The following is a 55,811-nucleotide window of genomic DNA, read 5'->3' on the forward strand; positions in this document are numbered from 1 at the left end:
TCAGGGCTTCCAGCCGCGTTCGCTTGCGGCCTTTTCTGCTTCGGCGTCGAGCGCGCCGCCTGCGGCCATATCCTGTGCGGCGGCGAGCAGATCGGCCTCGCTTCCGGCCTGGCGGAACTGCCCCCCGGCACTTTCGCCCAGCGCGAATTGCTGTTCTATCTTCCAGCCGGTGTCGTCGCGGCAGGCGATCCCTCCCTCGCTGCCGCCCCGCCACGCGCGGCACAACCCGCCGCCGTCGCGTTCGAAGCTGAGCAGGATGCGGGTCTCAGCATCGGTGGGCTGGGTGGCGACCAGCTGGCTGTCGAGTGCAGCGGCGAGCGCCGGTTCGGCATAGCCTTCGGGGCTCGCGCCGTTCCATGGTTGCAGCACCGCCAAGACCAGCGAGGCCGCCAGCGCAGGCCCCGCGATCGGCCCCCAGCGCCGCAGCACCGGCACGAGGCCGCGCTTCTGGCGTGCGGCTGCAAAGCTGATCACGTCGCCGCCATCCGCTTTGTCCTTGTTCTGCCCGCCGGAAAGCAGCGCGGCGAGATGCGGCGGGACGGCCTGTTCGGCAATCGGCGCGTAGTGGGCTGCAAGCCGTTCCTTGAGAGCACGGTGCGCCGCGATCCTGGCGACCAGCGCCGGATCGGCCGCGACCGCCGCCGCGACGCGCGCGCCCTCGACCTCGTCCAGCTCGCCGTCGGCATAGGCGGCAAGAATGTCATCGGTGATGTTCATTCGTTCACCTCCAACAGCGCCATCAGCGCGTCGCGCCCGCGCACGAGCCGCGAATTGAGTGTGCCGACCGGACAGCCTACGATCGCGGCGGCTTCCTTGTAGGAATAGCCCTCGACCATCACCAGCAGCACCGCCTCGCGCTGATCGGCGGGCAGGCGTGCCATTGCCCGGTCGACCAGCGCCAGCTCGACCCCAGCCTCCTGCCCGCCATCGGCACCCACTCCAAGACCGGCTTCCTCGTCGACGAAGGTCTCGCCGCGTCGCGTGCTCGCCCGTCGCTCATCGATGAAGATATTGCGCATGATCCTGTACATCCAGCTGTCGAGCCGCGTTCCTTCCTGCCACTGGTCGCGGCGGGACAGAGCGCGCTCTATGGTCATCTGGCACAGGTCGTCGCCATCGGCAGCCGAACCGGCAAGACCGATCGCGAACCGCCGCAACCGCGGCAGCAGCTCAAGAGCTTGCTGTTCGAAGCTTCTGGACAGCGTTTTGTGCCTTTCTGAAGGATGAAACGGATGGCGGCGTTCGTTTCATCCATGCTTAAGATGAAATGATCGAAGGAAATAGAGATGCGTCCGCTTCTGCCCACCATTCTTGCCGCGATGGCGCTAGCCGCCGCACCGCTCGCCGCGCAGCTGCAATTGCCGCGCGTGCCTGGCGTGGGCGGGATTGTCGGCAATGTCACGGGCACGGTGGACGACACGCTTGAGACCGCCGACCGCCTGACCGCGCGCGAGGCGCGGCGCCTGCTGCGGGTCCGCGATCAGACGCTGGCGCGGCTGCTGCGCCAGAACAGCGACGTGATCGAGCGCGATGTGCGCGGGGAGCTCGCCCGGCGGGGCGAATTGCTCGCGATCGAGGCCAGCGCTGCCCAGATCGCACAGCTGGAAGCGGCGGGATTTCGTGTGCTCGGCCGTGAGCGGATCGAGGGATTGGACATCGCGGTCACGCGGCTCGGGATACAGTCGGGCCAGTCGCTCGCACAGGCACAGGCGCGCGCCGCCGCCATCGTGCCGGAGCTGGAACTGGGCGCGGACAATCTGCACTTCGCCGCCGGAACGGTTGTTGCGGCTTCTACCTCGGCCCCGCTCGCGGTGTCGCTTGCCGCCGCTCAGGCCGCGCCGATCACCGTCCCCATCGGCATCATCGATGGCGCACCGGGCAATGCCGTGCCGGTTGCCGCGATCAAGGGATTTGCCGAGGGTGCGCCAACGGCCTCGGACCACGGGAGCGCGGTGGCGAGCCTTCTGCGGGCGACCGGGGTGCGGACCATCCGGGTGGCGGATGTCTATGGGCAGGAACCCGCAGGCGGCAATGCGCTGGCAATTTCAAAGGCGCTCGGCTGGCTCTCTGCCAGCGGCTGCAAGGTGGTGACGATCAGTCTCGTCGGCCCCCGCAATCCGCTGGTTGAACGCGCCATCAAGGCGGCGCGCGAGCGTGGCATCATCATCGTCGCAGCGGTCGGCAATGATGGCCCCGCCGCGCCGGCCGCCTATCCCGCCTCCTACGACGGCGTGCTGGCGATCACCGGCGCAGACCGAAAGGGACGCGCGCTGATCGAGGCCGGACGGGCGCTGCATCTCGACTATGCTGCTCCAGGGGCGGACGTGTATGCGTTCGACGCGAAGGGACGGAGCAAGCTGTGGCGTGGCACCAGCTTCGCCACGCCGCTGGCTGCCGCACGGGTGGCCGCCGCTCTCTCGAATGGCCAGCGCTGGCGCGCCGCGCTCGACACAGAAGCGCGCGACCTTGGCGCCAAGGGCGCAGACAAGGTGTTCGGCCGCGGTCTGCTTTGCGGCGGCTGCGGCAAGAAATGAGATAAATTTTCCATCCGCGTGAATTAAACCTCGCGGCCCGTCCGTTTTCCTTTCGAGCGAGCGAACACACCGGCTCGCTGTAACTGACGAAAGGATATGGACATGAAGAAGCTCATTCTGGCCGCAAGCGTTCTTGCGCTCCTTCCCGCTACCGCAAATGCGCAGCTGCTGGGCGGCGGCGGTCTTGGCGGGGGCCTCGGCGGCACCATTGGTGGTACCGTCGGTGGAACGCTCGACACTTCCACTCGCAGCGTGCGCGGCGCGGTCGACGGCACTGTGCGCGGCGAAGGCACGACCCGTGGCAGCCAGTCGGTTGACGCGCGGCGCGGCACGGTCTCGGCCGAGCGCAGCGCAGGCGGTTCGCTCACCGGCTCCACCGCCAGCCTTGCCGACCTCGTCGTTCCGCCGATGACCGGGATGGCGAGCGCGAACGGAACCGGTTCGGCGAGCGGACAAGGCTCTGCCAATGCCCAGCTGATCGGCACCGATGCAGTGACGGGCGCGCTGGCACCTGCGGCTGGCGAAGCGCGCGGCCTTGCCACCAATGCAGCGGGAACCGCCACCGGAGCCGCAAGCGATGCAGTCGCTGCGGCGCCCATGCCCGGCATGTCTACCCTGCCGGGTGCGGGCATGATCAGCGGCAACGGGGGCGGTTCGGCTGAAGGCAATGGCGCGGCTTCGCTCACCAACCCGCTGCTTGCGGTGGCTGGCTCGGCTGCTGCCGCTGGCGAGGGCGCGGCCACCGTCGCTCCCGGCATGCCGGTGATGACGTCGGAAGGCGCCTCGCTCGGCAAGGTGCGCCAGGTTGTCGCCAACGGTCGCGGCGAAATCGAGCAGGTCGTGGTCAAGCAGGGCAAGGTTACCCGCACGCTGCCTGCCGGCATGTTCAGCGCCTCGGGGAACGCGCTGGTGGCTGGCAACGCCAGCGGCAGTGCTGTCGCTGAAGGCGCTCAGCCTGCCCCGGCCACGGACGCTACGGGCGAATAATAGACCTGCCCCCGCTCCGCCGCGTTTTCCCGATGAGCGGCGGACTGACAACTGAGGGCGGTCACATCCTGTGGCCGCCCTTCTTTTTTGGATAAGCTGCAACGACCCCGCGCCGTCCGAGGCGCCGTGAGGCTCAGCTTGGGGAAGCGCTTGGACGCATTCCTAGGCATGAAGCGGAGCATGTCGAGGTAATCGCGGCAGTGCGCGCGCGACATCGCGCCCATGGGAATTTCGCCCCCAATGATACCAAGCGCGAACTTACGGGTGGTTTCGTAAGCTTGTCGCGTGCTTGGCGACCATCGATGGGTCGGATCGTCCATGTAGCGGGCGTATACCTGCTTAACCGAAATCAATTGAGGCGCAGCACTCTCACGAGCCTCAGTTTGAGCATGGGATAATCGCCCCCCTAGATCGTCCTGAGACGGTCTCAAGATCGTCTCATCAACGGTCAACCCTGCATCATGCCGAATGCGTTCGAACTCAGATTCCAACGTGGCGGTGATTAGAGGGAGACGCCGCAGCGCCGTCTGCAAACTGTCGGTCTTGAGAGGTCGCCACACTTCCGCTCGTCCAATGATCGGCTGAACATCGGTCGGAACATGACGGCGAAGGTAGAAGCGTCCGCTCCGAAGCATCATACCTCTGGGTAGCAAACCGTGACTGAAACCGTAGCAGCCGCGTGGACTGTTTTTCTCACGTTCTGAAACACTTGAGCCGGAATTCTGGGCATCAAACCGTAGCAGTAAACCGTAGCAAACACGATCCGAAGACCGTATTTGAGACGATTTTGTGTTTGTTTTGAGTATGTTGGTGCCAGAAGAGGCATCATAATCGCAATCTAAATAATTGAAAATCGAACGCAAATTTTATCCATATGAGCACTTATGTACACGTTTATGTACAAAGATGCAGCCGTATCTCCGGTCCGATTCCGCCTTCTTGGCTACCTTCTGAATGGCAGGTTTAGCCCGCTACTAAGACAATGCGCTCACAAAAAACGGGATCACACAGGCGCAATCCGCCAGCACGGCAAAGCGTTGCTCGAATGCCTGTTCATAATGCCCAATCGATGGCGATCGAATTGGCCTGTTCCAGAACTAGGTCGACCGCAGCTTTTTGCAGATCAGGAGGGTAGCCATAGCGGGCAAGAAGTTTGCGAACCTCGATCCGCATTTTCGCACGCACACTTTCCTTCTGGGTCCAATCCACCGTGACTGTGCTGCGGATTGTCTTAACGAGCAGTTGCGCAAGAGTGCGAAGGGTCTCGCGCTCCATGAGTTCCCGTGCCGACCCGTTCTCAGCTAAGGCATCGTAAAAGGCCAGCTCCTCGGGAGCCATTCCAAGCTCTTCGCCCCGCTTCGCGGAGGCAGACACCTCACGCGCAAGAGAGATCAACTCATCAATAACCTGCAAGCTATCGACCGCCCGGTTGTGATAGCGGGTTAGCACATCGTCTAGCCGCTCACTCAGCTTGCGGGCTTCGACAACGTTCATCCGTTCGCGTGCCTTGATGTTACCCTGCAAGAGCCGTCGCAGCGTTTCAACGGCAAGGTTCGGCTGCTTCGTCTGCCGTACCTCCAACAGGAAATCGTCGGACAGGATGGCAAGATCGGGCTGCTCCAGCCCCGCGTCCTTGAACACGTCCAAGATGCCATCGGACATGACCGCCTGCGACATGAGCTGGCGGATTTCTTGCTCAATCGCTTGTTTGCCGCGTCCACTCTTGCCGGACGTGTATTTGATGAGGTTCGCCCGCAAGGCGACGATCAGCGCCACTTCCTGCCGGATGGCGGATGCGCGCTCATCCCCCGCCGTGATGGCGAAGGCAGCTTCGGCTTGTGTGGCCAAATCGATGAACTCGGATCGACGGTCGCCCGACAGGATTTCCTCAAGGCATTGCTTGAGAATTGTCAGCCGGGCCGCCGGATCAGCGCCAAAGAACGCCTTCCAGTTGACGTTGCCGAGCAAGGCAAGCGCCGACTCAACCTTGCTGAGAAGCTGCCGGACCGCCTCATCCATATTGAGACTGACTTGCTCTTGGTCGCGGGCGCTATACTGGGCCAGCGCGGCCCGAAGCTCAGCACCGATGCCGAGGTAATCGACGATCAGCCCGCCCGGCTTAGCACCGAACACGCGATTGACCCGCGCAATGGCCTGCATCAGCCCATGCCCACGCATCGGCTTGTCGATGTAAAGCGTGTGCAGTGAAGGCGCGTCAAAGCCAGTGAGCCACATGTCCCGCACGATCACGAGGTCAAACCCGGATGAGGGGTTCTTGAACCGGTCTGCAATTTCCTCCAGCCGGGATTTTGTGCGGATATGCGGCTGCATCGCCTGCGGGTCAGAATTGTTGCCGGTGATGACGACCTTCATCATGCCGTCGTTGTCGTCCGAGGGGTCAGCCCCAACCCATTCCGGGCGCAATCGGGCAATCTCATCGTAGAGGGCGACTGCGACTTGGCGGCTGATGGCAACGATCATGCCTTTGCCGCCGCCCATCGCCACCTTGCGCTCTTCAAAGTGCGCCACAATGTCCGCCGCGACTGTCGTGATGCGTTCCGGTGAGCCGACGATTTCCTCAAACCGGCTGAACTTCGCCTTCAACTGTTCGGCGGCGCGCACGTCGCTTCCTTCGGTCAGCTCTTCGGCCAGGGCATCGAGCTCTTCCCGTTGCTCGGCATCCAGTCGCAGCATCAGCTTGGCGAGCCGGGCGGAATAGTGGATCGGCACCGTCGCCTTATCGATGACCGATTGGGTCATGTCGTAGGTATCAATCACGTCGCCAAACACCGCCGCCGTGCTGCGATCCTTTTCGTCAATCGGTGTGCCGGTGAAGCCGATGAACGTGGCGTTGGGCAGGGCTTGGCGGAGATACTCGGCAAAGCCGACTTCCTCTCGCACTTCATCGCCGCGCGTCACGAAGCGCCGGTTGAGGCCATATTGCGAGCGGTGCGCTTCATCGGCGATCACGATCACGTTGCTGCGGTCCGTAAGCAACGGATGCTCGCCCTCGTCGCCGCGAAACCGCTGAATGGTGGTGAACACCAGCCCGCCAATATCGACCTTGAGCAGTTCCCGCACCGCTGCCACGGTTTCCGCATTGCGCGGCTCGCCGCGAATGGCGCCGCCATGGGCGGCGAAGGTCTTGAAGAGCTGATCGTCCAGATCATTGCGGTCCGTCACCACAACGATTGTCGGGTTCTTAAGCTTCTTCGCCAGTTGGAGCTGGCGCACATAGAACAGCATGGTCAGCGATTTGCCGCTGCCTTGCGTGTGCCAGACCACGCCGCCCTTGCGGTGCCCGCCTTCGCTGGCGGCTTTGACGGTCGATGCCAGCGCCCGCCGCACCGCGTGGAATTGGTGATAGCCCGCCAGTTTCTTAGATTTGACCACACCATCGGCCATTTCAAAGGCCGTATAGTCGAAGGCCAGGTCTAGCAGCCGCGCCGGATCGAACGCGCCCTTGATGAGGACTTCCAGCTCTGCCCGGCCAAAATCATCATGCTTTTCGCCGTCGATGGTCCGCCACGGCTGGAAGCGGTCCAGCCCGGCAGTCAGCGAGCCGATCCGCGCCTCCATCCCGTCGCTGATGACGAGCGCGGCGTTGAAGCGGAACAGTTCCGGGGCTTTGTTCTTGTAATTCTGAAGCTGCTCATGCGCCCGGTCCATGGTGGCGTTTTCATCAGCCGGATTTTTCAGCTCCAACACCGCCAGCGGCAGGCCGTTGACGAACAGCACGATGTCCGGCCGGATGGTGTGGCGCTCGGCCTGAACCACGAATTGGTTGGCGGCGATAAAGCTGTTGTTGGCTGGCGTTTTCTGGTCGATCAGGCGGAGTCGCACCGTCCGGCTTTCGCCATTCTCGTTCAACTCAACCGGCACGCCGAACACCAGCAGCTCGTGGAATGCCCGGTTGTTCTCCAGCAGATTTTGCGTTGGCGCGGCGAGTACGGCGCGCATCGCCGCTTCGATAGTGCTCGAATTCGCATCCGGGTTGAGCGTCGCCAGCGCGTCGCGGAGCTGCCCTTCCAAGACGGTTTGGCGGTAATCAGTGCGGGCGCTCATCGGCCCATCGGGGGCCAAATAGTCGCCCGGCAGCACGTTCCAGCCGGAAAGGTCGAGCCAGCTCATCGCCGCCAGCTCAACCGCGCCCTCATTGAAGCGGCTTGGAGGGGATGCGCCGCCCGTGGGATAGGTCATGCGGCCGCTTCCTGTTCCTCATCATCAAGCTTGGCCTGTCGCCATTCGGTGAGCGCCGCCTCATATTTGGTAGAATCGAGCATGAAGAGAATTCGGCTGGCTTCAAAGCTCGACCCAGCTATCTCAACAAGGCCATATTGATCATCGAGGCTCTCGTTGAAGTCACCTTCATTGGCGTAGATCGGACTAGAGGGAGCTTTCACCTCTTCGGATGGACGGCTCCATGCGACGTCCAGGAGAAAAGAGACCAGTGCGTCGCAGAGCCCGCCAAGCATACATGCGTGCTGGCGTTCCAACGTCGGCCAATCGAGTGCCCCCCCATGACGCAGGTTAGGAATGTTGCTCAAAGCGGCGAGGGATGAAGCAACGCCGTTCATGCTGCCGAGCAGCTTTTTGAGGTGATGTTCGATCTTTTCTTTTTGGGGATGCCCATCCAGCGACAAGTCGAGCGCTTTGATGACTAGGCTGGTGCGTTTTGGAAAATCGTCGTCATCACCGTAGGTGACCTTAAGCGCCCCGTGCACGCTGTGCTGCATCGCTTCGAAAATCGCCCGCACGTTAGACAGGCAAGTGAGCGGCAGCTGCTGAATGCTTTGCTCCAGCGCCTCGACGTGTAGCCCTAGATTGCCAGCCCGTTCCGGGTGGCGCTCGATTAGGTTGCGGAGGAGCTGCAGCTGATAGGCCATGCTTTCCTCTATGCAGCGGCAATTACGGTTTCAGCATCAACCACCCGCAACTCGCCCGACACGAGTCTGGGCAGTAGCTCGTCTTGAAGACGCTTTAGCAATTATATACTTTACTTAGCAAGCGCGATGCGGCATACAATCCGCATGGACACCAACATCACCAATCCGATCTTCCACGACGAAGCCAAGGCCACCGCGCATATTGAAGCGCAGCGTTGGAACGGCGAACCTTCATGCCCGCACTGTGGTTCGCTTGCTGTCCGCAAGATGGGCGGCAAGACGCAGGCCGGTATGTTCCTTTGCAATGACTGCCGCGACAAGTTCACTGTCCGCACTGGCACCGTTATGGAGCGCAGCCACGTTCCTTTGCACAAGTGGCTGCTGGCGATGCACCTTATGGCTGCATCCAAGAAGGGTATGAGCGCAAAGCAAATGGAGCGTATGCTTGGCGTAACCTACAAGACGGCTTGGTTTCTGTGCCACCGCATCCGCGAAGCAATGGAAGGCGCTGCACCTACCGGCCCCATGGGCGGACAACCCGATAGCGTTGTCGAAGCCGACGAAACCTACGTTGGTGGCAAGGCCAAGAACCGCGCCACCCGCAAGCCTGCCCCCAAGAAGGCGGTTGTCGCCCTCGTGGAGCGCAACGGCATGGCTCGTTCGTTCCATGTCGCCAACGTCAACGCAGCAACCGTGCGCAGCGTTCTCGTCGCCAACGTGGAGCGCACCGCCCACCTTATGACCGACGAAAGCCCCATCTACACCCGCCTCGGTAAGGAGTTTAACGGTCACTCGGTCGTCAATCACTCGGCGAAGCAGTATGTCACCACTGGCGGCTTCAAGCACTCCAACACCGCCGAAAACTTCTTCTCGATCTTCAAGCGCGGCGTGATCGGCACCTATCACCACATGAGCGAAGCGCACCTTGGCCGTTACTGCGCCGAGTTCGATCTGCGCTATAACACCCGCGAATTGACCGATGGCGAACGCGCCGCGCTTATCCTCAAGGGTGCCGAGGGTCGCCGCCTCACCTATCGGCGGATTGACAAACTCGCCGCCTAAAGTGGCGAAGGTGCCTCGCCAGATCGGCCAAAAGCGGACACGCTATTTTGATTGACGCCGCCGCCGCGCCTTCTCGGCTACAGACTCTTGAGTTTCTGGCTTTGCGCCAAGTAGTTGCTTTAGAATCATTTCTCTGCGCCTTTCCGTTTCTGTGTCAGAGTAAACTCTGTCAGGTTCGGACTTCCCGTCAGTCACTTGCATTTCCTTCATATTTCGCGCATAAAAGAGGCCGGTAGGGGCTTGCGCTCCTACCGGCAGTCGTTTTCCAAAGGGCCGGTTTTTACCGGTTTGCGATTGCACCCCTACGGGGCTGCGAACGATACGAGGTGGCTAGACCTCGCATCGCCCGGATGCCCTTATGAGGCTAGGACTGTATTATTGGCCGCATGGCCACCACCCCCTTCCTGGCTAGAGTGATCGGAACTAGAAGCAGAGGCCAAACGGGCTACTAAGTCGTCGGCCTCTGCTTCATCCCATCCTTCCGGCAGCGCAACATCTGTGAGCCACCAGAAATACCCCCCTTTGTGCATGATGCTCTTAAAGCGGGGATCGCGGGACAATGTGGAACGGAAATTCGCAAGAGGGTCTTCTCCGCGAACCTCAACGCCCATTGACAACACGGCATCAAGCAGGACGCGGATTTGCAAAGGCTCATTGCTATTGAGCAGGACTTGCTCTGCTGCATCACCTTGAGAGCCACGGCGGCGCTGAACGGGGGCAGTAGCGCCCACGCGACTCCGCGACGGCTCTTCCTCAAGCGGTGATTCGCTCAAAAGGATGCGCTTGCCGCCCATTGCCGCAACAGCGGCATCAAGAGCCTTAAATGACTGAAATGCAGGCGATTTAACAAGGTCGCCCCATACCTCGGCACGCAGCGCGATCGTTTTCTGCAACACGGTATCGGACATTCTCACCTCCATCGGGTGAGACCCCTTACCACACTGTTGTGTTAACCCGCAAGCCCTGCGTCCCAACACAAGGGTCACGTTATGTTCGCGCGATTTCTCGACTCTGCTAACTTAACTACACAAGTGCCGACGCTTTAATGCTTCGGTTTCTTCGGCCAAATGCAAAAGATGGGAGAATGAAGTCTTCATTATATCAACGAAAGCATCATGCACCGAAGTAGAAGGCTGTATCATAGCGACAGAACGCAAAACGCCTTTACTTATTTCTTGAAACGTCGACCCATTAGCGTTCGCCTTTATGATATTCATGTTTTCATGACACCAAGCCCAAGCATAAAAAGGGGACAATGCCTTTTCAACAAATGCCGCGATACCCTGATTGATACTTACAGGCATCGCATTGAAAGCGAGGTAGCCTACTGGTGCACGCGATGACATTAGCAGGGACATTTCCGGTATTCTGCCCGAGCTACATATTTGGAAGCCGTGCTCACTCAATGAGCGATCGGTTTTAGTAAGCAGTGGTCCGGACAAGCCAGACATATCCTTCGGCGTAGCCCATGCATACGGGCCATCCCAGTATTCCGCTTGCTTAGTCGACGGAGTGTTTCCAGCAACGATGGAAAACAGTTCGCCGACAGTACTTATTCTCCACCCCTTAGGTAAACCGTCGTCACCGAAGCTGCTCGGGAATAGCGCCGCTGTGTCGGCCGGAAGGCCGGTGTCGCGCCCTTCAGCTTTGGCGTGAACGGGATCAAATGCGACAAACCAGCTCTTGAATAGAGCTCGCGCCATATGTTGCAGCGTCTCCGCCATTTGATTGTTGAGTTCAATCTTATCTTGAATGGCTTGTAGCGTATTGGCGATGCGTTCTTGTTCGGAAAGGGATGGCAGCTGGACCATCATCATTCCAAGATCGCCCTTGGTGACATGGCCAAGGCCGGTTGTCTGCTTGTTGCGCGCGATTTCTTGAAAGTTTGGCTGCAAATACAGCATCAGAAAGCGGAAAAAGCGCCGATCAATGCTCTGGTCGGGAAGAACCCGAAAGATGTGCTGGTTCAACCACGCATCACCCCTGTCCCAAACGAAAGTCCCAATGGAAGTTTCCGGCTGACCCGACCAGCAGAATAGCAGGTCGCCATCGCGTAGCCGGACCCGATCATCATAGATGCCGTTGGTGCGCTTGGTCGCGTCAGAAAAGCCGCCTTTGATTTCGGCGATTTTGACAACAGGCAAGCCATCATCCGTGAAGGCGATGTTCTTGAATGCCAACCCGTTGATCCATTCCGCAAGGCCGAGCAGCGGTTGCGGCTCCGCCCCAAAGTTGAAGGCTGGAGCATAGAGTTCGGCCGGAGCGTCACCAGCCATAACCGACCTTTTTGAGCTGGCTACGGATTTCCAAGTCGAGCGCGTTGCCTCGCTCCATCTGCGCTTTGAGCGTCGCGGTGAGCCGGGCCATCTTGTCCGCGAATGCTTCTCCATCATCGGCCTGCGCTGCCTGATCCACATACATGCCGGGCGTCAGTACAAACCGCTTGGCGGCAATGTCTGCAAGACTCACCGACTTGGCGAAGCCGGGCACGTCCTCGTATTTGCCGCCCTTTTCCCGCCACGCATGATAGGTGTCGGCGATGGTGGCGATGTCGTCGGCGGTCAGCTCCTTGAGCGTCCGCGTGACCATGGTGCCCATGTTGCGCGCGTCGATGAACAGCACATCGCCGCGCCGGTCGCGCAGTTTCTTGTCCTTCACGATGCCGTTCGATTTGTCGCGGGCGACGAACCACAGGCACACCGGAATCTGTGTGGTCGAAAAGAGCTGACCGGGCAGCGCCACGATGCAGTCGATCACGTCCTTTTCGATAAGCCGCTGGCGGATTTCGCCTTCGCCCGATTGCTGGCTGGACAGTGAGCCGTTGGCCAGCACAAAGCCCGCGATCCCGTGCGGAGCCAGATGGTGGTAGATGTGCTGGACCCAGCCGAAGTTCGCGTTGCCAGCGGGCGGCGTGCCGAATTGCCAGCGCACATCGCCCTGCAACTTCTCCTGCCCCCAATCGCTCTGATTGAAGGGCGGGTTGGCGAGAATGTAATCCGCCTTGATGCCGGGGTGCATATCCTCGTGGAAGCTGTCCGCCCACTTGCTACCAAGGTTCGCTTCAATCCCCCGGATGGCGAGGTTCATCTTGGCCAGCCGCCATGTGGTGGGGTTGGACTCTTGTCCGTAGATCGAAATGTCGTTGCGCCCGCCCTCGTGCGCTTCGATGAACTGTTCGGACTGCACGAACATGCCGCCTGAGCCGCAGCAGGGGTCATACACCCGGCCCTTGAACGGCTGGATCATCGCCACCAGCAAGCGCACGACGCACCCGGCGGTGTAATATTGCCCGCCGCGCTTACCCTCCGCGATGGCGAACTGGCCAAGAAAATACTCATAAACCCGGCCCAGCACGTCCTGCCCGTGATGCTCATCGCGGAACGCCAGATCGGAGAACAGCTTTACCACCTCACCCAGCTTGGTTTGGTCCAGTTCGGGCCGGGCATAGTTCTTGGTCAGTACGCCTTTGAGCGTGGGGTTTTCGCGCTCGATGTCGAGCATCGCCGTGTCGATCAGCTCGCCGATGGTTGGCTTGGTGCTGGTGGCGTTTTCCTTGAGATATTCCCACCGCGCATGTTCGGGCACCCAGAACACGCTTTCGGCAGCGTACCAGTCCCGATCTTCGGCAAGGAAGGCGTTTTCCGGGTCCGCTTCGGCCTCGGCCTTGCGCTCGTTGAACCGGTCAGAGATGTATTTGAGGAAGATCAGCCCCAGCGCGACATGCTTGTATTCCGCCGCGTCCATATTGCCGCGCAGCTTGTCCGCCGCTGCCCACAGCGGCGCTTCGAACGAACGAGGGTTGGACTTCTCCAGCTCGACCGCCACTTTTCTCGGCCGTCCACGAGCCATATGAATCCTCTCCATAATTCCCTGTCAAAACCCTATATCGCTGCTTTGTGCTATCGTCCACATCGGGCTCCACGCCGCGTTGAAGAGTCCTCCCGCGAGAGTCCGTCGCCGGAAATGTAGAAGGTTTGAGGTCATGCCGATACGCCACATGATTTGGAAGGTGAGTGCAAGGCCGCAGCCTCTGCGGGAAGCCGCACTTCCAAGCGAAGCCCTGCTTGAAGATATGATCGTGGCCGAACCGACGATCCTCTCCGATCAGTGGATGATAATTGGTCGGCAGGCTAACACCGGCTTTGGTGGGCGCATCGACTTGCTTGCGCTCGCTCCGGATGGTTCGCTTATCCTGATCGAGCTGAAACGGGGTAAAACGCCGCGTGAAGTGGTGGCGCAGGCCATAGACTATGCCAGTTGGGCTGAAAGCCTCGAAACGGACGAGATTAGCCGCCTATACTCGGCATTCTCTGGTGGAGGCAGCCTGTCAGAGGATTTTCGGAAACGATTCGGCCTGCCTCTGGACGAGGATACGCTGAACCAGAGCCACCAGATCATCATCGTCGCTTCCCATCTCGATGCGAGTTCCGAACGCATCGTCGGATAACCCATGCGGCGAAAAGCCTGATTCATCGTGTTCTCGCTCATCGGACGACGGGTCGTGTGAAATGCCGGAAAAACGTAGCCCTCCGGTCCACTAAACTGCTGGACCTCGCGTAGGTAACCCAGAACCTGCTGGGAAAGCGGGATCGCATGTGGGCGGCGCATCTTCATACGCTCGGGCTTGATACGCCAGATCTTCGTTTCGAGATCGAACTCGTCCCATGTCGCCTGCCGCAGTTCCCCGGGCCGTGCCATGACATGCGGCGCGATCTGCAAAGCCAATCGGGTGATCGGTGCGCCTTCGAAAGCATCGATGCTGCGCAGCAGCTCTCCCAGCTTTGCGGGATCAAGGATTGCTGCATGATGCTTTACTTTAGGAGCGATCAATTGCCCCGCGAGCATGGCGGCGGGGTCGCTCTCCGCCCGGCCTGTTGCAGCGGCGTAGCGAAACACGCGGCTGGTAAATGAGCGGCAGCGCTTCGCGGTCTCGTGCTTCCTTTGCCCCTCCAAGCGCCGAAGCACACCGTAAACCTCGGCTGGCTTGATATCGACGAGGGGTTGATCCCATAGCGGCTTCATCTGGAGCAAAAGCCATTTCGCCTTCGCGACAGTGACATCAGCCCGCCCTTCCTTCGTAAGCTTGTGTTCGATGTATTCCTCGGCGACCGCACCGAACGTGTTCGCCGCGTTGAAGCGGGCGGTCAGCTTAGCCCTCTTCCGCTCAACCCCCGGGTCGATCCCATCCCGCAATTTGCTTCTAGCTTCTTCTCGCCTCAGCCGAGCCTCTTTGAGCGAAACCTCGGGATATGGCCCGAACGAAAGCACGCGCGCCTTGCCTCCGAAGCGATATCGGTAGCGCCATAGCTTTGACCCGCTTACGGCAACTTCGATGCATAGGCCCTTCTCATCGGCCACAGTGAACACCCGGTCTTTGGGTCTCAAGGCTTTGAGCGCAGCGTCGTTCAGAGCCATGACGCAGTCACCCGCGTCAAACTGTGTGTATATGAGGCCGCTACCAGCCGCACATATCTACACACATCTATGCAGCGATTCGTTGGATCAGTGAGAAACATCGAGACACACTCCGCGACGAAAGACGCTGAAAACTAGCAGAATTCCGCCGTTTTGGCGATACTCTTAGCTACGTCGGGAGTTGTATAGATGGTGCCCAGAAGAGGACTCGAACCTCCACGCCCTTGCGAGCGCCGCCACCTGAAGACGGTGCGTCTACCAATTCCGCCATCTGGGCACGAAAGCCTGCCGGTCGTTGATGCCGGAAGGCTGGGTAGGTGGGCGCGATTAGCGGGGGGGAGGGGGGCTGTCAATGGCAACATCGTCTCGATTTCGGCGAGAACGCTTGTGGCCTGATGCCCTCATTCATGCCCTTTCGCGCCAACCGATTTCGCGATGGAGCGGGGAGGCGGCGGCTCTGCGCGCGCTTGGGCGGCGATCTGGCTGTCGAGGCGATCGGAACGCTTGCCTACGGGCGAGCGTTGAAGCAAAGCGCGGCCACATCCTTGTCCGGCAACCTCACCAGCCACAACGAGCACCTGTATCATGCCCACCTCCTCTCCGCTTTCCGGCCAGCTGGTCACCATCTTCGGCGGCACCGGCTATATCGGCAATTACGTCGCGCAGGCGCTGCTGGCGCGCGGGGCGCGGGTGCGGCTGGCGAGCCGGTCGCCCTACAAGGCGCAGGATCTGAAGCCGCTCGCCAATCTCGGCCAGCTTCAGATGATGCCCTGCGACATCACCCGCGAGGAGCATGTCGCCGCCGCGCTGGACGGAGCGAGCCATGTGGTGAACCTCGTCGGGGCTTTCGAGGGCGATCTCGTCAAGCTGATGGGCGAGGCGCCCGGCACGATCGCGCGGCTCGCCGCGGCGGGCGGGGTCAAGGCGCTGGTCCATGTCAGCGCGATCGGGGCCGATGCCGCCTCGCCTACCGCCTATGCGCGCGGCAAGGCGCTGGGCGAGGAGCGCGTGGCGGCGGCCTTCCCCAAGGCGACGATCCTGCGCCCCTCGATCGTGTTCGGCAAGGACGACAACTTCCTCAACCTGTTTGGCGGGATGATCGAGATGCTGCCCGTGCTGCCGGTGTTCGGCCCGCAGGCGAAGCTGCAGCTGGTCTATGCGGACGATGTCGCCGAGGCGGTCGCGGTGGCGCTGGAGCACCCGGACAAGCACGGCGGCAAGACCTTCGAGCTGGGCGGGCCCGAGCAGCTGACGATGATGGAAATCCACCAGCGGATTGCCGAAGCACAGGGGCGCACGCGGACTTTCCTCGCCGTGCCCGATGGCCTGTCTGCGACCTTCGCGGCCCTGCCCGGCACGCCGATGAGCCGCGACCAGTGGGCGCTGCTGAAGGGAGGCAATACCGTGGCCGAGGGCGCGCTCGGTCTCGCCGATCTGGGGATTGAGGCCAAGCCCCTGGGTCTGTTCCTTGACAAGTGGATGCTGCGCTATCGCAAGCACGGTCGCTTCGGCGCGGCGAACGAGCGGGCCAAGGCGCGCAAGGGCTAGAGCGTCAGCGGCGGAACTGCAGCACGTTGGCGGGCGGCTTCTTGGGAGGGGGGCGCAGGCGCTTGTCGGCGAGGGCGTAGCGCAGCGCGGCGCCGACCATGATCGCCGAGGCGACGAGGATCACCCCGGCCCAGAACCAGTAGGGCGGGCCTATCGCCGCCGCGATCGCGCCGGTGTCCGACAGGACGACCTGCCCGTTCATCGTCACTTGTTCGGTGAACAGGTAGCGCCAGTCGCCGAAGCCGCTGTAGACCCCCAGCAGTCCGAGGAATTGCAGGGTGAAGCGGTCGACGCTCGGCGAGCCGCGCCATGCGACCAGACCCAGCACCCCTGCCACCACCAGCAGCGCCCACCAGCCGGTGGCCGAGCGCACCCAGATCAGCGTGCTGACGAGGATCGCGGCGAGCACCAGCCACAGCACCGGCCGCCATGCGCGCGGGTGCGCGCTGGCGACGATCAGCAGCGCGCCGACCATGCTCGGGGCGAGCGGGCCACCCGCGGCGATCGCTGCAGGGACGAGACGCGAGGCGCTGCCGCCGAGGCTGTATTCGGCATAGCCCGAGCCGTTGGGGAAGATCACCAGCTGATGGAAGGACTGGCCCAGCACCATCGCGGTCAGCCCGTGGCCCATCTCGTGAAACCAGGTCGTCAGGATATAGAACGGATATGCCAGATATTCGCCGAACGGCAGCGCGGGCAGCATCGCCACCACCAGCGCGGCGATGACCAGCCGGCCGATCGCTTCACCTTGCGAACCGGGCGTGACCAGCGACTGCACGGCGTCAGTCCGCCTCGCCTTCGGGCGGCGCATGGCCCGAGGCATCGACCCGGATGCCGCCATCGTCCTCTTCCAAGCGCCCGGCTTCGGCGTCCTCTTCGCGCTGTTCGCGCAGGATCGACCAGCTGGCGAGGAACAGCCCGGCCACCAGCGGGCCGAGCACAATGCCCGAAAAGCCGACAAGGCTCAGACCGCCCAGCGTGGTGACGAGGATGATCCAGTCGGGAATACCGGTATCGCGGCCGACCAGAATCGGGCGCAAGACGTTGTCGGCCGAGGAGATGACGAAGAACCCCACCAGCAGCACGAAGATGCCCTGCCAGGTATCGCCCGAGATCAGCAGCCACAGCCCGGCCGGCAGCCACACCGCGCCCGCGCCGATCACCGGGACCAGCGCGAAGAACACCGTCACCACGCCGAACAGCAAGGCAGAGGGCACGCCTGCGATCAGCAAGGTGATCCACGCCAGCGCGCCCTGCACCAGCGCGACCACGCCGGTGCCTTTGATCGTGGCGCGCACGATGCCGAGGAAGCGGTTGGCCAGCCGATCGGCGATGCTGCGTTCGACCGGGACAGCGCACAGCACCGTGCGCCCGATCCGCTCGCCATCGCGGAGCAGGAAGAACATCACATACAGGCCGACACCGAAAGACAGGAGAAAGCCCAGCGCGCCGCTGCCGATCGACACGGCCTGCCCCGCGATCATCCCGGCGCTTTCGGTGAGCAGTTCCTGCAAGCGGGTCTGCACCGCCGCCATGTCGGCCCAGCCGCTGCGGTCGATCGCGTCGCGCGCGGCCTCGGGCAGCATCCCGTGGACCTGATCGAACCATGCCGCCAGATCGATCGGCTGCTGCTGAAGCGCGGTGACCAGCACGACCGCCTGCTGCGCCACCATCGTCGCCACCCACAACGCCGGGACCATCACCACGAAGAAGATGATCAGCAGGCTCAGCCCCGCCGCCGGATTGCGCCGCCCGCGCGTCTGGATCAGCGCTTGCTTGTAAAGCGGCTGGAACATGATCGCCGCCAACCCCGCCCACAGCAGCGGCTGGGCAAAGGGCAGGACGATCACCGCCATCAGCAGGCTGACCACCGCAAGGATGATCAGGAAGCTGGCGTGCTGCAATTCCTCGGTGCGGTGGGGCTGGTTGGCCATGGTTGCGGGTGCCTAGACGTCGAGGTTGGCTACGTTCAAAGCATTGTCCTGAATGAACTCGCGCCGCGGCTCGACGATGTCGCCCATCAGACGGGTGAAGATTTCGTCGGTCACGTCGGCATCCTCGACCTTGACCTGCAGCAGCACTCGGGCTTCGGGATCAAGCGTGGTCTCCCACAATTGTTCCGCGTTCATTTCGCCCAGACCCTTGTAGCGGGCGATCGCCAGCCCCTTGCGCCCGGCGGCGAAGATCGCGTCGAGCAGCTGTGTCGGGCGGCTGATCGTGCCGTCGAAAGTGGCCGCGGGCGGCGCGGCGGCTTCCTCGGCCTCACCCGCGAGCGGATCGTCGGCTGCGGCGGGGGCTTCGGGCTCGGGCTCGTCGGCCACATCGCCTGCGCGCACGAGGCTGACGGGCGAGGCATAGGCATCGGCCTGCGCGGCGGCGAGGCTGTGGAGCTTGTGCGCTTCGGTGCTGACAAGGAACCGCCCGTCGATCTCGTGCACATCGGTGACGCCGCGCCACAGGCGTTCGAACACCACGGTGCCGTCTTCGCGCTGCGACGCGCTCCAGCGCGCCTCGCGGTCGCCTGCGCCCAATCGCCCGGCGGCGCGTTGCAGCGCAGCGGCAAGCGCATCGCCCGCCAGCCCCGGTTCGAGCGCGCCGACCAGCGCCATCTGTTCCACAATCCCGCTGTCATAGCGGCGCGGCACGAAGGCGAGCAGGTTCTTGAGACGCAGCGCAGAGTCCACCAGCGCGCGCAGATCCTCGCCCCCGCGCGCCCCGCCTTGCGTTTCCAGCACCCGGCCTTGCAGCCCGGCATCGACCAGATAGCGATCAAGCGCGGCCTGATCCTTGAGATAGACCTCGCTCCGCCCCTTCGACACCTTGAACAGTGGCGGCTGGGCGATGAACAGGTGCCCGGCGCGGATGATCTCGGGCATCTGGCGGTGGAAGAAGGTCAGCAGCAGCGTGCGGATATGCGCGCCATCGACGTCGGCGTCGGTCATGATGACGATCTTGTGGTAACGCAGCTTTTCGAGGTTGAATTCGTCGCGGATGCCGGTGCCCATCGCCTGAATGAGGGTGCCGACTTCCTTCGAGGAAATGATCCGGTCAAACCGCGCGCGCTCGACATTGAGGATCTTGCCCTTCAGCGGCAGGATCGCCTGTGCCTTGCGGTCACGCCCCTGCTTGGCCGAACCGCCGGCGGAGTCCCCTTCGACCAGAAACAGTTCGGACTTGGCGGGGTCACGTTCCTGACAATCGGCGAGCTTGCCGGGGAGCGAGGCGACGCTCATCGCGCCCTTGCGGCTCATCTCGCGCGCGCGGCGGGCCGCCTCGCGCGCGGCGGCGGCGTCGATCACCTTCTGGATGATCGACTTCGCATCGCCGGGGTTTTCCTCGAGCCACTCGGTCATCTTCTCGCCCATCAGCGTTTCCAAGGGCGAGCGGACTTCCGAGGAGACCAGCTTGTCCTTGGTCTGGCTTGAGAACTTCGGGTCGGGCAGCTTGACGCTCACGATCGCGGTCAGGCCTTCGCGCATGTCTTCGCCCGAAAGACTGACCTTCTCCTTCTTCAGCATCCCCGAACGCTCGGCATAATTGTTGAGCGTGCGGGTCAGCGCGGTGCGGAAGGCCGCAAGGTGCGTGCCGCCGTCGCGCTGGGGGATGTTGTTGGTGAAGGCGAGGACGTTCTCGTAATAGGAATCGTTCCATTCCAGCGCGACGTCGATCCCGATCCCGTCCTTCTCGGCGCTCACCGCGATCGGCTCGGGGATCAGCGGCTGCTTGTTGCGGTCGAGATATTTCACGAAGGCCGCGATGCCGCCTTCGTAATAGAGATCGTGTTCGACCACGTCTTCATGCCGCTTGTCGCGCAGCTTGATGCGCACGCCGGAGTTGAGGAAGGCCAGCTCGCGGTAGCGGTGTTCGAGCTTCTCGAAATCGAACTCCGTGACGTTCTTGAAGGTGTCGTGGCTGGCCTTGAAGGTGACGCGCGTCCCCTTCTTCCCTGCTGGCGCATCGCCCTTCACTTCGAGCGGCGCGACGGCATTGCCATGCTCGAAGCGCATCCAGTGCTCCTTGCCCTCGCGCCAGATGGTGAGCTCCAGCCATTCCGACAGGGCGTTGACCACCGACACGCCCACGCCGTGCAGCCCGCCCGAGACCTTGTATGCATTGTCGTCCGAGGTGTTCTCAAACTTCCCGCCCGCGTGGAGCTGGGTCATGATGACTTCGGCGGCCGAGACACCTTCTTCGGTGTGCATCCCGGTGGGAATCCCGCGCCCGTTATCTTCAACGCTGACGCTGCCATCGGGGTTCAGTTCGATCAGAACGAGGTCGCAATGGCCTGCCAATGCCTCGTCGATGGCATTGTCCGAAACTTCGAAGACCATGTGATGCAGGCCCGAGCCATCGTCGGTATCGCCGATATACATGCCCGGGCGCTTGCGCACCGCATCGAGGCCCTTGAGAACCTTGATCGAATCGGCGCCGTATTCGTTGGCGTTGGGCAGCTTTTCGGGGGTCGGATTGTTGGTGTCGCTCATGGGTCATCATATAGGCGCTGGCGACAGGAAACCCAACTGCGGGAGGGCCGCAAGCGGTGCTTTTCCACGGGTGACGAGGGCACTTCGTCGACGCGAGCGACGCGGGGCTGTCAGGGGACCGGCGAAAGGTAGGCCGCATAGACCCAGCCCTGACAGGCCACCCCGTCGATCCAGCGACGGATCAGATACCAATCCCCGCGCGCTTCCAGCCGTTCCACCTGCTGCCCGTTGCCGATCGGCCCCCAGTCGAGCGTATCGAAACTGGTCCCCGGCCCGCCGCGCACATTGAGCTTGCCGCCGGTGGTCTCGACCACATAGGTGACCGGAGTGACCGCGTCATCGCGGTGGTCGATCAACCGGCGGAACCGCATCATCGGGAAGGCCGGGCCGGGATCGACCTTCCACCGGCGCACCGTGTCGATGTCGCGGTGCCCGACGATGTCGACCAGCGTGCGATAGGTCTTGAGCAGCGTCTTGGTCAGCGTCTCGACCGCTTTCAGCTGGTCTTCGGGAAACAGCGGCCAATATTGCCGGGCCGATCCCACCCACGGGTCCTGCGCCTCGATCATGCCGGGGAACGGCGCCAGCTTGGCTGCGCTGACGGGCTTGCGGTTCCAGTTGAGCCAGCCGCCGTCCGCCGCCTTGAAGTGGTAGCCGGGATTGACGATCTCGATCCCGATCGAGAAGTGGTTCACGCCCGACCGGCCATGATAGACCGCAGGTCCGGCGTGAAAGGCACGATCGGCGGTGGAGACCATCTGGGTGATGGTGCCATCGGTCTCGACCACGAAATGCGCGCTCGCCCCGCCGCGTTTCTTGAAGGCGTCGATCGCGGACTGCGCATTGTAGCTCGCCGTGTAATGCATGACGATCACTTCGCGCGGATTGTTGCCGCTGTAGAAATTGGGCGAAGGCACCTGCGGGCTATCTTCCAGCCAGCCGTTGTTCTTGAAGCGCATGGGGTCTCTCTCCGTGAAAGGGGACACAATGCGACTCGAAGCTGGGATGTTTTTTAGAGCAGACTATCACACTGGCGTGCGCTGCGCGCTTGGCCAAATCCGCCAATCGTCACAAAGACCTGAAGAGCCCGGGGTCTAGAAGGCTGGGCGGAAATGCACCTTGCCCTGCCACATCGTCGCATCGAACAGGCCCATCACCCCTTGGCGTGAGGCCTCGTCAAACTGCGTGACGTGGCACATCGCGGCGGCTTTGGCAGCGGCGAGATCGGCGGAGGTGTAGGCGATGGTCTGGGTGAGGAGCGCGGGGTCGGTTGTGGCCCACCCGGCCATCTCCGGCACCGGGGGCAGGCTGCCTGCGGGGATGCCGACATAGAGCAGCGCGGGCCGCTCGGCGGCGGGCAGGGCCTGCACCACCTGCGTGGCCAGCGCGCTCACCATGCGGTGATCGGCATGGCCGTATCCGCCATCCGGCCCCCAGGTGAGGATGAGGTCGGTGGCAGGCATCTGCCGTTCGAGGTCTGCCTTCACCTTTAACGCCGCGCTTTCGGGATGATGCGCGGCAAGACCCAGCGTCCCGTCCCCCGCCTCACTACCGACGAGGGCGGCAACACCCAGCGCCTCGATCGCGCACCATGCTTCGGCGATGCGCCGTTCGGCCAGTTCCGGCCCCGGTGCCATGCCCGACACGCCCGGCCCTGCATCGCCCGCGGTGGCATAGTAGATCGCCACGTCCGCCCCTTCGCGGGCCATCGCCGCTATGGCGGGGGCCATGAACAGCTCGTCATCGGGGTGGGCGACCACCACCAGCACCCGCTGCGGCGCAGGCTCGGCTTGCTGCGCCGCCGCCGGAGCGAGCGCCACAGCGGCGAGTGCGATCATTGCGGTCATGCGGATCATGGGTGTCCCTCTCCTTCGCGCCGGACCTTTCCACCTGTGCGCGCGGCTGTGCAAACAGTTTGCGCGCGCCGCGCTGCCGATTATGCATACCCGCCATGAACACCGACGCGATGATGAGCCGCCTAGCCGAGCCGTTCGGCAGCTTCCCCGAAATCCTGATGGAATGGTCGCGGATCAAGGGCGACGATCTCGCCCTGCGTGACGACCGGCGCGAGGTCTATTGGGCCGAGCTGGTCGGGCTGGTCGAGCGGCTGGCTGCGCGGCTGGTCGAGACGGGGCTCAAGCGCGGGCAGTCGGTGGCGATTTTGGGCACCTCGAGCGTCGAATATGCGCTGGTGTTTCTGGCGGCGGTGCGCGCCGGGGGTGTGGCCGCGCCGCTCACCACCAGCGCCTCGCCGGAGCAGCTTGAGGGGATGGCGACAGATTCGGGCGCGATCCATCTGTTCATTGATGCGGCCAAGGCCGCTGAATTGGGGCCGGATTTCATGGCACACCTGATCCGCGTTCCGCTTGAGAGCATCGACCAGTGGATGGCTCCTCCCGGTGCCCGCGCGCCTGCCTTCACGCCAGAGCCGAAAGACCCGTTCAACATCATCTATTCCTCCGGCACGACCGGCATCCCCAAGGGCATCGTCCACTCGCACCGGATGCGCTGGCGGCAATTCGCGGCGACGGCATTGAGTTATCTCGGGGCGGGGCTGGAAGTGCGCTCGCTCGCCTCGACGCCGCTCTATTCGAACACCACGATGGTCGCTTTCCTGCCGGTGCTGCTGGCGGGGGGATGCGTGCGGGTGATGGGGAAGTTCGATTGCGCCAAGTGGCTTTCCTATGCCGAGGCCGACCGCACCACGATCACCATGCTGGTGCCAGTACAATATCAGCGGCTGATGGATTTTGCCGGGTTCGATGACTTCGACCTGTCGAGCCTCAAGCTCAAATACTGCACCTCCGCGCCCTTCCCTGCCGACCTCAAGCGCGAAGTGCTCCAGCGGATGCCCGGCGGGCTGATCGAGATCTATTCCATGACCGAGGGCGGGGTCGTCTGCCTGCTCCCCTGCAACGAATTCCCCGACAAGCTCCACACCGTCGGCCGCCCCGCGCCGGGGAGCGAGCTCAAGGTGCTCGACGACGAGGACCGCGAGGTGCCGCCGGGCACGCCGGGCAATCTCGTCGGGCGCAGCCTCACAATGATGAGCGGCTACAAGAACCGCCCCGACAAAACGCAAGAGGCGCAGTGGATCGACCCCGCTACCGGCGAGGCATGGATGCGGATGGGCGACATCGGGCGTGTAGATGCCGAAGGTTTCGTCGAACTGGTCGGCCGCGCCAAGGACATGATCATCTCGGGCGGGTTCAACATCTATCCGAGCGATCTCGAGGCGGAGCTCTGCAAGGAGCCGGGCGTGGTCGAGGCCGCGGTGGTCGGCGTGCCCTCGCGCGCCTGGGGCGAGACGCCGGTGGGCTTCGTGGTGCTCAAGGGCGATGCCGATCTCACCACGATCATGGCAGCGGTCAACGCGCGGCTCGGCAAGACCCAGCGGTTGGCCGCGCTCCACGCCATTGCCGAAATGCCGAGGAGCCATATCGGCAAGTTGCTCAAGACCGATCTGCGCGCGGAAGCGGTGCGCCTCGGCGGCACGGAATAGCCAGCCTGAAAACAGTTCGGCCCGGCTCCTCGGGTGAGGAACCGGGCCGGACTTAAGGTGTCTGCACTTGGCTCCACCGGCTGCGGCGATGCGCCTCAGACGATGAAGGTGTTGAACGCGGCGCCGCTGACGGTCACGGCGAGCAGCAAGGCGACAGCCTTTTCGATGATCATGGTCATGGTTCAAGTTTCCCTGTTTTTGTTGTTGTTTGGGAACCCGGGCAGCCGAGGGGGGAGAGGGGGCTGCCCGAGTCTGAGCACCATATACAAAGCGGCGCGTAATTTTCAATCTCTCGCGAGACTGAAAATAATTCATCACCGCAATCGAAAAAGGCAATCTGTAATGGTCGGGAGCGGGGGCGCGGCTCGAGACGCGGCCTCCTGTTCAGGGGGGGAGGGTGGTGGCCGCGTCTCTTTCGCTGCGTGTCCAGCCGAGCGGCCGGACGGTGACAGGGCGGGAGGGCCGAGCGAGGGGGGAGAGCTCGGGCCGCTCCTGCCGGTCGGCAGGCGGGCGGGCGGTCCGTGTTCGGTTTCCGCCGCCGGGCGATGGGCCCCAAGGGGCAAGCCGGGATTGGAGAGAGGGGCCCGGCACCGCATCGCTCGGCTGCGCAAATGGTGTTCGATCAAATCGAATTCAAATGCGAAAATGCCAAATTTACTTGCGTTTCTTGCAGCAAAATCCCTACCGCAACTCGATACAAAAAGGCCGCCGGATCGCTCCAGCGGCCTTTTGTTTCAAACGCATGACCGCGATCAGTTGGCGGCGACGCTGCGGCCGTTGCGGGCCTGGAGCGAGGCGACGCGCTCGACTTCGGCCAGCGCGGCGGCGCGGGCATCGGCCACGCACTTGCTGTCCACCGCCGGGCGGCCATAGGTGTAGCGCGCGGCGCTTTCGATGGTGCAGGCCTTGCGCAGCTTGGCGTCGATCCGCGCTTCGAGCGCGGCGCGGCCTTCGGCAGTGGTCACGTCGACATCGGCGTAGTCGACGCGGACGGTGACGGTCTCTTCGGCCACAGCCGGGGCGGCGAGAGCGGCGAGAGCGATCAGGGGGAGAGTGAAACGCATCGTGAGACTCCGGATTATGAGAGGGTGTCGTAAGGTTCGATGCCGCTTTCCGGCATTCGGTTGCTGTTTGAAACTCTGGTGCAGTGCACAAGAATGATGTGCAAATGCGAAATATGCGAAATTGGTTCCGAAGATTGCAACCAAAATGCTCCGAGATTTCGGGAAACCTATGAAAATGCGGCGCTACATTTTTGCTGCGGTGCAAAAGAATGGGCCCGATGCGCAGCGATGCTGGACAGCGCGGGGCCCGCTTCGTAATCCGCCGCCATGAACGCGCACCCTTCCAGCCCTGCCGCGGGCGATTCTGCCATCCCCGAATCGATCCTGATCGTCGATTTCGGCTCTCAGGTGACGCAATTGATCGCGCGCCGCGTGCGCGAGGCGGGGGTCTATTCCGAGATCGCCCCCTTCACGCAGGCCGAAGCGGCTTTCGCGCGCTTGCAGCCGAAAGGCATCATTCTCTCCGGCTCCCCCGCCAGCGTGCCCGACGACGGCAGCCCCCGCGCCCCGCAGGCGCTGTTCGAGGCGGGCCTGCCGATCCTCGGCATTTGTTATGGCCAGCAGGTGATGACGCATCAGCTGGGCGGCGAAGTCCGGCCCGGCCACGAAACCGGCGACGACGGGTTTCGGGGCGGTGAATTCGGCCGCGCCTTCCTCACCGTCACCGGCGATTGCGCGCTGTTCGACGGATTGTGGGAGGTGGGGACACGCCATCAGGTGTGGATGAGCCACGGCGACAAGGTCACCGAATTCGCCGAGGGTTTCGAGATCGTCGCCACCAGCGACGGCGCGCCCTTCGCGGTGATCGCGGACGAGGCGCGCCGTTTCTACGGCACCCAGTTCCACCCCGAGGTCGTCCACACCCCGGACGGCGGCAAGCTGATCGCCAATTTCGTGCGCCACGTCTGCGGGCTGGCGGGCGACTGGACCATGGCCGAATTCCGCAAGACCAAGATCGCGGAAATCCGCGCGCAGGTGGGTGACAAGCGGGTGATCTGCGGGCTTTCGGGCGGGGTCGATTCGGCGGTCGCGGCGGTGCTGATCCACGAGGCGATCGGCGACCAGCTGACCTGCGTCTTCGTCGACCACGGGCTGATGCGCATGAACGAGGCCGAGCAGGTCGTCACCCTGTTCCGCGACCACTACAACATCCCGCTGGTGCACGTGGAGGCCGAAGAACTGTTCCTCGGCGGGCTCGCGGGTCTCACCGACCCGGAAGCCAAGCGCAAGTTCATCGGCAAGACCTTCATCGACGTGTTCGAGGCCGAGGCGAAGAAGGTGGGTGGCGCCGATTTCCTCGCGCAGGGCACGCTCTATCCCGACGTGATCGAATCGGTCTCCTTCACTGGCGGGCCGAGCGTCACGATCAAGAGCCACCACAATGTCGGCGGCCTGCCCGAACGCATGAACATGGCGCTGGTCGAGCCGCTGCGTGAACTGTTCAAGGACGAGGTGCGCGATCTGGGCCGCGAGCTCGGCCTGCCCGATGCTTTCGTCGGCCGCCACCCCTTCCCCGGCCCGGGTCTCGCGATCCGCATCCCCGGCGAAGTCACCAAGGAGCGCTGCGACATCCTGCGCAAGGCCGACGCGATCTATCTCGAGGAAATCCGTAACGCCGGGCTCTATGATGCGATCTGGCAGGCCTTCGCGGTGCTGCTGCCGGTCAAGACCGTGGGCGTGATGGGCGACGGGCGCACCTATGATTCGGTCTGCGCCCTGCGCGCCGTGACCTCGACCGACGGGATGACGGCGGATGTCTTCCCTTACGACGCCGGGTTCCTGACCCGCGTGGCGACCCGCATCGTCAACGAGGTCAAGGGCATCAACCGCGTGGTCTACGACTATACGTCGAAGCCGCCGGGCACGATCGAGTGGGAGTGACCTGCTTGCGTCCTGCGGGGGACTCATGCCGACCATAATGACTCACGCCATCGTGCCGCTCGCGATGGCGGCGGTGGCGGGGCGCGCGCGGATCAGCCCCCGGCTCGCGCTCGCCGGAGCGGGCCTGGCGATGCTGCCCGATGCCGACGTGATCGGCTTCGCTTTTGGGATCGAATATGCCGACACCTGGGGCCATCGCGGCGCGACTCATGCGGTCGCCTTTGCCGTGGCCGTCGCGGGCGCGATCGCGCTGCTCTGGCACGAGGCGCGGTCGATCGGGGCGTTCCTGTTCCTCGCCGTGGCGATGGCGAGCCACGGCGTGCTCGATGCCTTCACCAGCGGTGGGCTGGGCCCGGCGCTGTGGTGGCCGGCCAGCGACGCGCGCATCTTCGCCCCCGTCACCCCGATCCGCGTCTCGCCGATCGGAGCCGGGTTCTTCTCCCATCGCGGGCTGCTGACGCTGCAATCCGAGCTGCTGCTGGTGTGGCTGCCGGTTTGCGCGCTGGCTGTGGCGGGCGTGCTGATCCGGCGCGGCATGCAGCGCACCGCAAGCTGACCCCCGCATCCGACCCCTTCCGCCTGCGCCGATAATCGCATATCGCTCAGCGCCGAGAATCCTGCCTGAAAGGTCCCGCTATCGTGATGTCGAACCTTCGCCGCCTTGCCCTCCCTGCCGCACTTGCGCTCAGCCTTGCCGCCTGTGCCCAGGAGCCGGCAGGCGATGCTCCCGGTGGTGAGACCGCTGCCGCCGCGCCGCTGATCGAGGGTGACTGGGCGCTTGATCCGGCGGCCTCGCGGCTCAGCTATGTCAGCATCAAGGCGGGCGAAGTGGCGGAGGCCAACCGCTTCGATACGCTTTCCGGCACCGTCGCCGCCGATGGCACCGCGAGCCTCGATATCGACCTCGCCTCGGTCAACACCGGGGTGGACATCCGCAACGAACGGATGCGCGAGATATTCTTCGGTGTGGCCGAAAACCCCAAGGCAACCGTCACCGCCAAGCTCGACCCGGCGGCCTTCGCCGGCCTCGCGGTGGGCCAGTCGCTGACCCGCCCGCTCAAGGCCAATGTCACGATCAAGGGCGCATCGAGCGATGTCGAGACCGAAGTGCTCGTCACCCGCGTCGCCGACGACCGCGTGACCGTGGTGCCGACCGCGCCGGTGATCATCTCGACCGACATGTTCGACCTGACCGACGAGTTGGGCGAATTGCGTGCACTGGCGCAGCTGCCCTCGATCACGCCCGCCGTGCCGGTGACCTTCAGCCTCGCCTTCAAGCGCGGCTGACGCTACGGCGCGCGTCGCCGCGCTGCGGCCATCGCAAAAGCGGGCTTGCAAGGCCTGTCGAAGTGGGCTTGTCTCCCCTGCAAACACGCAATTGCACGGGAGAACACAGGCCATGAAAACCGCGATCACCGAAATGTTCGGCATCCAGCACCCGATCATTCAGGGGGGGATGCACTATGTCGGCTTTGCCGAGATGGCGGCGGCGGTGTCGAATGCCGGGGGCCTCGGGATCATCACGGGCCTCACGCAGGGCACGCCCGAAAAGCTCGCCAACGAGATCGCGCGCTGCAAGGACATGACCGACAAGCCCTTTGGCGTGAATCTCACCATCCTGCCGACGCTGACCCCGCCGGACTATCCCGGGCTGGTCAAGGCGGTGATCGATGGCGGGGTGAAGGTGGTCGAAACCGCCGGGCGCAACCCGGTCGACCTGCTCCCGCCGCTCAAGGATGCCGGTATCAAGGTGATTCACAAGTGCACCTCGGTGCGCCACAGCCTCAAGGCGCAGGACATCGGCTGCGATGCGGTGAGCGTCGACGGGTTCGAGTGCGGCGGGCATCCGGGCGAGGACGATGTGCCCAACTTCATCCTGCTGCCGCGCGCCGCCGATGAACTGGAAATCCCCTTCGTCTCCAGCGGCGGGATGGCCGACGGGCGCAGCCTTGTCGCCAGCCTTGCGATGGGCGCGCAGGGGATGAATATGGGCACCCGCTTCATCGCAACCAAGGAAGCGCCGGTGCACGAGAATGTGAAGCAGGCGATCCTCGCTGCTTCGGAACTCGACACCCGGCTGGTGATGCGCCCGCTGCGCAACACCGAGCGTGTGCTCAACAATGCCGCCGTCGAACGCCTGATCCAGAAGGAGAAGGATCTGGGCGACACCATCACCATTCAGGACATCCTGCCTGAAGTCGCCGGGGTCTACCCGAAGATCATGATGGAAGGCGCGATGGACGAAGGCGCGTGGAGCTGCGGCATGGTCGCCGGGCTGATCCACGACATCCCGACCTGTCAGGAACTGATCGACCGCATCATGCTCCAGGCCGAAGAGATCATCGCCCGGATGCAGGCCCAAGCCCGAGCATAATTCCAAGGGGATGAGGGCGCGCGCCTGAGCCGTGCGGTTTTCGCGTCCGGCGGCAGGCTGAGAGCGGTCAACTAGGTAACACCCCGCATTATCTCTCCGCGTGCTCTGCGGCACCATGCGCGGCGTGCCAAGGTGATTCTGGATGGTGTCGCCGGGGCATGCGTGTGCGTGTGCTTCGGTCAGGCTGCGGGAGGCCTTTCCGGCTGTATTGGACGGTGAGGTGGGTATGGAATTCATGGCAGCGGGGGCTGTAGTGCCCGGCGGGCTGATTATGGCTGCGGCATTGGCCGGGTGGATGCTGGGGCGCTGGCAAAGCGGGCAGCCGCGCGCTGCGCCTGCGCCGCCGGTGGGTGATGGCTTGACGGAGGGTGCGTCAGGCGCGGCGTGCTCCCCGTCTGAGCTGACCTTTCCCGGCGCAAGCGACACCTCGGACGCGAGCGGTGTGACCGCCTGCCAGCACGCCGCCCGCGCGGAGCGGCGCGAGGTGACCGAGGCAGCGCGTTCGCTGGCCGAACTTCACGACGAGATCACCGCCTATCGCCAGCAGGAACAGGTGCTCGCCGCCGCGATCGGTGAAGGGATGCCGCTGGAACTTGCCGCCGATGATCTGCGGCAGGAGTGCCGCTATCTCGGCCTGATCGGCCAGCCGACCTGCTCGCTGCCCCATGGCGGCCATGCGGCCTGCACCCATTCGGCTGGCTGCGCTGCCGCAATGCGCGCTGTTCAGCCCTCGGCGCGGTTGTCGGGCTTCACCCGGGTGTAGGGCACGAAGTCGTCGAAGAACACCGTGCCGGTGAAGAAGCCCAGCACCCGGTCGACCGTGGTGGTGATGTCGAGCCGGCACAGCTGGGTGGCGTTGAAGCGGTTGGTCACTAGCGCATTGTTATCATCGATCGCCGAAGGATCGCGGGTGCGCTGGACATAGATCGTGTTGCCCGATCCATAGACATAAGCCGTGCCGTCGATTGTCTGCATCCGCTGATTAGGCAGGGTGCGGATGCAGCGCACCGGCTCGCCCGCGACCCGGCCTTCGAGCAGCTTGGCAAGGCGCGCTTCGCCCTTGGATGGGGGCGCGGGAGCCTCGGCTTCGGCCTCGACATCGCCTGTGTCCTGCGCGGCGAGCGGCGTGAGGGCAAGGCCCGTGGCGGCAGCCGCCACCAAGGCCGATGTCAGGAATGTTGCGCGTTTCATCACAGGATACTCCTTGATCCACCCCACCCGCCTGCGCGTCATGGCACAAGCGGGCTGAACACGCCCTGACTCGCCTCAGTCGCGCTCCAGATCGACATCCATGCGCAGCGACCCGGTCTTGCGGTCGCGCACCAGCGTCACCGAAACATCGAGCGATTGGTCTTCATCACGGTCGAGCGGATAGGACCCGTCGTAATCGGCCAGCTCCTCGCGGTTGCGCAGGTAATCGGCATAGGACTCCCCCGATCGCCCTGCCGCCTCGGCAAGCTGCTGTTCGGTGTAGATGACCGCCTCGTTCCGCTCGAGCGGGGCGGGAAGGCAGGCTTCGAGCCGCCCCTTCACCGTCTCCAGCGCACGCCGCGCCTCGGCCTCGTCATGGAAGGCCCAGTCGCAATTGATCTGGAGCTCTTCCGCAGGCCCGTAGAGGTCGCAATTCTCCGCCCCGCGCATTGCGTCGGCGGCGCCGTTCAGCGTTACGTCGATCGTGCCCGCGCCGTTGATGTTCGCGCCGAGGCCCTTCAGCCGCTTGGGGTTCTGAGCCAGCAGCGCATTGATCACCGGGCAGGGCCCGGCCGCCGCAGCCACGCCCGGCATGACCAGCGCGGCAAGCGCCAGCGCGCTAGTGGCCGCCCGCATCCGCGCCTGAGGCAATGTCGGGAAGCTCCGCCTGCACCGCGCCATCCGCCGGGCCGCCGCGCAGCACGAAGCGCCGGTCGCAATAGCCGCAATCGACATAGCCATGCTCGTCGATCTCGAGAAATACGCGTGGATGGCCCAGCGCCGCCGGGCGATAGCCCGCACGGGTGCGGATGCCGCTGGCGCCGTCGCAGCTGACGCGCCGCGTATCGACCAGCAGGACTTCGGGAGGAGGAATGCTCATGGGCCATGCCGATACCCCGCCCGCCGCGCCAGTTCAATTGCCTTTGGCGCGCGGCTTGCCTAGGGCTGCGGCCATGTCATCCGAACCCGCGATCCGCATCGACAACCTCGTCAAGCGCTATGCCCCGGCCAAGGGCGCCAAGGGCACCATGACGGAGGGCAAGCTGGCGCTCGGCGGGGTGAGCTTCGATGTGCCGCAGGGGGCGATCTTCGGGCTGCTCGGCCCCAATGGCGCGGGCAAGTCGACGCTGATCAATATCCTCGCCGGGCTGGTCAACAAGACCGGCGGCACGGCGGAGATCTGGGGCTTCGACATCGACCGCGACCGGCGCAACGCCAGCCGCTCGATCGGGATCGTGCCGCAGGAAATCGTCTTCGACCCCTTCTTCACCCCCTTCGAGGTGCTGGAGAATCAGGCCGGGTTCTACGGCATCCCCGCCGCGCTCCGCCGCAGTGAAGCCTTGCTGGAAGCGGTGCGGCTCAGTGACAAGCGCAACGCCTATGCCCGCACGCTGTCGGGGGGCATGAAGCGGCGGCTGTTGGTCGCCAAGGCGATGGTGCACAGCCCTCCCATTCTGGTGCTCGACGAGCCGACCGCCGGGGTCGATGTCGATCTGCGCCGCCAGCTGTGGGAGCTGGTGACGGAGCTCAACCGCGAGGGCGTGACCGTGGTGCTCACCACCCACTATCTCGAAGAGGCAGAGGAGCTGTGCGATCGCATCGCCATCATCAACCACGGCCAGCTGATCGCCAACAAGCCGACCCGCGAACTGGTCGACATGGCGCGCGAGAAGATCGTCGCGGTGACTGTCGCCGAAGATTTCGCCCAGCCGCCCGCGCATGACGCCTTCAGCAAGGTCGCGGTTACCGGCCCGCGCGGGGTCGAGGTCACCTATGACAAGGACCGCCTCAGCGCCGGACAGGTGCTCGCGATCCTTCAGGGACAGGGCCTGACGATCGAGGACGTGACCACGCGCGAGGCCGATCTCGAGGACGTGTTCGTGCAACTGACGGGTGGCGGGGGATAGGCGCGCGCGTGTGCTGCCGCGTCGATGCCGGTAATGCCGCAAGTCCCGGCGACACGATCGAGGCGCTATAGCTGGGCCTTGCAGGCGTCGTAAGCCTTGATAGCGCTGGTGCGAAGGGCCGACGGGGCCGCCAGTGTCGTCAATCGGATGCCATCGCTGGACGTCGCCGATACCTTGCTGCTGAGCAGCAATGCTGTGGCTTCATCGGACGAGATCGGCGCACTCAGCACCCAGTGATCGGCGGTGTTGGGGTGTGGGGTCACCCGCATGTCCAGCGTCATGTCAATGCTTGCCGAACCGTTCGACAAGTCCAGCCGAATGTTCTGACGGCCTGATGTCGCGACCGGATTGATCGGGGTGAAAAACAGAACGTTCGAGCTGCCCGACTTGTGCTGCGCTACCATCATCATGTTCACGTCAGGCCCGGTGAACTGGGCGATCTGGCATTCCACCCCGCGTGTCTTGCGGACATTCATCATGTACGCGCCCTCAACCTTCTGGAAGAGCTCCTGTACCTCCGGCGCGGCGGTTTGGGCGTATAGGCCTGTAGATCCGCAAAGGGCCAACAAGGCCAGCGCGGCCATGCGCGAAGCGTTCACTGTCATCTCCAGTTTCATGGGCTTCCCGCAGAAGCCGGACGAGGCAGGTGCTAAGCGTGCGAACCGCCGGTAACCAGTGACAATTGCCGTTAGGCTGCCATGGCAAACTCACGAAGGGTTGGGCTGCGAGCCTCGCGATCGGGGAGGTCAAAACCCGCAGGCGCGACCGCGGCGTAGAGCGGTTTCAGCGCGACGACGGGGTCGGCGCGTTGCTGTGCGCAGCCCCGTCCTTTCGCCTGCGCCACACGCGCCGTCCGCGCCGCTGGATCGGCGCGCCGCAATGGCTGCAATCGCCGACATAGACGCGGCCGTTCCAGACCACGTCGCGGCGGACCGGTTCGTGCCAGTTGAGAAAACAGGTGATGGAAGACACAATCGACATGGGGAAACGCGCCCTTGGAGAGAGAAAAAGTGAACGATTCCAGCGGTTGCGATCCTCTCGCGCCGCCCCTTCGGGCTGATCCGCGATAGGGCCGGTGTAGCATTATGTTGCACTGCAACCTAGGGGGAACCCCTAAGTCATTTGCCTTAAGGCTGTGTGACAAGCATCGCTCTTGCCTGCCGCACGATTGCGCGCCATGGCAATGGGATGGCGATGGAGAGGGCCTTGGGACCGGCGGATGACAATCTTGCGCAGGATGGCGCGCACGATGTTGTCGTGATCGGATCGGGCGCGGCGGGGCTGACCGCGGCGCTGGCGCTGGCCGAAACGCGCCGGGTGCTGGTGCTGGCGAAGGGCTCGCTCACCGGCGGGTCGACCGCCTGGGCGCAAGGCGGGATCGCCGCGGTGCTCGACACCGGCGACACCTTCGAGGACCATATCCGCGACACGATGGTGGCGGGCGCGGGGTTGAATGACCTCGCCACGGTGGAATTCGTGATCGAAGCCGCGCCGCAATCGATCGACCGATTGTGCGAACTGGGCGTGCCCTTCAACCGCGACGCCGATTCGCTCCACCTCACCCGTGAGGGCGGCCATTCGCACCGCCGCATCGTCCATGTCGACGACGCGACCGGCTGGGCGGTGCAATCCGCGCTGCTGAAAGCCGCCGAGGCCAATCCCAACATTACCCTGTTGCCGGGCCGCACCTGCATCGACTTCATCACCGATCGCCACCGCGAGGCCTTCTCGGCAGCGGGCCGAGTATGGGGGGTCTATGCACTCGACGAGGCGACGGGCCGGGTAGAACGCCATGTCGCGCGCGCCACGATCCTCGCCAGCGGCGGGGCGGGGCGCGTGTATCAATTCTCCACCGCCCCGCGCGGCGCGACGGGGGACGGGATCGCGATGGCCTGGCGGGCGGGCGCGCGCGTCTCCAACATGGAGATGATGCAGTTCCACCCGACCTGCCTCTACAATCTCGAGGTCAAGAACTTCCTCATAACCGAAGCCGTGCGGGGCGAGGGAGGGCACCTGCTCCACCCCGAAACCGGACGCCGCTTCATGGTCGATTACGACCCCGAGCGGATGGAGCTGGCCCCGCGCGATGTGGTCGCGCGCGCGATCGACGACCAGATCAAGCGCTTCGGGCTCGATTACGTGCATCTCGATATCAGCCACCAGCCCGCCGATTTCGTGAAGGAGCACTTCCCGACCATCTACGACAAGCTGATGGGGCTCGGCATCGACATGACGCGGGAGCCGATCCCTGTGGTGCCCGCGCAGCACTATACCTGCGGCGGCGTGGTAGTGAATCTGGCGGCGCGCACCGACGTGCCGGGGCTGTGGGCAGCGGGCGAATGCACCGAAAGCGGCCTCCACGGCGCGAACCGGCTGGCGTCCAACTCCCTGCTCGAATGCTTCGTCTTCGGCGAGGCCGCGGCGCAGGACATCCTTTCGCGCTGGGACACGCTGGAAGCACCGCCCGCGATCCTCCCGTGGGACGAAAGCCGCGTGACCGACTCCGACGAGGAAGTCGTCATCAAGCAGAACTGGACCGAAATCCGCCGCTTCATGTGGAACTACGTCGGCATCGTGCGCACCACCAAGCGGCTGGAACGCGCCGCAAGCCGGATCGAGCTGCTGAAACGCGAGGTCGAGGATTACTACGGCGCGTTCCGAGTGACGACCGACCTGATCGAACTGCGCAACCTGCTGCAGTCCGCCGAGTTGATCGTGCAGAGCGCGCTCAAGCGGAAGGAGAGCCGGGGGCTGCACTACACGCTGGACTATCCGGCGATGGCGGACGAGGCGAAGGATACGGTGCTGGTGCCGTAAAGGCGGTGACATTCGCGGGGAAATGCCTGATAAGTGGCGCACAATCAGCCTTGGAGGCAAATGCGGATGGACTTTTCGTCAACTTCCTTGGCTGACGCCCGGCGCGAATACCTGCGCACCAGCACAACCGGAATGCCCATCGCCGGCTTGATCAGTTGGGCCAGTCTTGCTCTGGCGCTGGTGCTTCTGGATGGCCAGCTGCCCGCTTGGGCCGTCTTTACCGCCGCAGCGGCGCCGTTTCCGCTTTCGATGCTGATCGACCGCCTGCGCGGGCTTGACGGTATTCGCAAGGAGAGCAGCGCCAATCCTGTCACGCAGCTGTTCATGCAGATGATCTTCGTTGTGGCGCTGCTGATCCCCTTGGTCATGATCGCCGCGAGCGCCACCGGCAGTCTTGATCTGCTGGTGCTCGGCATGGCCATACTCGCGGGCATGGTCTGGGTGCCGCACGGATGGGGCGCTGACGATCCGGCGGGCTTGCGCCACTTCATCCTGCGCGCCGTGCTTTGCTACACCGCCTACCTGGTCGTGCCGGAGCCCCTACGCGGGGCCGCAATTGCCGGCGCGGCGGCGCTGACCTACGTCTATGCCATTGCGGCGATGCGCAAACCGTCGGAGGCGGTGAAGGAAACGGTGTTGGTGCCTTGACGGAGCATCGCGCAGAAATCGAGACAGCGATCCGTCACTTCCTTTCACTGCTTTCACCCGAAAATACTGCGGCGACGCTTCAAGACGTTGCTTGTTCGTTGGACGACTTGGTGCGAATCTATCTCGAGACGCCTAAAGTCGAACCGCAGTCTGATGAGGCGAGCCGGGCTCCCCGGATTGACGAGAAGCCCCTCGCCCTCGGCGCTGTGCGTTTTTTCGAGGACGACGATATCATCTGGTTTGTCGATCCAAGAGGCGGTGCGGAACAGCAGCCCATGTGCACGTTTGCGTCAGCCGAGCTTGCGGAGATCGCGGGAGATCTGGCGAAGGTGCTGTGGGAGTTTGAGCACGGGACGGTGGCAGATGCCATTTGGGAGTTCCGGTTCGGCTACGAAGCGCATTGGGGGGATCATCTGCACCGCGTGAGGCATTACCTTCATGGCATAATGTTCTGGTGAAGGGTCCGTTCACCCTGAGCTTGTCAAAGGGCCGCCATTCACTTCATCCCACCTCCCGCGAAGCAGTGCGGTGCTTCGACAGGCTCAGCACGAACGGGATTGGAGTGGGCGGAGGTTCGGCAAGTATTCAGGCGCACTGTCCTAGCAAGGTGCCGAATGATGAAATCATGGGGCGCACAATGAAGAACCTTCGGAATTCTCTCTCGATTGCGGCGATACTTTCCGCCCTGATCGCTACCCCCCTCGCCGCCCAAGAGCCCGAGCCCGAAACCACCAACGCCATCGTCGTCACCGCCCAGCGCTCGGGCGCGCCGATGTGGACCATCGACACGCCCACCGGCACCATCATCCTCGTCGGCGAGATCCGGGCGATCCCGAAGTCGGTGCCGTGGGAGCCTGCGCGGCTGGAGGAGGCCACCAAGGAGGCCGACCGCGTGATCCTCGGCGCGCGGCCCAAGGTTTCTCCGGGGGATATCTTCCGCCTGATCTTCTCGGGCGGCAAGTTCACCAAGCTGCCCGACAAGACCGTGGCGAGCCAGTATCTCACCCCGGAACAATGGGCGCGGCTCTCCGCGATCGGCGCGGCGCAGAAGGAGGACTATTCCCGCTCCAGCTTCCTGATGACGTCGTTCCAACTGCTGTCGAAGGAGCTGCGCTTCAACCGCGACACGGGCGACGACACCACCGATGTCGTGAGGAAGGCCGCCGACAAGGCCAAGGTGCCCACCACCCGCGCCGCCACGCTGCGGGGCGAAGACCTGCTCGACAATCTGGCTGAGGCTCCGCCTGAAACGCATATCCCCTGCCTCAATGCGGCGATGGATGCGCTGGAGGGCGGGCCGGACATCGTCGCCCAGCGCGGCACCGATTGGCGGCGCTCCGATATTCGCGCGGTGATGGCCAATCCGCTCGAACAGGCGCTCGGCCAGTGCTGGCCCTGGGCAGATGACGAGGTGGGCGGCGAACTGCGCACCATCTGGACCGATCGCATCGCCGAAGCCGGCACCGCCAAGGGCACCACGCTCGCGGTCGTGCCGCTAAGAGTGTTGGCGGAAGAGGGCGGAGTGCTTGACCAATTGGACGCACGCGGCTTCGATATCGCCGGACCTGTCTGGAGATGACCGGACGGGCCGCCACAGAGGAACGCTTGCGCCCATGCCCACCATCACCACCCCCAACACCGGTATCGAAATCTTCTATGAAGAGCAGGGCGCGCCCGAGGCTCCGGTGATCCTGCTGGTGATGGGCCTTGGCGCACAGCTCACCCTCTGGCCGGACGAACTGGTCGCGGCGCTGGTGGGAGAGGGCTTCCGCGTCATCCGCTACGACAACCGCGATATCGGCCTCAGCCAGAAGTTCGAAGGCGCCAAGGCCCCGTCGCTGGCGGTGCAGGTGCTGCGCAAGAAGATCGGCTTTCCGGCCAGGGTGCCCTATACCCTGAAGGACATGGCCGACGACGGGATCGGGCTGCTCGATGCGCTGGGGATCGACAAGGCCCATGTCGTCGGCGCCTCGATGGGGGGCATGATCGTGCAGCTGATGGCGATCCACCATCCCGCACGGCTGATCACCATGACCTCGATCATGTCGACCACCGGCAATGGCAAGCTGCCGCAGGCCGAGCCCGCCGCGATCGGCGCGCTGACTGCGCCGCTGAAGGGCATGGACGAAGAGACACTGGTCGCCCACGGGCTCAACATCATCCGCAATATCGGCACGCCCGACAGCCCCGAATTCCCCTTCGACGAGGCGCATCACCGCGAACGGGTGCTGGCGAACATGCGCCGCTCGGTCTATCCGGCGGGGCTGCCGCGCCAGCTCGCCGCGATCATCGACGATGGCTGCCGCCGCTCGCGGCTCGCCAGCGTCACCACGCCGACGCTGGTGATGCATGGCGAGGCCGATCCGCTGGTGAAGCTGGAAGCGGGCGAGGATACCGCGCGGCATATCTCCGGCAGCCGGCTGGTGACGATCCCCGGCTGGGGCCACGATCTGCCGATCCCGCTGATCCCGCGCATAACCAGCGAAATCGCCGCCCACGCGCGGGGCTAGCGCACTACGCGCTTCTCCTAGGGGGAGGGGTGGGCACATCTGCCAGTATTGCGCGGCATCCTTCCGGCTTTTCCGGTCTGGAAGGCTCACGCGTGCTGATCAAGCGACAGGTAGAACTCGGTAGCCGCATCATCATGGTGCTGATCGTGCTGGCGGTGGCGGTCACGGGCGTGACCATCGCACTGGTGCGCTTCGGCGGACCGATGACGCAGGAGAACACCCTGCAGGACGTGCTGCTCGCGGACATCCTCCCGCCGCCTGCCTACAGCGTCGAGCCGTTCCTGCTGACATCGCTGATGGCGGCCAACCCGGGACGCGTGCCTGAGCACATGGAGCGGCTGGACGTGACGCGCGAGGAGTTCCGCCAGCGGCAGGCCTATTGGGCCGAGACCCCGGTGCCCGAAGAGCTTCAGGCGCAGGTCGATGCCACCATCGCTTCGGCCGATGCCTTCTGGCAGGTGCTCGACAGCCGTTTCCTCCCGGCCGCGCGCGCAGGCGATGCGGCGCGGATGCGCGCGGTGCACGACGGCGATCTGGCGCGCGCTTACGAGGCGCAGCATGGCCATGTGCTCAAGCTGGTCGCAATGTCCAACGCCTACCGCGCCGACATGGTGGCGCGCAACAATGCGATCACCGCGGCGCTGGTGGTGCTGGCGGGTGTGCTGGTGCTGGCCTTGGCGGCGGGGGTGATCACCGCCGCACGCCGGATCCGCGACCGCGCGATCGAGCCGATGGCGTAACTCTCCACCGCGATGGAGACGATGGCGGCGGGCGATCTCCATGTCCCGGTCGCCGGGCTGGGCCGGTCCGACGAGATCGGCGCGATGGCGAGCGCGCTCGAAGCCTTCCGCGCCGCCGCGGTCGCCAGCCGCGCCGCCGAGCGCGATCAGCGCGCAATCGTGCAGTCGCTGAGCGATGCGCTGACGGCGCTGGCGCACAAGAACCTCGAATATCGCTGCAGGGAAGACTCCCCGGCGGGCTATGAGGTGCTGCGCGAAGATTTCAACACCGCGCTCGAAGCGCTGTGCGATGCCATTGCCCGGGTGCGGCTGGGATCGACCGGCGTCGAGCGCTCGATCGCCGAGATCCGCGCCGCGACCGAGGATCTGGCCTCGCGCAACGAAGTCCAGGCCTCGCGCAACGAAGTCCAGGCCTCGCGCAACGAAGTCCAGGCCTCGCGCAACGAAGTCCAGGCCTCGCGCAACGAAGTCCAGGCCTCGCGCCTTGCCGAGACCGCGCAGGCGCTGTCGGCGGTGACCGGCGCGATCGGGCATATCTCGCAGAATGCACAGACGATGCATTCCGCGATGGCCGAAGCCACCAGCCGCGCGCGCGACGGGCATGAGGTGGTGCAGCGCACGGTTGCGGCGATGACCGCGATCGCGCGCACCTCGCAGGAGATCGCGACGGTGATCGAGGTGATCGATTCGATCGCCTTCCAGACCAACCTGCTCGCCCTTAACGCCGGGGTCGAGGCCGCGCGCGCGGGCGAGGCGGGCAAGGGCTTTGCCGTGGTCGCGACCGAAGTGCGCGGGCTGGCGCAGCGCTCTGCCGAGGCGGCCGAGCAGATCCGCAAGCTGATCTCGGACAGCGGTGCAGAGGTTGCCGAAGGCGTGCGGCTGGACGGCGAAAGCGGCACGACGCTGAGCCAGATGGTCTCCAGCGTCGACAGCATCGGCGGGCTGATCGCCGCGATCTCTCACTCGGCGCAGAGCCAGTCGCAGCGGCTGAGCGAGGTCGATCATGCGGTGGCGGCGATGGACCGGATGACGCAGGCCAATGCCGCGATGGTCGAGGAATGTTCGGCCTCGACCCGTTCGCTGGCGGACGAAGCACGGGCGCTGATTGCCGAAGTCACTGCCTTCCAGACCCGCGGACGCGATCGGTTGGCCGATCATGCGCTTGGCAAGAGCTTGCGGCGTGACAGTCTGGCTGCCGAGGTGGCCCTGCCCACCGGCAAGGCGATGGCCCGCGCGGCGTAAGGCTGGGGGGCGCTACAGCGTCTGCCCGTCGTCCAGCACGAAGTCCGTGCCCGTCACGAATTCGGCGGCGTCGGAACACAGGAACAGGATCATCGCGTCGAGCCCCTCCTCGCCCATCAACCGGCGCTTGGGGAACTTCGCGATCTGCTTTTGCCCGCCCTCGGTGTCGAACCAGGCATCGTTGATCGCGGTGCGGATGTAGCCGGGGGAGACGGTGTTGACGTTGATCCCTGCGCGCGCCCATTCGCGCGCCATGGTGCGCCCCGCCTGCACCACGCCCGCCTTGCTGGCGGCATAGGCGACGAGGCCGGGGGAAGGCTCAAAGGCGGTGATCGAGGCGATCAGGACGATCCGGCCCTTGGTGACGCCATGGGCCATCATCCGCTTCGCCCCCTCGCGTGCGGTCAGGATCGCGCCCTTGAGATTAATGGCGAGGGTATGCTCGATTGCGTCTTCCGAGATGGTCGTGGCCATCCCTGCGCCGTCCACCCCGGCATTGGCAATGACGGTATCGACCGGGCCGCCGAACGCGGCCTCGGCGGCGTCGAACCCGGCGATGATGTCGGCCTCGCGCGCGACGTCCATCGTGACGGCAGCGGCGGCAGGGCCGATCTCGTCCGCGAGCGCCGCCAGCCGGTCGGCCCGCCGCGCGCCCAGCGCGACCCTCGCCCCGCTCGCCGCAAGGATGCGCCCGAAGCGAGTGCCAAGGCCCGAGGACGCCCCGGTGACAAGCGCGGTGCGGCCGGTAAGGTCGAAGGAGAAGGTCATACCTGTTTCAAAGTCTCGTCATTGCGAGCCGCAGGCGAAGCAATCCATGCACGGACTGACGCTTTTGGCGCGAGGGTGACCCATGGATTGCCGCGTCGCTTCGCTCCTCGCAATGACGAAGGGCGTTAAGGGGCTGCAGGCAGCTCCCCGTTCACATATTTCATCAGCGTGGTCTGGAAATGCCGCACGCGGCTGTCCTGATAGTGGCCGAGCTCCATCAGCCCGTCCTTCATCGCCTTCATGCCCTCCTGCACGTAAGGCAGATTCGCCATGTCCTGATCGAAGACGTTGGCAAGCTGCGGCCCCATGATGTCGTTGGCCCAGGCGAAGGGCTCATCGTCGGGGATATAGGTCATCGCGACCGCGCGCGGGCGCTCCTCGCCCTTGGGGGTTGGGAACAGTAGGCGGATTTCCATGATGCACCAGTCAGGCGTGTCGCCGGGCAGCCAGCGGTACACCAGCGTCGGCAGAAACCCGATCCAAGGCGCGAAGTTGGGGAAGATGTTGTAGGTGAAGTTGTCGAGGATCTCGGTGTCGGCGGCGTCCGAATAGTCGTAGCCATATTGCTCGGTGAACCCTTGCCGCCCCGCCTCGGCGAGCACCTTGCGCGCGGCGAGCGGATCGTCGGGATCATAGCCCTCCGCTGCGCCGCTCGAGGCGTTGAAGCGCCGGTTGGTGGACGCGTCCGCACCGCCCGAGAACTCGTTCATCTTCTCGAGCACGTAGTCCGAATTCTTGCCCTTTACGTGCGGGGAGAGCACCCCCGAAGGCGTGATCGCGCGGTTGAAGTGATCGCCGATCAGATCGTAGCGCGTGTTGGCATCGCCGAGAAAGGCGAGCAGTTGCGGGTGGGTGGTGATCGAGTGCCAGGCCTCCATGAAGGCCTCGGCTGTCGCCTTCCAGTTGGCCGGGATCTTCTTCTGCACCCACATGCCGGTGTAGCGATTGGCGAAATCGTAGCGCTCGTAATGCGAAGCCGCCGGGCCGAGCCACGCCTTGAAGTCCGGCAGATCGTGGTTCTCGGTCAGCATCACGAAGCCCTGCCACAGCTCGACGCGCGCCTGCGGCAGGTCCATGTCCTTGCCTTCCAGATGCTTGAAGTCCCACGCGCAGGGAATCTCCTTGAGGCTCCCGTCATTGCGCCACGTGAAGCCGTGGAACGGGCAGCGCAATTGCACCGAAGACCCGCTCTCGGTGCGCAGCTTGCGGCCGCGGTGGAGGCAGGCGTTGTAGAAGGCTTTCACCCCGCCATCCTTCTGGCGGATCAGCAGGAAGCTCTTGCCGGCGATGTCGAACACCACCGTGTCGCCCGGATCGGGCATCTCGTCCTCGCGCGCAGCGAAGAGCCAGACGTTGGGCCACATCTTTTCGCGTTCGAGGGCAGCGAATTCCTTCGAGATGTAGGGCGCGACCGGCAGGGGATCGTCGCCCATTGCGATATGCGATTCTTCGAAGAGATAGTCCGGCGCGCGGCGGGTGTCGCCGTTGAGCATGTCGGTGTAGCTGATGCCGGGGCAGCGGTCAGCGCGGGCAATGTCCTTGATCTCGTTCATCGGCCTGATGCGTCCTCTTGCGGGGGGTGGCCCCCGTCCCTCGTCCTCGCACTTTGTGCAGTGTCGTGAGGGGAGAATATCACACAGGTTCGGAGGCGGGGCACACTATCGGATTGGAGAGGAACATGGGCCTTCCGGGCAAAATCGCGTCGCTGGGCGAGGTGATGCAGCTGGCCTTCGTGCCCGAGGATTTCGACGCGGCGGTGCGGCACTGGACCGAGGTCATGGGGGTGGGGCCGTTCTTCCTGATCGAGGGCATCCACTTGGACGGCATGAAATATCGCGGCACGCCGACCGAGGCGGTGTTCGACCTCGCGCTCGCCTATTGGGGCGAGATGCAGATCGAACTGATCCGCCCGCGCGACGATCACCCTTCGATCTACACCGGCGAATATGGGGCGACCGGCAACGGGCTGCACCATGTGTGCCTGCTGGTCGACGACATCGCCGAGGCCCGCCGGGTATGCGCCGAGGCGGGCGCGGAAGTGGTGATCGAGGGGACGTTCGGCACGAGCGAGGTGATCTATGTCGATGCAGGCGGCGGGCCGGGGACACTGGTGGAGATTCTGCAACAGGCCAAGGACGGGCCGGATTTGTTCGGGATGATCAAGGCGGCGGGTGTGGGCTGGGATGGCAGCGAGCCGTTGAGGCGGTTGGGGTAGCGGCTATTCTCCACCCCGCCCCGGGCTTGACCCGGGGCCCCGCTTCCTTGCCGATCGAGCGGGTCGCCTGAAAAGGGAGCGGGGCCCCGGGTCAAGCCCGGGGCGGGGAAGAGGTCAATCGCTCGCCCCCAGATACCCCAGCTGCCCCGCCTTGAAGATCGTCTGCGCGCGGTTCACGCTGTCCAGCTTCTCGCCCGCGCGGTGGATGTGGTAGCGGATCGTGGCGTGTGACCGGTTGAGGATCATGCTGATCTCCTTGTCGGTCTTGCCGATCGCCGCCCAGCGCAGGCATTCGACCTCGCGCTTGGAGAGCACGCAGTCCGACGGGATGCGCCGCTTTGTCCGGTGCGCCTGCACATAGCCCGCGACGAAGCACCGCGTGACCATCGCGAACAGCGCGCCATATTCGGCGAATTCGGCCGAGAGATCTTCCTTGTCGCGATCCATCGAGATGAAGCTGCTCGCGGAAATCTGGCCGAAGGGCAGGTGCACCGGGATCACGATCGCCGCCTTGCACAGCGCCCGGCGCTCGAAATCGTTCATGTCGATCTCGGCGAGGTAGTGGTTGCGCCAGCGGGTGTTGAAGCCGTGGCGGTTGACCCAGAAGGGCTCGCTTTCATAGCGGCAGGCGCGCGGCAGCGGGGAGTGGAGTGCCAGCCGGTGATCCTCCCACCAGCGCGCGCCGTCATCCAGCCAGCGGAAGATATCGGCGTTGAGGATCGTGCCGTCGGCATCGACCATCGGTTCTTTGGAGGAAATGTCGTCGCAGACCGCGATCTGCATCCCGCGCTCCTGCGCGATCCGGGCGAGGTTGACCGCGGCATCGTGGATGTCCTCAAGGCAGGTGATCGTCACCTGCTCCAGCAGGCGTTCCAGCGTTTCGCGGCCCTGCGGCGTGCGCAGTTCGACAACATTTGCAGCCATGATCCGGTCAGCTCCTCTCCAGCCCCGTCCGTGCGCCCCGATTCGCGAGACTAATCCCGTTTTGCGGATTGTCCTCATCATTTACGTAGGGGAAGCGAGCGCGCGGCGGGGCTAGCGAAAATGATGAGGAGGCGATTGGTGATGGCGTTTGCAGGTGCGAATTTCGGGATGGTGCTGAAGGCGCTGGCGGCGGCGATCCCGGCGGATCGCCCGGCGCTGGTGCATGGGGAGCGGGTGATTGGCTGGGGCGAATTCGACGCCGTCACCGACCGGATCGCCGCCGGATTGCGCGCGCGGGGGCTAAAGCGGGGGGATATCGCCGGGCAGATGCTCCGCAACACGCCCGAATATCTGCTCGCCTGGTTCGGCTGCGTGAAGGCGGGGGTGGTGCCGGTCAATGTGAACTACCACTACAAGAGCCGCGAGCTGGCGGACATTTTCAGCCGCTTCGGGTTGAAGGCGCTGTTCACCGAGAGTGATTTCGCCGATCTCGCCCGCACCGCGATGCCCCGGGGCACGCTGGTGGTGGATGTCGGCGGCGCGGACTGGACAGCGCTGTGCGACACGCCGCTGCCCGCCGGGTTCGCGGTGCACGACGATCCGGAGGCGCTGTTCCTCACCGCCACGGGTGGCACCACCGGGATGCCCAAGGCGGTGATGTGGCCGATGGATCAGGCTTGGGGCGCCTTCAACATCGGCGTCTGGCAGCGCCCGCCGGGCACGCCGCCGCTGATCGCCGGGAGCCTCGCGGAACAGGTGGCCGAGGCTGTCCGCATCGGCCCCGATCACCCCGCCAGCACCTCGCCGCTGCTGCTGCTCTCGCCGCTGATGCATGGGGCGGGGCAGTTCACTGCGGTGATCCACTTGCTCAAGGGCGGCACGCTGGCGCTGCTCCCCGCGCCCAAGTTCGACGCCGATCTGGCGCTCGACGAGGCGGCGCGGCTGGGCGCACGGGGGATGTTCATCGTCGGCGACGCCTTCGCCCTGCCGCTCGCCGACCGCTTGGACGTGCGCGGCGATGGGGCTGAGGTGCTGGCGAGCCTGCGCCAGCTGGTGTCATCGGGCGCGGTGTTCTCGCCTGCGGTGAAGGCGCGGCTAATCGCGCACGCGCCTCATCTGACGATCGTCGACGCGCTGGGGTCGTCGGAAAGCTCGGGCACGGGGGTCGTCATCACCACCGCGCACGGGTCGAGTGGCGGGGGCAAGTTTCAGCCGCTGCCCGGACGCGAGACGAAATTGTTCGACGAGAACCTCAACGAGATTCCGCCCGGCACCGACGGCGTCGGCATCGTCGCGCGCACCGGGCCGCTGCCGCTGGGCTATCTCGGCGAGGACGCGAAGAACGCGGCGACCTTCCCCGTGATCGGCGGCCAGCGCTGGCTGATGACCGGCGACCGCGCGCGCTGGGCGGCGGACGGCACCCTCGAATTCATCGGCCGCGACAGCATGTGCATCAACACCGGCGGCGAGAAGGTCTTCCCCGAGGAGGTCGAGGCGGTGCTGATGGCGCATCCATCGGTGAAGGACGTGCGGGTGGTGAGCCTCCCCGACCCGAGGTTCGGCCGCAAGGTCGTCGCCGTGGTGCAGGGCGAGGCGGAGGTGGATGTGTCCGCGCTCGACACCCATGCTCGCGCGGGGCTGGCAGGCTACAAGATCCCGCGGCTTTATGTGGTGACCGACACGTCGCTCAGGCTCAACAACGGCAAGCCCGACTACAAGACCGCGCAGGCGATTGCGGACGAGGCGGCGAAGGCTGCGGCTACGCCGTGATCGGCAGGCTGGCGACCACCACCGGGCCGTGATCGTGCCAGCTGGTGGTGATCGTTCCGCGGTGCGCTTCGACCGTCATCGCGATCAGATCGAGCCCCTGTCCGCCATCGCGCGAGATGTGGCCGACCGGCTGCACCGAGGTCTCCTCCCATGTCAGCAGCAGCCGCCCCTTGTCCTCGCGCGCCCGCACGGCAACCGCGCCGCCGTGGTTCATCGCGCCGTGCTTGGCCGAGTTCATCGCCAGTTCCCCGATGATCAGCGCCACCGCATCGGCCTGCGCGCGCTCCACCAGCACGGGTTCGACATCGTCCAGCTTGACCGTGCAGCCTGAGGTGTCGAAGGGCTTCACCAGCGCGGGGATCAGCTCGCTGACGTTGCGCGGCACATCGGGCGAGGTGAAGAAGGCCTGCGCCGTGCCCAGCGCCAGCAGCCGCGCGTTCATCTCCTTGGCGAAGGTCTCGTGCTCGCGGTTGCCCATCGCGAAGACGCTGATGAGGCCGCAGACCATCGCATAAGTGTTCTTGAGCCGATGGCGCAGCTCGTCCGCGGCAACTGCGAGCTGGCGGCGCTGAAATTCGGCGTCGGTGACGTCGCGCGAGATGGCGAGATAGCCGATATGTTCGCCTTCGGGCGAGGTAACGCGCGAGACCGAGACGTTCCACCAGCGCGGCGCGCCCTTGGCGGTCGGGCAGAAGGCCTCGAAGCGCACGTTCTCGCCGGTCTGCGCCCGGGCCAGCGCATCCGTCACCAGCGCGCGGTTTTCCTCGGGCCACAGCCCGCTCCATTCGCGGCCATAGACGGCCCCGCTTTCGTCGATCTCCATCGCGCAGATGCCGTTGGAGTTCATCCACAGCACCTGGCCCGCAAGGTCGATCAGCTTCACGCAATCGACGCTCTGGTCGAGAACGTTGGCGAGCGCCTCGGCCGAAATGGTGGCTGTCTTGAGCATGAAAAACGTGTCCTCTCGCTGCCCGCCGAGACCGAAGCGTCTTGCGCCGAAGTCTGCGGGTCAGGAGAGACGGTAACTCGCATCGGTGCAAGCTGTTCCGCAGGTTTCTTGCGCAACAATCATGCCCGTGCCCATGCAAAAGATTCACGGGTGGATTCGAATGATTCAATCACCATATTTTTCTTCACAGATTCAATTTGGGGCTTGCGGGCCGCGCGACTCAAGCTTGGTCCACGCGTCGCGGGCCGCACACGCCTCTGAAGCCGGGCCATCATGGTAACTACGTGCTTAATCGCCCGTTGACGGGAGTCCCGCGGTGATTCATCATCTAGTGGTTCGGCGCTGATCGGACCCCCAAGCCTTGGTGAAACGTCCCCGCCCCGTGAGAGGGCAGAGGAAGGACGATTCGCTCCGGCACGGGGGACCGGCACCAGTATCGAACGGGATCAACCGATGCGACAACGGGGCCGGTAAGGGCGCACCCTGTTGGCAAGTCTGTGGACCAAGCGGTATAGAACAGAATCGGAACATGGCCCCTTGTGTCATGGTGCCGATTCGGGGGACAACAGGGGCTTCAGATGGATTTCAAGGCGAGCGACAACGTGTCGGACAATGTGACGAATGAACTGGACGCCGGCACGCCTGCCGCGCCCGCCGAAGCGAACAATGAAAAGGCAGTGACCATGAAGACGACCGATGCCGGTTCCGATGTGCTGATCGCCGCAAAGGCGAGCGAAGCGCTCGCCGGCGCGATGGCAGAGGTGGCCAAGGCCGCCGTGCACGACAGCAAGAAGGTCAATGACCGCCGCTTCACGATCGTCACCGATGCGAGCCGCGATGCGCGCCTCACCGATTTCGGCAAGGAAACCCTGACCGATCGCTATCTGCTGCCCGGAGAGACCTATCAGGATCTCTTCGCCCGCGTGGCTGATGCCTACGCGGATGATCAGGACCACGCCCAGCGCCTCTATGACTACATCTCGAACCTGTGGTTCATGCCCGCGACCCCGGTGCTGTCGAACGGCGGCACCGCGCGCGGCCTGCCGATCTCGTGCTATCTGAACTCGGTCGAAGACAGCCTCGAAGGGATCGTCGGCACCTGGAACGAGAACGTGTGGCTCGCCTCCAAGGGCGGCGGGATCGGCACCTATTGGGGCAATGTCCGCGGGATCGGAGAGCCGGTCGGCCTCAACGGCAAGACCTCGGGCATCATCCCGTTCGTGCGCGTGATGGACTCGCTGACGCTGGCGATCTCGCAGGGGAGCCTGCGCCGTGGTTCGGCCGCGTGCTATCTCGACATCAGCCACCCGGAGATCGAGGAGTTCCTCGAAATCCGCAAGCCGAGCGGCGACTTCAACCGCAAGGCGCTCAACCTGCACCACGGCGTGCTGGTCACCGACGAGTTCATGAACGCGGTGCGCGAAGGCGCCGAATTCACCCTGCGCAGCCCCCGCGATGGTTCCGAGCGCGGCAAGGTCGATGCGCGTTCGCTGTTCCAGAAGCTGGTCGAAACCCGCCTTGCCACGGGTGAGCCCTATATCGTCTTCAACGACACCGTGAACCGCATGATGCCCAAGCATCACCGCGATTTGGGCCTCAAGGTTTCGACCTCGAACCTGTGCTCGGAAATCACTCTTCCGACCGGGATCGACCACCTGGGCAATGACCGCACGGCGGTGTGCTGCCTCTCGTCGCTCAACCTCGAAACCTGGGAAGAGTGGAAGGGCGACAAGCAGTTCATCGAGGACGTGATGCGCTTCCTCGACAACGTGCTGCAGGACTATATCGACCGCGCGCCGGACGAGATGGCCCGCGCCAAGTACTCGGCCTCGCGCGAGCGTTCCGTGGGCCTCGGGGTGATGGGCTTCCACTCCTACCTGCAGCAGAAGGGCGTCGCCTTCGAAAGCGCGATGGCCAAGGCGCTGAACCTGCAGATGTTCAAGCTCATCCATTCGAAGGCCTCGGAAGCCTCGATGCTGCTCGCGCAGGAGCGGGGGCCGTGCCCCGACGCCGCCGACATGGGCGCGATGGAGCGGTTCAGCTGCAAGATGGCGATCGCGCCGACCGCGTCGATCTCGATCATCTGCGGCGGGACGAGCGCCTGCATTGAGCCGATCCCGGCCAATATCTACACCCACAAGACCCTGTCGGGCAGCTTCATCGTCAAGAACCCGTACCTCGAAAAGCTGCTCGACAAGAAGTCGAAGAACTCGACCAATGTCTGGAACTCGATCCTTGAGCGGGGCGGCAGCGTCCAGCACCTCGACTTCCTGACGCCGGAGGAGAAGGCGGTCTACAAGACCAGCTTCGAGATCGACCAGCGCTGGCTGCTCGAATTCGCCGCCGACCGCACGCCCTATATCGATCAGGCTCAGTCGCTGAACCTGTTCATCCCGGCCGATGTCGACAAGTGGGACCTGATGATGCTCCACTTCCAGGCGTGGGAGCGCGGCATCAAGTCGCTCTACTACCTGCGCTCCAAGAGCGTGCAGCGCGCGGGCTTCGTCGGCGGGGTGGAGGCGGACAACACTTCCGAACTCGCCAAGATCGAACTCTCCGCCAGCGGCGAGCAGACCGATTACGAGGAATGCCTGAGCTGCCAGTAGGCCGCTTGCCGCGCGCGGGGGTGATCCGCCGCGCGCCGCAAGGCCACTCGGTCACAGGGGAGAGACCATCATGAACTTGCCATTCGCCGTCGCGCTCATCGGCCTTGTCGTCAGCGCCTGGTTTGCCGTCCAGTCGGTGCGCGAGCTGAAGCGCAACAAGCCGGGCCATCTGCGCAACGCCGCGGTGATCCACATCGCGATGATCTCGATGCTGGTGCCCTTCTGCCTGATCGTGATGGCCTATTACTGGCCTTTTGCCTGACACCTGAATCCACCGGCGCCCGCGCGCCGTATGTGCTAAACTGAACCCATCTTAGGAGTATCCGCCCATGTCGCTGCTCGAAGCCCGCTCGACCTACAAGCCGTTCCAGTATCCCTGGGCCTATGATTTCTGGAAGCGCCAGCAGCAGATCCACTGGATGCCGGAAGAAGTGCCGCTGGGCGAGGATTGCCGCGACTGGGCGCAGAAGATCACCGAGAACGAGCGTAACCTGCTCACCCAGATCTTCCGCTTCTTCACCCAGGCCGATGTCGAGGTGCAGAACTGCTATCACGAGAACTACGGCCGGGTGTTCAAGCCCACCGAGGTCAAGATGATGCTCGCCGCCTTCTCCAACATGGAGACGGTGCACATCGCGGCGTACTCGCACCTGCTCGACACCATCGGGATGCCCGAGAGCGAATATTCCGCCTTCCTCGAATATGAGGAAATGAAGGACAAGCACGACTTCCTCAACCAGTTCGGGGTCGAGACCGACGAGGACATCGCCCGCACGCTCGCAGCCTTCGGCGGGTTCACCGAAGGGCTCCAGCTCTTCGCCAGCTTCGCCATGCTGATGAACTTCCCGCGCTTCAACAAGATGAAGGGCATGGGCCAGATCGTCAGCTGGTCGGTGCGCGACGAGAGCCTGCACTGCGAAGGCATCATCAAGCTGTTCCACACCTTCTGCGAGGAACGCCAGTGCCTCACCAAGGCGGTGAAGGAAGACCTGATCGACATCTGCCAGAAGACCGTGCGGCTGGAAGACAACTTCATCGACCTCGCCTTCGAAATGGGCCCGATCAACGGCATGAGCGCCAAGGAGATCAAGCGCTACATCCGCTACATCGCCGACTGGCGCCTGAAGCAGCTCGGCCTCCAGGAAATCTACATGATCGAGGAACACCCCCTGCCGTGGCTCGCGCCGCTGCTCAACGGGGTGGAACACGCCAACTTCTTCGAAACCCGCGCGACGGAATATTCGAAGGGCGCCACGCGCGGCGACTGGAACACCGTGTGGTCGAGCTTCGACAAGCGGCAGAAGGCGAAGGCCGTGAACGAGGATGGTCTTGGCGATGAGGCCGAGGCCGGGCTGTTTGGGGCTGAGGCTGCGGAGTAGGGGATGGCTATATCGGTCCAAAACTGTCCTTATTGCCGAGCGAACTCAGTAGCTTTCTCGGCGGTAAAGGCGTGGAGGATTGAGAACGATCGGCGGGCATTGCTAATTTGTGGTTCTTGCGGAGAGGGCATCGTTCGTGAGTGGTTCGGAAATAGCGACATCGTTCAGATGCAAGGGAACATTGAAAACCTAACAATTATGTTGGGTCGTCAGTGGCCTGAAGCTCCGAACGGGGCTGCGCCAAAAGATACTCCCGAAAATGTGGCTAAGTTCTTTTGCCAAGGCACATCTAGCCTAGAGATTGGCAATTTCGACGCTGCGGGAATGATGTTCAGAAAGAGTTTAGAGACTGCGACAAAGATTCTTGACCCAAATCTTGCAGGAAAACCGTTATTCAAAAGGATCGACAATCTTGCTTCCGCTGGCAAACTGACTGCAGACATGGCCGAATGGGCCCACGAAGTCAGGCTTGGCGGAAACGATGCCGCTCATGAGGATGAGCCGTTTTCCCTCGAAAGCGCCGAAGATTTGAAAAACTTTGTCGAGAATTTTCTGACTTATGCCTTTACGTTGCCTTCTGTTGTGAGGCGGCGCGAGGGTCGTTCTGAGACGACTATTGCGGAGTAAATCATTTGCGCTTCGTATATTTCGATGAATGTAAATACCAAAAGGGCGTTCAGCCTTTTTACTGGCTGGGAGCGATCTCGATCTGCTCGGAAAAGATCGTTGAGGTCGAAACGAAAATGAACGAACTAGCCGAACGCTATTTCGGTACGACAGAGCTATCGAGGCACACCGAATTTCATGCGAAGGACCTTTTTCATCGTAAGAATCATTTTCGTGAGTGGAGGGATACCGCCGCGAGAATCGAATGTTTGGAAAGTCTTGTAGCTATAGCGGGAGACAATGAATTGGTGCGCCGCATCCACGTGAAGATTGATCCGGCGTTGATGATTCGAGAGCATGGGTGGGAAGATGATGCGTTCATGTACTTGGCTGAACGCATCCAGCGCGACGCCGCTCACCTGAAGGACAGGTCAATTTTGATTGGTGACCTCGACGGAGAATTTTCGGAGAAATCTGTCGTAAATTTATCCCGCTACCGATCTGAAGGAACTGATTATCTCTTCGGTGTGAAGATTGATCGCCTTATAGACTCTGTATACTTTATTCCTTCCCATCATAGCAGGCTTCTTCAATTGGCGGATATTTATACATATTGTCTTCAGCTATATTATTCAAGCGAACCCGACAATTATCCAAGAAGAAGGCTCAAAGATTTCATTGCGCAGAAGACCAGCCTGCTTTCAAGTAGTCGCTACAAGCACTGGCCGACCTCGCAGTCATGGCACGCATCGGCTGCAGCGTAGTGGCGCACCAATGATGCGAAGAACGACATGAGCCACACCGAATTCGTCGCTCTTTGCCAGCGGGTGGTGGCGCATCATCAGTCTAACACCCCGTCCCGGGCTTGACCCGGGACCCCGCTCCCTCTCTCACCATCGATGAATAGCTGGGTCCCGGGTCAAGCCCGGGACGGGGAGGGGCGCCTCGCGCTCTCGCTCAGCCGTCGCTTTCCTCGCGCGGCGTGGTGCGCCGGTCGGCGCCGGTGCGGCGGTCGCCCTGCCGGCGGTCGGGGCCTTCGAAGGGGACCTGCGCCTTGCGCCGGTCACCCTGTCGCCGTCCGCCGCCGGAGAGGTCCGCGCCGTTGTCGTTCGTGCTGTCTTCGCCCATGCCTGTTCGTCCCTTCAGGCGAGGCCCGGCTGTGGCCGGTGTCACGCGCCCCTATTGCCGTTTCAGAAGTGCGACCGATGCGATAGGTTAACATCATAGTACGCAAATGCCTAATATGACGTTACCGCCCACCAAGCCGCTTGGCCGCGGGACGGCAAGACGCTAGGGCGCGCGGGCCACCGCGATGGGTGCGCGCAGGATGACAAGCCCGGTGACCGACAAGCCCAACCACCCCCAAGCCGTCTCGCCCGATCTCTCCAAGGCCGAAGTGCTGATCGAGGCGCTGCCCTATTTCCAGCGCTATGCCGGGCGCACCTTCGTGGTGAAATATGGCGGCCACGCGATGGGCGACGCGCAAGCCGCGCGCGACTTTGCCGAGGATATCGTGCTGCTGAAGGCGGTCGGCATCAACCCGGTGGTGGTCCACGGCGGCGGCCCGCAGATCGGCCAGATGCTGAAGCGGCTGGGGGTGGAGAGCACCTTCGTCGACGGGCTGCGCGTCACCGATGAGGCCACCGCCAAGGTCGCTGAAATGGTGCTCTCGGGCGCGATCAACAAGGAGCTGGTGGGCTGGATCGCCGCCGCCGGGGGCAAGGCGATCGGCATCTCGGGCAAGGACGGCGGGCTGGTGACGGCGAAGAAGGTCAGCCGCACCACCCGCGATCCCGACAGCAATATCGAGCAGGTGGTCGACCTGGGCTTCGTCGGTGAGCCGGCGGCGGTCGATACCACGGTAATCGACACGATGGTGGCCGCAGGGATGATCCCGGTGATTGCCCCGATCGCGCCGGGTGCGGATGGAGCCACCTACAACATCAACGCCGACACCATGGCCGGCGCGATCGCGGCGGCGCTGGGCGCGGCGCGATTGTTCCTGCTGACCGACGTGCAGGGCGTGCTGGGGGCTGACGGCGAACTGCTGACCGATCTCACCCCCGCTGACATTGCTACCTTGCGCGAAGACGGCGTGATCCGCGGCGGGATGGTGCCCAAGCTCGAGACGTGCGTCGCCGCAGTGCAATCGGGCTGCGAAGCGGCGGTGGTGCTCGATGGCCGGGTGGGCCATGCGATGCTGCTCGAATTCTTCACCGCCCGCGGCGCGGGCACGCTGGTGCGGGCCTGAGCCGCGCGCGCGGGAACTGGACTATGGCGCGAGGCGTATTAACAAGCTAATACGCCCAGCAAGGGACAAGACCGGGCGCGCGCCGCACAGGCCCGCGCGCTCACACAGTGGAAATGGAATACCATGGTACAGGCATTGATTGATATCCTGAGCAAGGTGATCGAAGTCGCCAACATGCTGCTGATCGTCTGGTTTCTGATCAGTCTGGCGTTCGCCTTCAACGTCATCAGCCCGCGCAACCAGTTCGCCTTTGCGGTGCATGATGCCCTGAGCCGGTTGTTCGAACCGGTGCTCCGCCCGATCCGCAAGCTCATGCCGAACACCGGCGCGATCGACTTTTCGCCCATGGTTTTCATCCTGATACTGTGGACTGTCTCCCGGCTCTTGCAGACGGCGGCATAGGGATGGCTGAAGCAGCGGTGATCGACGGCAAGGCTTTTGCCGCCACCCTGCGCGCCCGGATCGGCACGCTGGCGGCGGATTTCGTGCGGGCGACCGGACGGCGGCCCGGGCTTGCGGTGGTGCTGGTGGGCGAGGACCCGGCCAGCCAGGTCTATGTCGGGGCCAAGGCGCGCGCCTGCGAGGAGGCCGGGCTCGCCAGTTTCGAACATCGCCTGCCGGCCGAAACCAGCGAGGCGGAACTGCTGGTACTGGTCGAGCGCCTCAACCGCGATCCCGAGGTCGACGGGATTCTGGTGCAGATGCCGCTCCCGAATGGGCTGGACGAGCAGGCGGTGATCGCCGCGATCAGTCCGGACAAGGATGTCGACGGGTTCCACGTCATCAACGCCGGGCGCCTGTCGGTCGGGCAGACGGGCTTCGTGCCCTGCACGCCACTGGGTTGCCTGATGCTGCTGAAGGATCGTCACGGCGACCTGAGCGGGCTGGAGGCGGTGGTGATCGGCCGCTCGAACATCGTCGGCAAGCCGATGGCGCAGCTGCTTATCGATGCCAACGCCACCGTCACCATCGCGCACAGTCGCACGAAGAACCTTCCCGAGGTGGTGCGCCGCGCCGATATCGTGGTTGCGGCGGTGGGCCGCCCGGAGATGGTGCGCGGGGACTGGATCAAGCCGGGCGCGACCGTGATCGACGTCGGGATTAACCGCCTGCCGCCCACCGAGGAGAAGCCCAAGGGCCGTCTGGTCGGCGATGTCGCCTATGCCGAGGCGCGCGAGGTCGCAGGCGCGATCACGCCGGTGCCGGGCGGGGTCGGGCCGATGACAATCGCGGTGCTGCTCAGGAACACGCTGGTCGCAGCCCATGCCCACGCCGGGCTGGCCGCGCCCGAGGGGCTGTAATCCGAACGGAGGTGGCGATGCGCCGGTTAGTTGCTGTTCTTGCCATCACCGGACTTCTCGCCGCCTGTAGCGGGCAGGGCGGGCCGCCCAAGCCGAACAAGCGCCAGCTGGCGCAGATCGACCGTGCGCTCGCCACCGCGCCCGGCGCCGCGCAGCCGAGCACCATCGTCGCTGCTGAAATCGCCTTCTCCCGCGCCGCCCGTGAACGCGGACAGTGGACCGCCTTCCGCCTCTTCGCCGCGCCCGGTGC

At 64.1% G+C, this 55,811-nt stretch carries 53 protein-coding genes, 1 tRNA gene and 1 pseudogene (1 of these 55 running past the window's edge); 29 read left to right on the top strand and 26 right to left on the bottom strand.

Going from position 1 to position 55,811, the window contains the following annotated elements:
- Positions 1-717 (bottom strand): hypothetical protein, encoded by a 717-nt coding sequence (locus BZF59_RS00540; protein ID WP_086606208.1) that lies wholly within the window; start codon positions 715-717, stop codon positions 1-3.
- Positions 714-1,157: an RNA polymerase sigma factor gene (locus BZF59_RS00545; RefSeq protein ID WP_245805944.1), complete on the bottom strand. Its 444-nt coding sequence runs from the start codon at positions 1,155-1,157 to the stop codon at positions 714-716. The genes BZF59_RS00540 and BZF59_RS00545 overlap by 4 nt, the downstream gene beginning before the upstream one ends.
- Before the next feature lie 129 nt (positions 1,158-1,286).
- Between BZF59_RS00545 and BZF59_RS00550 the strand changes: the two genes are divergently transcribed.
- Together BZF59_RS00550 and BZF59_RS00555 are read left to right on the top strand one after the other, a co-directional pair.
- Entirely contained in the window at positions 1,287-2,534 is a 1,248-nt protein-coding gene (locus BZF59_RS00550) for a S8 family serine peptidase (protein WP_245805943.1), read from the top strand.
- 102 nt (positions 2,535-2,636) lie between these two features.
- Entirely contained in the window at positions 2,637-3,521 is an 885-nt protein-coding gene (locus tag BZF59_RS00555; protein ID WP_143738029.1) for a hypothetical protein, read from the top strand.
- Here BZF59_RS00555 and BZF59_RS16515 read toward each other — a convergent pair.
- From BZF59_RS16515 to BZF59_RS00565, 3 genes are all read right to left on the bottom strand, one after another.
- Positions 3,485-4,159, bottom strand: coding sequence for a DUF6538 domain-containing protein (locus tag BZF59_RS16515; protein ID WP_425429541.1), 675 nt, complete (start codon positions 4,157-4,159; stop codon positions 3,485-3,487). The genes BZF59_RS00555 and BZF59_RS16515 overlap by 37 nt on opposite strands.
- Positions 4,160-4,574: 415 nt before the next feature.
- Positions 4,575-7,721: a type I restriction endonuclease subunit R gene (locus BZF59_RS00560; RefSeq protein WP_086606305.1), complete on the bottom strand. Its 3,147-nt coding sequence runs from the start codon at positions 7,719-7,721 to the stop codon at positions 4,575-4,577.
- On the bottom strand, positions 7,718-8,407 hold the full coding sequence (locus BZF59_RS00565; RefSeq protein ID WP_086606306.1) for an abortive infection family protein: 690 nt from the start codon (positions 8,405-8,407) through the stop codon (positions 7,718-7,720). Before BZF59_RS00565 ends, BZF59_RS00560 begins: the two co-directional genes overlap by 4 nt.
- A gap of 144 nt (positions 8,408-8,551) precedes the next feature.
- Here BZF59_RS00565 and BZF59_RS00570 point away from each other — a divergent pair, with 144 nt between their 5' ends.
- The gene (locus tag BZF59_RS00570; protein ID WP_086606307.1) at positions 8,552-9,469 is read left to right on the top strand and encodes an IS1595 family transposase; all 918 of its coding nucleotides are present in this window, start codon (positions 8,552-8,554) and stop codon (positions 9,467-9,469) included.
- Positions 9,470-9,825: 356 nt separating this feature from the next.
- Here the strand turns inward: BZF59_RS00570 and BZF59_RS15930 are convergent, their stop codons facing one another.
- The 5 genes from BZF59_RS15930 to BZF59_RS00590 all read right to left on the bottom strand — a co-directional run bounded on the left by BZF59_RS15930 (position 9,826) and on the right by BZF59_RS00590 (position 15,161).
- Positions 9,826-10,377: a hypothetical protein gene (locus BZF59_RS15930; protein ID WP_143738041.1), complete on the bottom strand. Its 552-nt coding sequence runs from the start codon at positions 10,375-10,377 to the stop codon at positions 9,826-9,828.
- 111 nt (positions 10,378-10,488) lie between these two features.
- Positions 10,489-11,745 carry a restriction endonuclease subunit S gene (locus tag BZF59_RS00575; protein ID WP_086606308.1) on the bottom strand — a complete coding sequence of 419 codons (1,257 nt, stop codon included), beginning with the start codon at positions 11,743-11,745 and terminating at the stop codon, positions 10,489-10,491.
- Entirely contained in the window at positions 11,735-13,318 is a 1,584-nt protein-coding gene (locus tag BZF59_RS00580; RefSeq protein ID WP_086606309.1) for a type I restriction-modification system subunit M, read from the bottom strand. Before BZF59_RS00580 ends, BZF59_RS00575 begins: the two co-directional genes overlap by 11 nt.
- Before the next feature lie 399 nt (positions 13,319-13,717).
- Entirely contained in the window at positions 13,718-14,884 is a 1,167-nt protein-coding gene (locus BZF59_RS00585; RefSeq protein WP_211277325.1) for a tyrosine-type recombinase/integrase, read from the bottom strand.
- Between the two features lie 190 nt (positions 14,885-15,074).
- A tRNA-Leu gene (locus BZF59_RS00590) sits at positions 15,075-15,161 on the bottom strand.
- 308 nt (positions 15,162-15,469) lie between these two features.
- Between BZF59_RS00590 and BZF59_RS00595 the strand changes: the two genes are divergently transcribed.
- Positions 15,470-16,432, top strand: coding sequence for a complex I NDUFA9 subunit family protein (locus tag BZF59_RS00595; protein WP_086606310.1), 963 nt, complete (start codon positions 15,470-15,472; stop codon positions 16,430-16,432).
- A 4-nt stretch (positions 16,433-16,436) separates the two neighbouring features.
- On the opposite strand, the gene BZF59_RS00600 is transcribed toward BZF59_RS00595, so the two are convergent.
- The 5 genes and pseudogenes from BZF59_RS00600 to BZF59_RS00620 form a co-directional block, all read right to left on the bottom strand.
- Positions 16,437-17,210, bottom strand: a complete 774-nt coding sequence (locus BZF59_RS00600; protein ID WP_086606311.1) for a M50 family metallopeptidase — start codon at positions 17,208-17,210, stop codon at positions 16,437-16,439.
- A 187-nt stretch (positions 17,211-17,397) separates the two neighbouring features.
- Positions 17,398-18,366 (bottom strand): annotated as a pseudogene (locus tag BZF59_RS00605) (AI-2E family transporter); the annotation flags it as partial.
- Between the two features lie 12 nt (positions 18,367-18,378).
- Positions 18,379-20,916: a DNA topoisomerase (ATP-hydrolyzing) subunit B gene (gyrB, locus tag BZF59_RS00610; RefSeq protein ID WP_086606313.1), complete on the bottom strand. Its 2,538-nt coding sequence runs from the start codon at positions 20,914-20,916 to the stop codon at positions 18,379-18,381.
- A gap of 110 nt (positions 20,917-21,026) precedes the next feature.
- Entirely contained in the window at positions 21,027-21,875 is an 849-nt protein-coding gene (locus BZF59_RS00615; RefSeq protein ID WP_086606314.1) for an N-acetylmuramoyl-L-alanine amidase, read from the bottom strand.
- A 135-nt stretch (positions 21,876-22,010) separates the two neighbouring features.
- Positions 22,011-22,772, bottom strand: coding sequence for a PIG-L family deacetylase (locus BZF59_RS00620; RefSeq protein WP_086606315.1), 762 nt, complete (start codon positions 22,770-22,772; stop codon positions 22,011-22,013).
- A gap of 95 nt (positions 22,773-22,867) precedes the next feature.
- Between BZF59_RS00620 and BZF59_RS00625 the strand changes: the two genes are divergently transcribed.
- Positions 22,868-24,418 (top strand): class I adenylate-forming enzyme family protein, encoded by a 1,551-nt coding sequence (locus BZF59_RS00625; protein WP_245805953.1) that lies wholly within the window; start codon positions 22,868-22,870, stop codon positions 24,416-24,418.
- 752 nt (positions 24,419-25,170) lie between these two features.
- Here the strand turns inward: BZF59_RS00625 and BZF59_RS00630 are convergent.
- On the bottom strand, positions 25,171-25,482 hold the full coding sequence (locus tag BZF59_RS00630) for a UrcA family protein (protein ID WP_086606316.1): 312 nt from the start codon (positions 25,480-25,482) through the stop codon (positions 25,171-25,173).
- A 267-nt stretch (positions 25,483-25,749) separates the two neighbouring features.
- Between BZF59_RS00630 and guaA the strand changes: the two genes are divergently transcribed.
- The 5 genes from guaA (at position 25,750) to BZF59_RS00655 (ending at position 30,500) form a co-directional block, all read left to right on the top strand.
- Entirely contained in the window at positions 25,750-27,363 is a 1,614-nt protein-coding gene (gene guaA, locus BZF59_RS00635; protein ID WP_086606317.1) for a glutamine-hydrolyzing GMP synthase, read from the top strand.
- A 37-nt stretch (positions 27,364-27,400) separates the two neighbouring features.
- A complete protein-coding gene (locus tag BZF59_RS00640; protein WP_211277326.1) occupies positions 27,401-27,919 on the top strand; it encodes a metal-dependent hydrolase in 519 nt (172 codons plus the stop codon).
- 86 nt (positions 27,920-28,005) lie between these two features.
- The gene (locus tag BZF59_RS00645) at positions 28,006-28,650 is read left to right on the top strand and encodes a YceI family protein (RefSeq protein ID WP_086606319.1); all 645 of its coding nucleotides are present in this window, start codon (positions 28,006-28,008) and stop codon (positions 28,648-28,650) included.
- 22 nt (positions 28,651-28,672) lie between these two features.
- The gene (locus BZF59_RS00650) at positions 28,673-29,737 is read left to right on the top strand and encodes an NAD(P)H-dependent flavin oxidoreductase (protein ID WP_281251627.1); all 1,065 of its coding nucleotides are present in this window, start codon (positions 28,673-28,675) and stop codon (positions 29,735-29,737) included.
- 220 nt (positions 29,738-29,957) lie between these two features.
- Positions 29,958-30,500, top strand: a complete 543-nt coding sequence (locus tag BZF59_RS00655) for a hypothetical protein (RefSeq protein ID WP_143738043.1) — start codon at positions 29,958-29,960, stop codon at positions 30,498-30,500.
- Here the strand turns inward: BZF59_RS00655 and BZF59_RS00660 are convergent.
- The 3 genes from BZF59_RS00660 to BZF59_RS00670 form a co-directional block, all read right to left on the bottom strand.
- A complete protein-coding gene (locus tag BZF59_RS00660; protein ID WP_143738044.1) occupies positions 30,461-30,928 on the bottom strand; it encodes a hypothetical protein in 468 nt (155 codons plus the stop codon). The two genes, BZF59_RS00655 and BZF59_RS00660, sit on opposite strands and share 40 nt — an antisense overlap.
- 75 nt (positions 30,929-31,003) lie before the next feature.
- Positions 31,004-31,564, bottom strand: coding sequence for a hypothetical protein (locus tag BZF59_RS00665; protein WP_086606323.1), 561 nt, complete (start codon positions 31,562-31,564; stop codon positions 31,004-31,006).
- Positions 31,548-31,808 carry a zinc-finger domain-containing protein gene (locus BZF59_RS00670; protein ID WP_086606324.1) on the bottom strand — a complete coding sequence of 87 codons (261 nt, stop codon included), beginning with the start codon at positions 31,806-31,808 and terminating at the stop codon, positions 31,548-31,550. The genes BZF59_RS00665 and BZF59_RS00670 overlap by 17 nt, the downstream gene beginning before the upstream one ends.
- Positions 31,809-31,881: 73 nt before the next feature.
- Between BZF59_RS00670 and BZF59_RS00675 the strand changes: the two genes are divergently transcribed.
- Complete coding sequence (locus BZF59_RS00675) at positions 31,882-32,835, top strand: ABC transporter ATP-binding protein (protein ID WP_086606325.1); 954 nt, start codon at positions 31,882-31,884, stop codon at positions 32,833-32,835.
- A 65-nt stretch (positions 32,836-32,900) separates the two neighbouring features.
- On the opposite strand, the gene BZF59_RS00680 is transcribed toward BZF59_RS00675, so the two are convergent.
- Positions 32,901-33,452 carry a hypothetical protein gene (locus BZF59_RS00680; protein WP_086606326.1) on the bottom strand — a complete coding sequence of 184 codons (552 nt, stop codon included), beginning with the start codon at positions 33,450-33,452 and terminating at the stop codon, positions 32,901-32,903.
- A gap of 166 nt (positions 33,453-33,618) precedes the next feature.
- Positions 33,619-33,816, bottom strand: a complete 198-nt coding sequence (locus BZF59_RS00685; protein ID WP_086606327.1) for a hypothetical protein — start codon at positions 33,814-33,816, stop codon at positions 33,619-33,621.
- 207 nt (positions 33,817-34,023) lie between these two features.
- On the opposite strand from BZF59_RS00685, the gene nadB reads away from it, so the two are divergent.
- The 7 genes from nadB to BZF59_RS00720 all read left to right on the top strand — a co-directional run bounded on the left by nadB (position 34,024) and on the right by BZF59_RS00720 (position 40,792).
- On the top strand, positions 34,024-35,652 hold the full coding sequence (gene nadB / locus BZF59_RS00690; RefSeq protein ID WP_245805954.1) for an L-aspartate oxidase: 1,629 nt from the start codon (positions 34,024-34,026) through the stop codon (positions 35,650-35,652).
- A gap of 66 nt (positions 35,653-35,718) precedes the next feature.
- Entirely contained in the window at positions 35,719-36,300 is a 582-nt protein-coding gene (locus tag BZF59_RS16140) for a DUF7010 family protein (protein ID WP_158094225.1), read from the top strand.
- Positions 36,297-36,758 (top strand): DUF5063 domain-containing protein, encoded by a 462-nt coding sequence (locus BZF59_RS00700; protein WP_158094226.1) that lies wholly within the window; start codon positions 36,297-36,299, stop codon positions 36,756-36,758. Before BZF59_RS16140 ends, BZF59_RS00700 begins: the two co-directional genes overlap by 4 nt.
- A 179-nt stretch (positions 36,759-36,937) precedes the next feature.
- Positions 36,938-37,879, top strand: coding sequence for a TraB/GumN family protein (locus BZF59_RS00705; protein WP_086606330.1), 942 nt, complete (start codon positions 36,938-36,940; stop codon positions 37,877-37,879).
- Positions 37,880-37,913: 34 nt separating this feature from the next.
- On the top strand, positions 37,914-38,810 hold the full coding sequence (locus BZF59_RS00710) for an alpha/beta fold hydrolase (RefSeq protein ID WP_086606331.1): 897 nt from the start codon (positions 37,914-37,916) through the stop codon (positions 38,808-38,810).
- 92 nt (positions 38,811-38,902) lie between these two features.
- A complete protein-coding gene (locus BZF59_RS00715; protein WP_086606332.1) occupies positions 38,903-39,550 on the top strand; it encodes a hypothetical protein in 648 nt (215 codons plus the stop codon).
- A gap of 12 nt (positions 39,551-39,562) precedes the next feature.
- On the top strand, positions 39,563-40,792 hold the full coding sequence (locus BZF59_RS00720; RefSeq protein ID WP_086606333.1) for a methyl-accepting chemotaxis protein: 1,230 nt from the start codon (positions 39,563-39,565) through the stop codon (positions 40,790-40,792).
- A gap of 12 nt (positions 40,793-40,804) precedes the next feature.
- On the opposite strand, the gene BZF59_RS00725 is transcribed toward BZF59_RS00720, so the two are convergent.
- Together BZF59_RS00725 and BZF59_RS00730 are read right to left on the bottom strand one after the other, a co-directional pair.
- Positions 40,805-41,560, bottom strand: coding sequence for an SDR family NAD(P)-dependent oxidoreductase (locus tag BZF59_RS00725; protein WP_086606334.1), 756 nt, complete (start codon positions 41,558-41,560; stop codon positions 40,805-40,807).
- Positions 41,561-41,685: 125 nt separating this feature from the next.
- Positions 41,686-43,113 carry an aromatic ring-hydroxylating oxygenase subunit alpha gene (locus BZF59_RS00730; protein WP_086606335.1) on the bottom strand — a complete coding sequence of 476 codons (1,428 nt, stop codon included), beginning with the start codon at positions 43,111-43,113 and terminating at the stop codon, positions 41,686-41,688.
- A 125-nt stretch (positions 43,114-43,238) separates the two neighbouring features.
- Here BZF59_RS00730 and BZF59_RS00735 point away from each other — a divergent pair, with 125 nt between their 5' ends.
- Positions 43,239-43,775, top strand: a complete 537-nt coding sequence (locus BZF59_RS00735; RefSeq protein WP_086606336.1) for a VOC family protein — start codon at positions 43,239-43,241, stop codon at positions 43,773-43,775.
- 114 nt (positions 43,776-43,889) lie between these two features.
- Here the strand turns inward: BZF59_RS00735 and BZF59_RS00740 are convergent, their stop codons facing one another.
- Complete coding sequence (locus tag BZF59_RS00740; protein WP_086606337.1) at positions 43,890-44,699, bottom strand: helix-turn-helix transcriptional regulator; 810 nt, start codon at positions 44,697-44,699, stop codon at positions 43,890-43,892.
- Between the two features lie 141 nt (positions 44,700-44,840).
- On the opposite strand from BZF59_RS00740, the gene BZF59_RS00745 reads away from it, so the two are divergent.
- Entirely contained in the window at positions 44,841-46,469 is a 1,629-nt protein-coding gene (locus tag BZF59_RS00745) for an AMP-binding protein (protein ID WP_158094227.1), read from the top strand.
- Here BZF59_RS00745 and BZF59_RS00750 read toward each other — a convergent pair.
- Positions 46,459-47,418, bottom strand: a complete 960-nt coding sequence (locus BZF59_RS00750; protein ID WP_086606339.1) for a PAS domain-containing protein — start codon at positions 47,416-47,418, stop codon at positions 46,459-46,461. The genes BZF59_RS00745 and BZF59_RS00750 overlap by 11 nt on opposite strands.
- Before the next feature lie 578 nt (positions 47,419-47,996).
- Here BZF59_RS00750 and BZF59_RS00755 point away from each other — a divergent pair.
- The 5 genes from BZF59_RS00755 (at position 47,997) to BZF59_RS15940 (ending at position 52,773) form a co-directional block, all read left to right on the top strand.
- Entirely contained in the window at positions 47,997-50,024 is a 2,028-nt protein-coding gene (locus BZF59_RS00755) for a ribonucleoside-diphosphate reductase subunit alpha (protein ID WP_086606340.1), read from the top strand.
- A 70-nt stretch (positions 50,025-50,094) separates the two neighbouring features.
- Positions 50,095-50,286 carry a hypothetical protein gene (locus tag BZF59_RS00760; RefSeq protein ID WP_086606341.1) on the top strand — a complete coding sequence of 64 codons (192 nt, stop codon included), beginning with the start codon at positions 50,095-50,097 and terminating at the stop codon, positions 50,284-50,286.
- A gap of 67 nt (positions 50,287-50,353) precedes the next feature.
- On the top strand, positions 50,354-51,403 hold the full coding sequence (locus tag BZF59_RS00765; protein ID WP_086606342.1) for a ribonucleotide-diphosphate reductase subunit beta: 1,050 nt from the start codon (positions 50,354-50,356) through the stop codon (positions 51,401-51,403).
- A 3-nt stretch (positions 51,404-51,406) separates the two neighbouring features.
- Positions 51,407-52,030: a DUF4145 domain-containing protein gene (locus BZF59_RS00770; protein WP_211277327.1), complete on the top strand. Its 624-nt coding sequence runs from the start codon at positions 51,407-51,409 to the stop codon at positions 52,028-52,030.
- A 5-nt stretch (positions 52,031-52,035) separates the two neighbouring features.
- Positions 52,036-52,773 (top strand): DUF3800 domain-containing protein, encoded by a 738-nt coding sequence (locus tag BZF59_RS15940; protein ID WP_143738045.1) that lies wholly within the window; start codon positions 52,036-52,038, stop codon positions 52,771-52,773.
- A gap of 193 nt (positions 52,774-52,966) precedes the next feature.
- On the opposite strand, the gene BZF59_RS16145 is transcribed toward BZF59_RS15940, so the two are convergent.
- Complete coding sequence (locus BZF59_RS16145; protein ID WP_158094228.1) at positions 52,967-53,137, bottom strand: hypothetical protein; 171 nt, start codon at positions 53,135-53,137, stop codon at positions 52,967-52,969.
- A gap of 199 nt (positions 53,138-53,336) precedes the next feature.
- Between BZF59_RS16145 and argB the strand changes: the two genes are divergently transcribed.
- The 4 genes from argB to BZF59_RS00790 all read left to right on the top strand — a co-directional run.
- Positions 53,337-54,260, top strand: a complete 924-nt coding sequence (gene argB / locus BZF59_RS00775) for an acetylglutamate kinase (RefSeq protein WP_086606343.1) — start codon at positions 53,337-53,339, stop codon at positions 54,258-54,260.
- 123 nt (positions 54,261-54,383) lie between these two features.
- A complete protein-coding gene (locus tag BZF59_RS00780) occupies positions 54,384-54,662 on the top strand; it encodes a YggT family protein (protein WP_086606344.1) in 279 nt (92 codons plus the stop codon).
- Positions 54,663-54,664: 2 nt separating this feature from the next.
- Positions 54,665-55,561, top strand: a complete 897-nt coding sequence (gene folD / locus BZF59_RS00785; RefSeq protein ID WP_086606345.1) for a bifunctional methylenetetrahydrofolate dehydrogenase/methenyltetrahydrofolate cyclohydrolase FolD — start codon at positions 54,665-54,667, stop codon at positions 55,559-55,561.
- A gap of 17 nt (positions 55,562-55,578) precedes the next feature.
- Positions 55,579-55,811 carry the 5' end (the start) of a hypothetical protein gene (locus BZF59_RS00790; RefSeq protein ID WP_245805955.1) on the top strand. It continues 538 nt past the right edge of the window, so the window shows 233 of its 771 coding nt (coding positions 1-233); its start codon is at positions 55,579-55,581; its stop codon lies beyond the right edge, outside the window.

This window comes from Erythrobacter donghaensis, from assembly GCF_002155425.1.
GTDB classification, from domain to species: domain Bacteria; phylum Pseudomonadota; class Alphaproteobacteria; order Sphingomonadales; family Sphingomonadaceae; genus Erythrobacter; species Erythrobacter donghaensis.

What these genes read in the sequence shown, in the direction of transcription:
- BZF59_RS00540 (WP_086606208.1), bottom strand. Translation starts at nt 717, where the DNA reads ATGAACATCACCGATGACATTCTTGCCGCCTATGCCGACGGCGAGCTG.
- BZF59_RS00550 (WP_245805943.1), top strand. Translation starts at nt 1,287, where the DNA reads ATGCGTCCGCTTCTGCCCACCATTCTTGCCGCGATGGCGCTAGCCGCC.
- BZF59_RS00555 (WP_143738029.1), top strand. Translation starts at nt 2,637, where the DNA reads ATGAAGAAGCTCATTCTGGCCGCAAGCGTTCTTGCGCTCCTTCCCGCT.
- BZF59_RS16515 (WP_425429541.1), bottom strand. Translation starts at nt 4,159, where the DNA reads ATGATGCTTCGGAGCGGACGCTTCTACCTTCGCCGTCATGTTCCGACC.
- BZF59_RS00560 (WP_086606305.1), bottom strand. Translation starts at nt 7,721, where the DNA reads ATGACCTATCCCACGGGCGGCGCATCCCCTCCAAGCCGCTTCAATGAG.
- BZF59_RS00565 (WP_086606306.1), bottom strand. Translation starts at nt 8,407, where the DNA reads ATGGCCTATCAGCTGCAGCTCCTCCGCAACCTAATCGAGCGCCACCCG.
- BZF59_RS00570 (WP_086606307.1), top strand. Translation starts at nt 8,552, where the DNA reads ATGGACACCAACATCACCAATCCGATCTTCCACGACGAAGCCAAGGCC.
- BZF59_RS15930 (WP_143738041.1), bottom strand. Translation starts at nt 10,377, where the DNA reads ATGTCCGATACCGTGTTGCAGAAAACGATCGCGCTGCGTGCCGAGGTA.
- BZF59_RS00575 (WP_086606308.1), bottom strand. Translation starts at nt 11,745, where the DNA reads ATGGCTGGTGACGCTCCGGCCGAACTCTATGCTCCAGCCTTCAACTTT.
- BZF59_RS00580 (WP_086606309.1), bottom strand. Translation starts at nt 13,318, where the DNA reads ATGGCTCGTGGACGGCCGAGAAAAGTGGCGGTCGAGCTGGAGAAGTCC.
- BZF59_RS00585 (WP_211277325.1), bottom strand. Translation starts at nt 14,884, where the DNA reads ATGGCTCTGAACGACGCTGCGCTCAAAGCCTTGAGACCCAAAGACCGG.
- BZF59_RS00595 (WP_086606310.1), top strand. Translation starts at nt 15,470, where the DNA reads ATGCCCACCTCCTCTCCGCTTTCCGGCCAGCTGGTCACCATCTTCGGC.
- gyrB (WP_086606313.1), bottom strand. Translation starts at nt 20,916, where the DNA reads ATGAGCGACACCAACAATCCGACCCCCGAAAAGCTGCCCAACGCCAAC.
- BZF59_RS00615 (WP_086606314.1), bottom strand. Translation starts at nt 21,875, where the DNA reads ATGCGCTTCAAGAACAACGGCTGGCTGGAAGATAGCCCGCAGGTGCCT.
- BZF59_RS00620 (WP_086606315.1), bottom strand. Translation starts at nt 22,772, where the DNA reads ATGATCCGCATGACCGCAATGATCGCACTCGCCGCTGTGGCGCTCGCT.
- BZF59_RS00625 (WP_245805953.1), top strand. Translation starts at nt 22,868, where the DNA reads ATGAACACCGACGCGATGATGAGCCGCCTAGCCGAGCCGTTCGGCAGC.
- BZF59_RS00630 (WP_086606316.1), bottom strand. Translation starts at nt 25,482, where the DNA reads ATGCGTTTCACTCTCCCCCTGATCGCTCTCGCCGCTCTCGCCGCCCCG.
- guaA (WP_086606317.1), top strand. Translation starts at nt 25,750, where the DNA reads ATGAACGCGCACCCTTCCAGCCCTGCCGCGGGCGATTCTGCCATCCCC.
- BZF59_RS00640 (WP_211277326.1), top strand. Translation starts at nt 27,401, where the DNA reads ATGACTCACGCCATCGTGCCGCTCGCGATGGCGGCGGTGGCGGGGCGC.
- BZF59_RS00645 (WP_086606319.1), top strand. Translation starts at nt 28,006, where the DNA reads ATGTCGAACCTTCGCCGCCTTGCCCTCCCTGCCGCACTTGCGCTCAGC.
- BZF59_RS00660 (WP_143738044.1), bottom strand. Translation starts at nt 30,928, where the DNA reads ATGAAACGCGCAACATTCCTGACATCGGCCTTGGTGGCGGCTGCCGCC.
- BZF59_RS00665 (WP_086606323.1), bottom strand. Translation starts at nt 31,564, where the DNA reads ATGCGGGCGGCCACTAGCGCGCTGGCGCTTGCCGCGCTGGTCATGCCG.
- BZF59_RS00670 (WP_086606324.1), bottom strand. Translation starts at nt 31,808, where the DNA reads ATGAGCATTCCTCCTCCCGAAGTCCTGCTGGTCGATACGCGGCGCGTC.
- BZF59_RS00675 (WP_086606325.1), top strand. Translation starts at nt 31,882, where the DNA reads ATGTCATCCGAACCCGCGATCCGCATCGACAACCTCGTCAAGCGCTAT.
- BZF59_RS00680 (WP_086606326.1), bottom strand. Translation starts at nt 33,452, where the DNA reads ATGAAACTGGAGATGACAGTGAACGCTTCGCGCATGGCCGCGCTGGCC.
- BZF59_RS00685 (WP_086606327.1), bottom strand. Translation starts at nt 33,816, where the DNA reads ATGTCGATTGTGTCTTCCATCACCTGTTTTCTCAACTGGCACGAACCG.
- nadB (WP_245805954.1), top strand. Translation starts at nt 34,024, where the DNA reads ATGGCGATGGAGAGGGCCTTGGGACCGGCGGATGACAATCTTGCGCAG.
- BZF59_RS16140 (WP_158094225.1), top strand. Translation starts at nt 35,719, where the DNA reads ATGGACTTTTCGTCAACTTCCTTGGCTGACGCCCGGCGCGAATACCTG.
- BZF59_RS00705 (WP_086606330.1), top strand. Translation starts at nt 36,938, where the DNA reads ATGAAGAACCTTCGGAATTCTCTCTCGATTGCGGCGATACTTTCCGCC.
- BZF59_RS00710 (WP_086606331.1), top strand. Translation starts at nt 37,914, where the DNA reads ATGCCCACCATCACCACCCCCAACACCGGTATCGAAATCTTCTATGAA.
- BZF59_RS00720 (WP_086606333.1), top strand. Translation starts at nt 39,563, where the DNA reads ATGGAGACGATGGCGGCGGGCGATCTCCATGTCCCGGTCGCCGGGCTG.
- BZF59_RS00725 (WP_086606334.1), bottom strand. Translation starts at nt 41,560, where the DNA reads ATGACCTTCTCCTTCGACCTTACCGGCCGCACCGCGCTTGTCACCGGG.
- BZF59_RS00730 (WP_086606335.1), bottom strand. Translation starts at nt 43,113, where the DNA reads ATGAACGAGATCAAGGACATTGCCCGCGCTGACCGCTGCCCCGGCATC.
- BZF59_RS00735 (WP_086606336.1), top strand. Translation starts at nt 43,239, where the DNA reads ATGGGCCTTCCGGGCAAAATCGCGTCGCTGGGCGAGGTGATGCAGCTG.
- BZF59_RS00740 (WP_086606337.1), bottom strand. Translation starts at nt 44,699, where the DNA reads ATGGCTGCAAATGTTGTCGAACTGCGCACGCCGCAGGGCCGCGAAACG.
- BZF59_RS00745 (WP_158094227.1), top strand. Translation starts at nt 44,841, where the DNA reads ATGGCGTTTGCAGGTGCGAATTTCGGGATGGTGCTGAAGGCGCTGGCG.
- BZF59_RS00750 (WP_086606339.1), bottom strand. Translation starts at nt 47,418, where the DNA reads ATGCTCAAGACAGCCACCATTTCGGCCGAGGCGCTCGCCAACGTTCTC.
- BZF59_RS00755 (WP_086606340.1), top strand. Translation starts at nt 47,997, where the DNA reads ATGGATTTCAAGGCGAGCGACAACGTGTCGGACAATGTGACGAATGAA.
- BZF59_RS00760 (WP_086606341.1), top strand. Translation starts at nt 50,095, where the DNA reads ATGAACTTGCCATTCGCCGTCGCGCTCATCGGCCTTGTCGTCAGCGCC.
- BZF59_RS00765 (WP_086606342.1), top strand. Translation starts at nt 50,354, where the DNA reads ATGTCGCTGCTCGAAGCCCGCTCGACCTACAAGCCGTTCCAGTATCCC.
- BZF59_RS00770 (WP_211277327.1), top strand. Translation starts at nt 51,407, where the DNA reads ATGGCTATATCGGTCCAAAACTGTCCTTATTGCCGAGCGAACTCAGTA.
- BZF59_RS16145 (WP_158094228.1), bottom strand. Translation starts at nt 53,137, where the DNA reads ATGGGCGAAGACAGCACGAACGACAACGGCGCGGACCTCTCCGGCGGC.
- argB (WP_086606343.1), top strand. Translation starts at nt 53,337, where the DNA reads ATGACAAGCCCGGTGACCGACAAGCCCAACCACCCCCAAGCCGTCTCG.
- BZF59_RS00780 (WP_086606344.1), top strand. Translation starts at nt 54,384, where the DNA reads ATGGTACAGGCATTGATTGATATCCTGAGCAAGGTGATCGAAGTCGCC.
- folD (WP_086606345.1), top strand. Translation starts at nt 54,665, where the DNA reads ATGGCTGAAGCAGCGGTGATCGACGGCAAGGCTTTTGCCGCCACCCTG.